General features: G+C 70.7%; 38 protein-coding genes and 3 pseudogenes (1 of these 41 running past the window's edge). 21 read left to right on the plus strand and 20 right to left on the minus strand.

Annotated features, from left to right (window positions below; genetic code table 11):
• Positions 1-73: 73 nt before the first annotated feature.
• The 4 genes from ABZ490_RS41350 to ABZ490_RS41365 form a co-directional block, all read right to left on the minus strand.
• Positions 74-253, minus strand: coding sequence for a hypothetical protein (locus ABZ490_RS41350; protein ID WP_359002617.1), 180 nt, complete (start codon positions 251-253; stop codon positions 74-76).
• Between the two features lie 274 nt (positions 254-527).
• Positions 528-959: a hypothetical protein gene (locus ABZ490_RS41355; protein ID WP_359002619.1), complete on the minus strand. Its 432-nt coding sequence runs from the start codon at positions 957-959 to the stop codon at positions 528-530.
• Between the two features lie 39 nt (positions 960-998).
• Entirely contained in the window at positions 999-7,484 is a 6,486-nt protein-coding gene (locus ABZ490_RS41360) for an RHS repeat-associated core domain-containing protein (RefSeq protein WP_359002621.1), read from the minus strand.
• Between the two features lie 209 nt (positions 7,485-7,693).
• A complete protein-coding gene (locus ABZ490_RS41365) occupies positions 7,694-11,230 on the minus strand; it encodes a LamG domain-containing protein (protein ID WP_359002719.1) in 3,537 nt (1,178 codons plus the stop codon).
• 608 nt (positions 11,231-11,838) lie between these two features.
• On the opposite strand from ABZ490_RS41365, the gene ABZ490_RS41370 reads away from it, so the two are divergent.
• Together ABZ490_RS41370 and ABZ490_RS41375 are read left to right on the plus strand one after the other, a co-directional pair.
• Complete coding sequence (locus tag ABZ490_RS41370) at positions 11,839-12,996, plus strand: acyl-CoA dehydrogenase family protein (protein WP_359002721.1); 1,158 nt, start codon at positions 11,839-11,841, stop codon at positions 12,994-12,996.
• 36 nt (positions 12,997-13,032) lie between these two features.
• Positions 13,033-13,914 (plus strand): acyl-CoA thioesterase II, encoded by an 882-nt coding sequence (locus tag ABZ490_RS41375; protein ID WP_359002623.1) that lies wholly within the window; start codon positions 13,033-13,035, stop codon positions 13,912-13,914.
• On the opposite strand, the gene ABZ490_RS41380 is transcribed toward ABZ490_RS41375, so the two are convergent.
• Positions 13,911-14,705: a phosphatase gene (locus tag ABZ490_RS41380; protein ID WP_359002625.1), complete on the minus strand. Its 795-nt coding sequence runs from the start codon at positions 14,703-14,705 to the stop codon at positions 13,911-13,913. The two genes, ABZ490_RS41375 and ABZ490_RS41380, sit on opposite strands and share 4 nt — an antisense overlap.
• 62 nt (positions 14,706-14,767) lie before the next feature.
• Positions 14,768-16,285, minus strand: coding sequence for a helix-turn-helix domain-containing protein (locus tag ABZ490_RS41385; RefSeq protein ID WP_359002627.1), 1,518 nt, complete (start codon positions 16,283-16,285; stop codon positions 14,768-14,770).
• 126 nt (positions 16,286-16,411) lie between these two features.
• On the opposite strand from ABZ490_RS41385, the gene speB reads away from it, so the two are divergent.
• From speB to ABZ490_RS41400, 3 genes are all read left to right on the plus strand, one after another.
• The gene (gene speB / locus ABZ490_RS41390; RefSeq protein ID WP_359002629.1) at positions 16,412-17,380 is read left to right on the plus strand and encodes an agmatinase; all 969 of its coding nucleotides are present in this window, start codon (positions 16,412-16,414) and stop codon (positions 17,378-17,380) included.
• A complete protein-coding gene (locus ABZ490_RS41395; protein ID WP_359002631.1) occupies positions 17,377-19,062 on the plus strand; it encodes a thiamine pyrophosphate-binding protein in 1,686 nt (561 codons plus the stop codon). The genes speB and ABZ490_RS41395 overlap by 4 nt, the downstream gene beginning before the upstream one ends.
• A gap of 111 nt (positions 19,063-19,173) precedes the next feature.
• Complete coding sequence (locus ABZ490_RS41400; RefSeq protein ID WP_359002633.1) at positions 19,174-22,269, plus strand: DUF4157 domain-containing protein; 3,096 nt, start codon at positions 19,174-19,176, stop codon at positions 22,267-22,269.
• A gap of 72 nt (positions 22,270-22,341) precedes the next feature.
• On the opposite strand, the gene ABZ490_RS41405 is transcribed toward ABZ490_RS41400, so the two are convergent.
• From ABZ490_RS41405 to ABZ490_RS41415, 3 genes are all read right to left on the minus strand, one after another.
• A complete protein-coding gene (locus tag ABZ490_RS41405) occupies positions 22,342-22,947 on the minus strand; it encodes a hypothetical protein (protein WP_359002635.1) in 606 nt (201 codons plus the stop codon).
• A 151-nt stretch (positions 22,948-23,098) separates the two neighbouring features.
• The gene (locus tag ABZ490_RS41410; RefSeq protein WP_359002637.1) at positions 23,099-23,905 is read right to left on the minus strand and encodes an endonuclease; all 807 of its coding nucleotides are present in this window, start codon (positions 23,903-23,905) and stop codon (positions 23,099-23,101) included.
• Between the two features lie 211 nt (positions 23,906-24,116).
• Positions 24,117-26,450 (minus strand): glycosyltransferase family 39 protein, encoded by a 2,334-nt coding sequence (locus ABZ490_RS41415; protein ID WP_359002639.1) that lies wholly within the window; start codon positions 26,448-26,450, stop codon positions 24,117-24,119.
• Positions 26,451-26,604: 154 nt separating this feature from the next.
• Between ABZ490_RS41415 and ABZ490_RS41420 the strand changes: the two genes are divergently transcribed.
• The 5 genes from ABZ490_RS41420 to ABZ490_RS41440 all read left to right on the plus strand — a co-directional run bounded on the left by ABZ490_RS41420 (position 26,605) and on the right by ABZ490_RS41440 (position 34,480).
• Positions 26,605-27,459, plus strand: a complete 855-nt coding sequence (locus ABZ490_RS41420; RefSeq protein ID WP_359002641.1) for a serine hydrolase — start codon at positions 26,605-26,607, stop codon at positions 27,457-27,459.
• Between the two features lie 69 nt (positions 27,460-27,528).
• Positions 27,529-28,593: an esterase-like activity of phytase family protein gene (locus ABZ490_RS41425; RefSeq protein ID WP_359002643.1), complete on the plus strand. Its 1,065-nt coding sequence runs from the start codon at positions 27,529-27,531 to the stop codon at positions 28,591-28,593.
• A gap of 93 nt (positions 28,594-28,686) precedes the next feature.
• A complete protein-coding gene (locus ABZ490_RS41430; RefSeq protein ID WP_359002645.1) occupies positions 28,687-32,406 on the plus strand; it encodes an ABC transporter ATP-binding protein in 3,720 nt (1,239 codons plus the stop codon).
• A 208-nt stretch (positions 32,407-32,614) separates the two neighbouring features.
• Positions 32,615-32,965 carry a hypothetical protein gene (locus tag ABZ490_RS41435; RefSeq protein ID WP_359002723.1) on the plus strand — a complete coding sequence of 117 codons (351 nt, stop codon included), beginning with the start codon at positions 32,615-32,617 and terminating at the stop codon, positions 32,963-32,965.
• Between the two features lie 102 nt (positions 32,966-33,067).
• Positions 33,068-34,480, plus strand: a complete 1,413-nt coding sequence (locus tag ABZ490_RS41440; protein ID WP_359002647.1) for a S28 family serine protease — start codon at positions 33,068-33,070, stop codon at positions 34,478-34,480.
• Positions 34,481-34,530: 50 nt separating this feature from the next.
• Here the strand turns inward: ABZ490_RS41440 and ABZ490_RS41445 are convergent, their stop codons facing one another.
• Together ABZ490_RS41445 and ABZ490_RS41450 are read right to left on the minus strand one after the other, a co-directional pair.
• The gene (locus ABZ490_RS41445) at positions 34,531-36,315 is read right to left on the minus strand and encodes a glycoside hydrolase family 3 N-terminal domain-containing protein (protein WP_359002649.1); all 1,785 of its coding nucleotides are present in this window, start codon (positions 36,313-36,315) and stop codon (positions 34,531-34,533) included.
• A gap of 155 nt (positions 36,316-36,470) precedes the next feature.
• A pseudogene (locus ABZ490_RS41450) lies at positions 36,471-36,680 on the minus strand (LysR family transcriptional regulator); the annotation flags it as partial.
• 1 nt (position 36,681) lies between these two features.
• On the opposite strand from ABZ490_RS41450, the pseudogene ABZ490_RS41455 reads away from it, so the two are divergent.
• From ABZ490_RS41455 to ABZ490_RS41465, 3 genes and pseudogenes are all read left to right on the plus strand, one after another.
• Positions 36,682-36,966: pseudogene (locus ABZ490_RS41455) on the plus strand (EamA family transporter); the annotation flags it as partial.
• A 4-nt stretch (positions 36,967-36,970) separates the two neighbouring features.
• Positions 36,971-38,206, plus strand: a complete 1,236-nt coding sequence (gene aroA, locus ABZ490_RS41460) for a 3-phosphoshikimate 1-carboxyvinyltransferase (protein ID WP_359002651.1) — start codon at positions 36,971-36,973, stop codon at positions 38,204-38,206.
• A complete protein-coding gene (locus tag ABZ490_RS41465; protein ID WP_359002653.1) occupies positions 38,203-38,841 on the plus strand; it encodes a GNAT family protein in 639 nt (212 codons plus the stop codon). Before aroA ends, ABZ490_RS41465 begins: the two co-directional genes overlap by 4 nt.
• Before the next feature lie 123 nt (positions 38,842-38,964).
• On the opposite strand, the gene ABZ490_RS41470 is transcribed toward ABZ490_RS41465, so the two are convergent.
• A complete protein-coding gene (locus tag ABZ490_RS41470) occupies positions 38,965-39,897 on the minus strand; it encodes a LysR family transcriptional regulator (protein WP_359002655.1) in 933 nt (310 codons plus the stop codon).
• A gap of 49 nt (positions 39,898-39,946) precedes the next feature.
• Here ABZ490_RS41470 and ABZ490_RS41475 point away from each other — a divergent pair, with 49 nt between their 5' ends.
• Positions 39,947-40,549 carry an alpha/beta hydrolase gene (locus ABZ490_RS41475; RefSeq protein ID WP_359002657.1) on the plus strand — a complete coding sequence of 201 codons (603 nt, stop codon included), beginning with the start codon at positions 39,947-39,949 and terminating at the stop codon, positions 40,547-40,549.
• 131 nt (positions 40,550-40,680) lie between these two features.
• Here ABZ490_RS41475 and ABZ490_RS41480 read toward each other — a convergent pair whose 3' ends face one another.
• On the minus strand, positions 40,681-41,727 hold the full coding sequence (locus tag ABZ490_RS41480; protein WP_359002659.1) for a LacI family DNA-binding transcriptional regulator: 1,047 nt from the start codon (positions 41,725-41,727) through the stop codon (positions 40,681-40,683).
• A gap of 293 nt (positions 41,728-42,020) precedes the next feature.
• On the opposite strand from ABZ490_RS41480, the gene ABZ490_RS41485 reads away from it, so the two are divergent.
• The 7 genes from ABZ490_RS41485 to ABZ490_RS41515 all read left to right on the plus strand — a co-directional run bounded on the left by ABZ490_RS41485 (position 42,021) and on the right by ABZ490_RS41515 (position 50,087).
• Positions 42,021-43,172, plus strand: coding sequence for a Gfo/Idh/MocA family oxidoreductase (locus tag ABZ490_RS41485; protein ID WP_359002661.1), 1,152 nt, complete (start codon positions 42,021-42,023; stop codon positions 43,170-43,172).
• Positions 43,169-44,323: a dihydrodipicolinate synthase family protein gene (locus ABZ490_RS41490; protein ID WP_359002663.1), complete on the plus strand. Its 1,155-nt coding sequence runs from the start codon at positions 43,169-43,171 to the stop codon at positions 44,321-44,323. The genes ABZ490_RS41485 and ABZ490_RS41490 overlap by 4 nt, the downstream gene beginning before the upstream one ends.
• Before the next feature lie 41 nt (positions 44,324-44,364).
• Positions 44,365-45,162: a sugar phosphate isomerase/epimerase family protein gene (locus ABZ490_RS41495; RefSeq protein WP_359002725.1), complete on the plus strand. Its 798-nt coding sequence runs from the start codon at positions 44,365-44,367 to the stop codon at positions 45,160-45,162.
• A gap of 145 nt (positions 45,163-45,307) precedes the next feature.
• Complete coding sequence (locus ABZ490_RS41500; protein ID WP_359002665.1) at positions 45,308-45,682, plus strand: DUF6507 family protein; 375 nt, start codon at positions 45,308-45,310, stop codon at positions 45,680-45,682.
• A complete protein-coding gene (locus tag ABZ490_RS41505; RefSeq protein ID WP_359002667.1) occupies positions 45,679-48,000 on the plus strand; it encodes a hypothetical protein in 2,322 nt (773 codons plus the stop codon). Before ABZ490_RS41500 ends, ABZ490_RS41505 begins: the two co-directional genes overlap by 4 nt.
• Before the next feature lie 9 nt (positions 48,001-48,009).
• A complete protein-coding gene (locus ABZ490_RS41510) occupies positions 48,010-48,657 on the plus strand; it encodes a hypothetical protein (protein ID WP_359002669.1) in 648 nt (215 codons plus the stop codon).
• Positions 48,658-48,671: 14 nt separating this feature from the next.
• Positions 48,672-50,087: a DUF6177 family protein gene (locus ABZ490_RS41515; protein WP_359002671.1), complete on the plus strand. Its 1,416-nt coding sequence runs from the start codon at positions 48,672-48,674 to the stop codon at positions 50,085-50,087.
• A 120-nt stretch (positions 50,088-50,207) separates the two neighbouring features.
• On the opposite strand, the gene ABZ490_RS41520 is transcribed toward ABZ490_RS41515, so the two are convergent.
• The 7 genes and pseudogenes from ABZ490_RS41520 to ABZ490_RS41550 all read right to left on the minus strand — a co-directional run.
• Entirely contained in the window at positions 50,208-50,744 is a 537-nt protein-coding gene (locus tag ABZ490_RS41520; protein WP_359002673.1) for a ricin-type beta-trefoil lectin domain protein, read from the minus strand.
• A 197-nt stretch (positions 50,745-50,941) separates the two neighbouring features.
• On the minus strand, positions 50,942-52,162 hold the full coding sequence (locus ABZ490_RS41525; protein ID WP_359002675.1) for a hypothetical protein: 1,221 nt from the start codon (positions 52,160-52,162) through the stop codon (positions 50,942-50,944).
• 288 nt (positions 52,163-52,450) lie between these two features.
• The gene (rbsD, locus tag ABZ490_RS41530; RefSeq protein ID WP_359002677.1) at positions 52,451-52,840 is read right to left on the minus strand and encodes a D-ribose pyranase; all 390 of its coding nucleotides are present in this window, start codon (positions 52,838-52,840) and stop codon (positions 52,451-52,453) included.
• Positions 52,837-53,736: a ribokinase gene (locus tag ABZ490_RS41535; protein WP_359002679.1), complete on the minus strand. Its 900-nt coding sequence runs from the start codon at positions 53,734-53,736 to the stop codon at positions 52,837-52,839. Before ABZ490_RS41535 ends, rbsD begins: the two co-directional genes overlap by 4 nt.
• 68 nt (positions 53,737-53,804) lie before the next feature.
• A pseudogene (locus tag ABZ490_RS41540) lies at positions 53,805-55,791 on the minus strand (substrate-binding domain-containing protein).
• Complete coding sequence (locus ABZ490_RS41545; protein ID WP_359002681.1) at positions 55,781-57,319, minus strand: sugar ABC transporter ATP-binding protein; 1,539 nt, start codon at positions 57,317-57,319, stop codon at positions 55,781-55,783. Before ABZ490_RS41545 ends, ABZ490_RS41540 begins: the two are co-directional and overlap by 11 nt.
• A protein-coding gene (locus ABZ490_RS41550; RefSeq protein WP_359002683.1) for a LacI family DNA-binding transcriptional regulator crosses the window boundary here: on the minus strand, positions 57,316-57,671 show its 3' end. 715 nt of this gene lie beyond the right edge of the window; only the last 356 of its 1,071 coding nucleotides appear in the window; its start codon lies beyond the right edge, outside the window; the stop codon is at positions 57,316-57,318. The genes ABZ490_RS41545 and ABZ490_RS41550 overlap by 4 nt, the downstream gene beginning before the upstream one ends.

A 57,671-nucleotide genomic window follows, 5' to 3' on the forward strand; every position in this document is an offset into this window, starting at 1 on the left:
CGCCGCCCTCGGCCTCGACATCACCGTCACCCCGCGAGAAGAGACCGCTTGACCTCTACCAACGCGCATCAACTCAGGCCATTTTCAAGAGAGCCTCTGGGTAGTCCTTGTCGAGCCACACGCGACGCTGGTACGCCTCGTCCGCAAGGGTATGGACTGCGGAAACCGCATTCCTGCGCATTTCCGGAAATGAAACATCGCTCGATTTGGTGAGTTCCATGGATTCCATTTCACCAAGCTGCTGAACCTGCATTGCGAGCATCATGGGAGTACCGAGGTGTCCGGGGTACCAGAACGAGAGCGGACAAACTACTCCATGAGCGAGGACATGTCATAACCGATGTCGCCCCCAAAGTCGTCCTGGCCGATCCCACCAATGCAGTACGCGCAGTCGCTTCATGCGAAACGGCACATTCGTACATTGCGGCGTAACCGGCGCTCTCCTCGTAGGCGTCCGCCGCCGGGAAGATCTCCCCGGCGGCGGACGGTCTCACCCACTCAGAGGCGACTGCTACGGTCGCACCCGCCTACGGCGTGTCCCGGGCCTCGATCTCCGCCAGCCCCAGCGGCTCAAGCGCGGGGACCAACCTCTCCAGATACCAGCCCAGGTCGCAGAAGCGGGAGGAGCCTGAAAGGAGCCTAGGATGGACGGCGACCACGAACGAGACCGATGTCCGCCCCGGATGGAACAGGAGATCACCGCCGTGGGGCCCGTCGGGAAGGAGCAGGGTCATGCCGACGACTCTGTCCTCCCACTGCTTGTCCGCCAGTCGGGAGATGACATCGTCCACGTCGGAAGCGGGCGCCTTCTGCCACTCGAACATGCCGTCCTCATCGAGGAGATAGAGCACCTCGGTGTCCGACGGCATACGCAGTCCCGAACCGAGCAGGGCATCCAACGCGTCCAAGACCGAAATCGCCTCTCCGAAGGTGAAATCGATGTCTACAGTCCTAGACACAAATCCGTCCTTTCTTTACGCTGTATCGACTAAAAGCCGTTACTGCGGCATCACGGTCCACGGAATCCCCTTCTTCTGCAACCAGTTGGTAATTTGACCCGGAATCGGATTTTCGGAGATGATCTGGTAGTCGATTCCGCGATCCCGAGCGATCCCGGCCTTCTGCCCTTCCGTGGAGTAGAACTTGCCCAGCCGCTTGGGGTCCTTGAGCGTGTCCTCGAAGAACTTTCCTGACTTTGCCTCGTACCAAGTGCCACGGCCGGTGGCCGAGTCGATGTACGCGCCGTCGAACTGGCGGCCGTTCTCCATGAACTCTCCGCCGCCGCCCAGCTTCTCCTCAAGGAACTGCTCGTAGGCCTTACCGTTCTTCTGTGCGATGGCTCCGCCGCTCTCGCTGCCGGAAGCAGCCCCGTCAGCTTCTCTGAAGGCTTGACCCAGCTTGTCCGACCCCGAGTCGATCAGTGGCTTGCCGGCCACGACAAGGGAGGCTCCCCCGGCCATGGACGGAGCACCGGCCGCGCACAGGATGCCCGTTCCGCACTCGACGACCCCGGAGGCGAAGAGGAACATCCCGCCGCCCTCGGCGAAGGCGCCGCCGACCGTCTCGATCAGCCCGGACCAGAAGTCCCCATTGGTGAGCAGACTACCGAGGTAGTTGCCGCCGTTGGAACTAGAGTCGCCGGGTCCGGTGATCAGCTTGCACGACTCGGCGGGGCCGACGCCCGAGCAGGAGTAGCGAGGGCCGCCGCTGCCGGTCTGGCCAGTGCTGCTCGTGGGGGCGGTGCCACTACCCCCGGCACCACCCCCGCCGCCACCGCCGGAACCGCAGGGATCGAGGAGGACGTAGTAGCAGCCGCTGCCGCCGCCCCCCGTGGTGGTCGTTCCCCCGCACGGATCCGTCAGCATGAAGTAGCAGCCGCTGCCCCCGCTACTGCCGCCCTGGTCCGCCGGGTACTGGCGGCCCGTCGGGTCAGCATTGTTGACGGGGCTGTTGCCGCCGTAGCTGTAGCCGTTCAGGGACTGGTGCTGGTCGAGGGAGAGGACCGGGTCGACGCTGATGAACTGGCCGGTTCCGGGGTCGTACTCACGGGCGCCGATGTGGGTCAGGCCCGTGCTGTCGTCGGCGGGCTTGCCCAGGAACGCCTTGTCGTCCGGCCATGTGGCCGCCTTCGTGCCGCGGGTCCCGCCGAACGGCGAGCTGTAGCGCTTGGTGACCGCGTAGGTGCCTGCGTCGAGGGCGACGCTCGACGTGCCGTGGTGGTCGCCGGCCAGGAAACAGAGTTTCGTGCCCGAGACCCCGGAGGTCGCCGTGCGGACGGCGATGGTCTGGCCGTCGGCTCCGTAGTAGCGGGTGCCGGTGACCGTCTTCGCCGTGCCCTTGGTCGTGAGCCTTACCTCGGTACCCCCCGCGCCGAGATACAGGACGGTGTCCCCGTCGCCCTTGGCCCGGCGGATCAGCAGCTCGCCAGCCGCGTCGTAGAGGTAGTTCGTCTCTTTGGTGGTCTCGGTGAGCTTGGTGAGCTGCCCCTCGGTGTTCCAGGCCAGGGTCTGCTGGGCGCCTGGGCCGGGGCGGGAGGTGGTGTTGCCACTGCTGTCGGAGGAATAGTTCGCCATCCTCGCACCGGTCGTCCGGTCCAGCGTGTGCGGCTTCTTGTCGACGGTCGTGTCGTCGTAGACGTACGAAGTGGTCTTGTCGGTCGACGAGGAGTGCTGCGTCTCCGTCTTGCGCTGACCACTCTCGTTATAGGTGTACGTCGTCCAGTACGGAGCAGCGCCGTCGATGTTGGACGCCGAGCGCCCGGAGGCCGCGCAGTCTGCGGTCTTCGGGGTCCAGGCCTCGGTCAGACGGCGATGGCCGTCGTAGGCGAAGCACTGGTAGTCGGCCTTCGTGGTGCCGCCCTGGGTGGTGGTGTCGAAGATCGACGTGACGTTGCCGGCGTCGTCCTGGTGGTATTTCAGCTCCTGGGGCATATAGCCATGCACGTCATCGGTGACGTAGGAGCGGGTGAGCCGACGTGTGCCTTCCTCGTGGTCCCAGTTGAGGTAGGCCTTCTTCGCCGAGGCCGAGCCGTCCACACCGAGAGTGAGCTGCCTCAGGTCACCCTGTGGGGAGAACGCTGCGCCCTGGAGGTAGCCGGTCGTGCCCTTCGAGGTCAACTGGTGACCGGTCGAGTCGTAGCCGTAGGACACGGTCTCGGCAGGGAGACCTGCCACGGCCGGCGCGCTGGTCTGGCTCACCGTGCCGTCCAGGTTGTAAGCGGTGCTGAACGACAGCGTCTTGCCCACATGACCGTCGGCGACCAGCGGTTCCGTGTCGGGCAGCAACAACTGACTGCCGGTCGCCCGGTACAGCGCGTCGTACGACGTGACCTTCTGGGTGTAGGCCTTGCCGGTCCCACCCACGCCGCCGTCATAGCGGGTGGCGGTGTCCTGCTGTCCCTTTGCAGCCGCGTCGAAGGTCCAGGCCGCGAGCTTGTTGGCGTCTGTCTTAGAGGTCTGCCACATGCCCGTCCTGCGGCCGAGGCTGTCATACTCGTAGACCAGCTTCTTGGTCTGGTCGTCGTTCGGCGTGGTGCCGATGACCTGGTCGAGCTCGTTGTACTCGGTGGAGCTCTTGCCCTTGTCGGGGTCTGTCGCCGTGACCTGGCGGCCGAACAGGTCGTACATGTACGACCACGTGGTCTTGTCGGGCCCGGTAATCGTCTCCTGCTGTCCGGCCGGCGTGTACGTGTATCCGGTCGTGGTGTAGTCGGTGCCGGTCGGAGCCGGCCCGCCGTACTCACGGCGTTCCGTCGTCCGGCCGAAGGCGTCGGTGACCACCGCGGTCGCCTGACCGCCGGCCGGCGCGCTGGCCGTGACCGTGTCACCGGTGTAGGTGGTGTCGACGCTCCACCGGGTGAGTCCGTGGACCTTGGTCACCGCTTTGCTCGGACGGCCTGCACCGTCGTACGTCGTGTCCGTCTGGATCGGCGCCTGGCCGCCGTCCGGCTGAGCCGGGGTGCTGGAGGGCACCGACTTGTCGTCCCAGATGTCCTGCTGGAGGCTCGCGACCAGCCCACGCTCGTCGTACTCGGTCAGCGAGACAATCCGGCCGCCGATCGGGCTCGGCGCCTGGACCTGACGAGAGCGCAACAGGGAGTCGTAGAACTCGTACGTGGTGTTGTAGCCGGAGCCGTCGCCCTTGAGAGTCCCGGTGGAAACCCAGGACAGGGCCGCGTTGGTGACCTTGTACGCGTAGACGTAGTTCGGCGTCTTGTTCAGGGACCGGGAGCGGTTGGCCAGCCACACCTTCGTCACCCGGCCGAGGCTGTCGTACTCCCGCTCCGTCACCTTGCTGTTGGGGTCGGTGACCGTCAGCGGCGTGGCGGTGGCGAAGTCGACGATGGTCTTCGTCTTGTACTGCTTGGCGTCCTCGACGACGGTCGAGGTCAGCGGACCTGCGGCGACGGGCGCATACGTCGTCTTGGACACGGTCAGATTGTTGGTGTCCTTGACCGCGTCGGGGCGGCCGAGCGTGTCGTACGTCGTTGTGGAGACCTTCTGCCACGACGGCGCGTCGTCACTCCCGTACCCCCTGACCCGTCCGGTCCAGTTCGCCTCGCCCTTGGTGGGCTTCTGGGAGGCCGCCCAAGCTGTTGCCGCGGTGTCGTCGTACACGGTGGCCGTGTCGGAGACGACATCGCCTGCGCGTTTGGAGTCGGCCGGGAGGTCGAGGGTCGAGTCCGCGGCCGAACAGAGCTTGGCGACTGTGCGGATTCGGGAGACCAGTGAGATGAGGCCGACCGCTTCGTTGCGGGCGTACCAGGTGCGGGTGCACGTCTCGTCGCCGTCGATGGCATCGTCGCCCTGGTCTTCGGATGTCTCGGCCATGCCGTAGCCGTCGTAGCCGGTCGTCACCGTGCGCACCCGGTCGTACGGAGTGAGCCTGCTGGTGACGGTGGTACGGGTGTGCGTGGCCCCGGTGCGCACGTAGTACGCCTCGGCATCCGCGTACGACTTGTGCTGCGTCGCTGTCCGCTTCGACCACGGATCGTTGACCACCCCGGCGACCTCGGTGTCGCCGTTGTAGGTGACCGTCTCGCGTGTGAAGCCCGCGTACTGGTCGGAGTCGGTGACGTCGCCCGCCTTGACGCCGGAGACCTTGACGGTCTTGCGCGCGTCCTTGTCCAGGGTCTTGCCGTCGGCACCCAGGACCCGGTCGCCGTTCATTCCGCGCAGATAGACGGTGACCGTCTTGCTCTGGGTGCGGCCTGGGACACCGGTGAGGTGGGTGACCTTGCCGTAGCCGCGCCAGATGGACCAGGTGCGCTGCTTGGCCGGGGTCAGTGGGTCCTCGTTGTAGTGCCAGGCACCACCGCCGGAGTACTGGTAGGTGTGCTGCACCGCCTCCGAGCCGCCGTAGGGGTCGGTGGTGGACACCGAGGTGACCGGGTATTTCTGGAACCAGTCGAGGAGCGGCTCCTTCTCGCCGTTGGGCGACCAGTACACCGGGTAGCAGCGCTTCGTGTTCTCGTCGAGCCTAGGCTTGCTGCCGCCGGCCGAGCATTCGGAGGGCGCGTAGGTGACGATCGTCTGTGCGCCGGTCTCGGAGGTGACCGTCTTCAGCCGGGGCTTGTTCAGCGGCAGGATGTTGTCGGCCGTGCCGTCGACACGGTTGGGCATCATGACGTGGCTGAACTTGACCGGGTCCAGAGACAGGTCGGTGCCGCGCTTGCCGGTGTGCTTGATCTCGTCCAGCCACAGGGACTGGTCGGTCGCGTCACCTGTGTCGCCCGGGTCAAGGTAGAGATGCTTGAACGCCCACTCGTCGACCGCCTCGAAGCCGGGCGTCGGGGCCGCGGCGTTCCACGCGTAGGTGGTGACGGTGGTCAGGCGTTTACGGGTGAAGAACGTGGGCCCCACATTGCCGGTGCACTTGTCGCCGGCCTTGCAGATCGCGTCGAACGGCACGTCCGGCCAGTTGTCGCGGGTGTCCTTGGTCAGAGCGTCGCAGCCGGTACCGGAGGCGAGGCAGCGTTCCGAGTAACCAAAGACGACCTTGTCAGAAGCAGCCGGGGAGTTGGAGAAGAGGGCGGCGGCGCGCTGTCCGTAGCGGATCTCCTTCAGATAGCCGCCGCGGACGTAGTCGGTGCCGGTGGTGTCGTCACCGAGTTTGTCGTAGTTGTTGTGCTCGGCGGTATACCAGTACGACATGGCGTTGCCGTGGGTGTCCTCGACATAGTCGAGGTTCCAGCGCCAGGCCTGGTTCTTGGAGCGGCCGGAGAAGCTTGCGCCCTCGTCATAGCCGGGCTCGTCCTTGTCGTCGCCGAAGACCGGCACGGTCCACACCGACTGGGTGCGGTCGTCGCTTCCCGCGCCATCGAGCTTGTTCTGGCCGAAGACGTACTTGGTGCCGTCGCCGGTCACGACCGTCCAGTACTCGCCGTCGTCGTCACCGTTGTCGGCCCCCTTGCCGCGAGTGACGACGGAGGCATCGTCGTTCTTGAGGCGCCACTTGCCGCTGGTGTCGTCCTTGACGAGCTCACTGGCCTTGCCATTGAGGACGATCGAGGCATTGTCGTACTTCCAGCACAGGTCGTACTTGCCGTCCTGGCCGTCGTCGTCGCATGAGCCGTAGGAGCGCTCGATGTAGGACGACGTCAGATCGAAGCCCTCGCCGACCTGACTGCCCTGGTTGTTGGTCGAGGCGGTACGCCCGTCCACAGCGCCGGAGTCGTAGGAGATCGCCAGCGAGGGCTGCGCGCCGGCCGCGGCCGGCGGGACCCGAAGCGGGTACGACCAGGTGAACGAGCCGGAGGAGCCGCCGGCCTCCCAGGTAGAGGAGGCGGACAGCGGGGTCGCCTTGTAATCGCCGGAGCCGGATTTGGCCCCTGCCGCGAGCGCCACCATGGTCGGGGCACCGTTTGCCGCCAGGCTCAGCGGGGCCGAGATCCGTTCCTTCGTACGGTCGTTGACCGCATCCAGATCGGTGCGGGTACGACACTTCGCCGCGGCCGGATCCTTCAGTACGCAGTCAGGCAGTCGGATCAGGCTCAGGCGTCCCGCCCAGTCACCGCCGTAGGCCGAGGCGAAGCCCGAGTAGTCGATGCCGAGTTCGGTCCGGCCGCCGCCCTGGCCGCTGACCTTGAAGACTACGCCCTTCACTCCCAGAGCCGCCGCAGCCTTCTGGTCCAGGACCTCGACGGTGATGGACCTGGCAGCCGTGCCTTCTCTCGGGGCAGTGGCCGTGACCGGCAGCGAGCCCGGGGCGGCATGAGCGGTACTGGATGCCCCAACGTGAGTGGGCACCGTCAAACGAGCCCTCCCTGCCTTCGGCCAGGTGACCTTCCGCTGCTGGTCGTGAAGCGCCCGGGCCGCGGCGGTACGGTCTGCTTCAGCAGCCTGCTTCATGACGGCCGCGGTCTTCTTGTTCACCTCGGCCGTGAACGGGCTGACCTCGGTCGCCTGCGGAGCTTTGAGATCCGGTCTGCCCAGCGGGTCGGTGTTCGCGGCGAAGGCTACGGGGGCGAGGAGCGTGGGCAGCATCGCGAATCCGATGACTGCCGCAGCACGTCCTGCCCAATTCCCTCTTCGGGGTATGTGTGATCGAAGCCGTTTCATGTCATCGCGCTCCCCTGTTTGGCCGCCCTGTGCAGGGCAGCGAGCAGCACGGCGCGCCGTGCTGTGGTGGTCTGAAGAAGAAAGAAGGGGGGTGGTTGGTCGGCACGCACAAGTGCATGCCGACCAGCCACAGATCACTCGTCGCCGGGCACTCCCAGCACCTTGGAACGCACCTGGTCTGCGCTCATCGCGCCGGCCCATACCCGCAGCTCGTCGAGCGAGCCGGGCAGGTAGTGCCCCGTCGTGCCGCCGGCCCGGCCGCGGCCGGCTGCGAGTTCGCCGCTGCCCTGCTGCAGTGCGGTGAAGCCAGAACCGCCCTCCTGGGCCTGCTCGGTCTCGCCGATGTACAGGTGGGTGTTGCCGTAGCCGCCCGCGGTTTCCTCAGCTGCGTCGTAAACACCGGTCACCTGGACCCAGGTGTCCAGCTCCGCCGAGGCCTCGGAGGGCACGGACGCCGAAGCGGTCACCTTGCCGGTGGAGTCGGTCGCCGTACGGCCGAAGCACCACAGATAACCTTCGGCGGAGACTTTCTCCACCCACAGAGCCCACGACGACTCCTTGCCGTCCGGGGTGGCCTGGCCGAAGACCTGGGCCCGCCGCCCGACGGGCAGTGCTGCGAACTTGGCCTTGTCCAGCTTGACGTGGGCGGTGACCGTGAAGGAGCCCAGCTCGTCGACTGCCGGTCCGGTGGTCGACAGATAGCCCGTCGTGCCATCGAGCCGAAGCTCGTTCTCGTCGGCGTCGGCCACGACACCCGTGGACGAGATGTTCATGGCTGCGGGAGCATAGGAGGTGTACTCGGTGACCTTGCCGTTCGCGGCGCCCGCGCCGTCCCAGTAGGCCACCAGCTCGGTCGCGGCGACGCCGTCCGTCTCCAGCCCGGCCTCCTGCCGGACCTGATCTGTGGTCAGGGCTCGCTGCCAGACGCTGACCTCGTCGATCCGGCCTAGGAAGGGCTCGCTGTAAACACCGGCGACCTTGGAGCGCCCGATCTGCAGACCTTCGGTGGAGACCCACGGCGTGTACGCGGTGGAGGCACCGTAGAGCTTGACAGGCTGACCCTGCGGGCGGCCGTCGACGAACAGCTGGATGGTGTCGTTCGTCCTGTCGGTGTCGTTCTTGGTGTCGAAGACGCCGGTGAGGTGTGTCCACACCTCCTTGGGCGGATTGGCGGTGTCCGCGACGGAGCGGATGTAGACGGGGTTGGTCGTCACGTCCGCCGCCGTACGGTTGAACACCCATTTCTTGTACGACAACGAGTAGTACAGGGTGAAGGCGGAGCCGCCTGTGCCCGGGGCCGAGGCGATCACCCGGCTCGCCGAGTCGTCGGTGAGCAGTACCCAGGCGGACAGGGTGAAGGAGTCACCCGTGTTCACTGCGGGGCTCGCGGTGTCGGCGTAACCGGTCTGCTTGGTGCTGTCGGTGACATCGTCGTTGAGCCGCAGCGAGTAGTCCGCAGTGCCCCGGCGGCCCAGGACCGACCAGGTGGCCGCCGTTCCACCGGTCTGCGGATGCAGGGTGAGGTCGTGGCGGCTCCCTTCGGTTGCGGTGTCCTTGGCCGTGACGACATTCGAGCCGGGGACGCCATCGGAGAGGTGCCAGACGCCCACGGGGCCCTGGGCATTGGCAACCTTGAAGGAGAACTCCTTCGGGTCACCCCAGCGTTCGCGTACGTCCTTGGCCTGGACAGTCAGCACCTGAGTGCCGGACAGAGTCGGTGTGGGAGTGATGGTGACCGTGGATCCGGTCGTGGTGGTGGCCGACTTCTGGGTGAGCAGACGCCAGCGGTATGCGGTGACGTCCTTGTCGGCGGCATTCGGCTTCAGTTGGAAGGAGCCCGCGATGCCCGGTCCGCCATTCGCGTTGCATAGGTTGGCCGTGCACTCGGCGTACAAGCCAGTATTGGTGATTTGCGGGGCCTTGGGCGCAGAGGAGTCGATCTTGAAGTAACACCAGGAGGAGTAGGCGGACCACAGGTCGCCCGATTTCTTACCGTACGTCCAGTGGGACTGGGTACGCGACCGCATCCGGTACAGCCCGCCGTCGGCCCGGTCGGTCATCCGGACCGTCTCCAGCGTCTCGTCCGGGTGCCAGCCCGGCTTGGGCCGGTAGTCGGACCATACGGAGTGCCAGGCGGCATCGTCTCCGCGCTCGACGACGAACTCCCCCTGCAATTCGCCTTTCTCGTCCGTGTTCGTTGGCTTGACCTGCGTCTGCACCCGGGCCTGGACCATCGGGTCGAGGCGGGTGACGATCAGCGGGTCCGACTGCGACTTGTTGCAGTACGCGGTCGTCCCGCTGCCCGGAATGAGTCCGACGGCCGAGGGTACGCCCGGCTTCGGGACGTAGATCACCTGGAGTTCGGCGTTGTCGTCGAAGCGCTTCCAGGCGGCTGGGTCGCCCTCGTCCTTGGCCTGGAGCATCAGCGTCAGCCGGGAGTACTTGCCCGCAGCCAGGTTGCGGACGGTGGCGGTGAGGTTCTCATCCGACTCGTCCGGGTTGTCGTTGAACTCGATCCACTTGTCCGGCTGATCCGGGCTGCACAGATTGCCGCGCCCGGCGGAGACGAGTTTGTCCCCGATGTGGTCCAGGATCGACGGTCCCGGCCAGCGGGTGCCCTCGGAGATGTTGTTCGTGCGCTCCAGGTCGACCCATTTCGCGTCACACGTGAAGGACCAGGTCTCCTTGGCCCGGAAGGTGGCGTCGATGACCTGCTTGCCGGCCAGCTTCGAGGCGCCGAACTCGAAATACATGCGGTTGGTGTAGTTACTGCCACAGTAATAAGGCCCGGAGACGCTGCAGTTGCCTACACCGTAGTCGCCTTTGAACTGCCAGAATCGGTCACCGTCACTGGACAGCACGGAGCGCTCGGATGCACCGAGGCCGACGGAGGGGTCGATGCGCACCGGGTAGACGGTGTCCTTGCCTCGCAACAGCTTCAGACTCGGCCGGACACTGATGGCTCCATGCTCCACAGTCACGGGCATCTCGGCACTGGCGTCACCGACACCCGGCACGGTCGCATCGGCTTCGGCAGCCGGACGCTCGGCGCTCTGCCGCTGGAGGGGCTTCGCCGCGTTTTCCTTCTCGGTGCCGGAGGAGTCCCACATCAGTCCAGCGGGTCCGTTGAAGACGGTGTTGCCGTCCTCGTCCACGGCACGCAGTCCACCGTCGTGACCCGGGACAACGTGGAGTCCCTGGCCGGTAACGGTCAACTCGACATGCTCCAGCTCGGCGGTGGCCGCGGCCTGTGCGGACTTGACGACGAGGACTTCGCGATAGCCCTCAGCCGTCGCCGTCAGCTCCAAGTCGACGCCCTTGAGGACCTCTCGGTACGTCGCGGTCGTTCCGTCCAGCATCGGCTCGGGCAGATTTCCCGGCCAGCCGAGCCGCAGCGCGCCTCGCTCGTTGCCGATCCGTATGAGGTTCTCTCCGCTGCCGCCGCCGGAGAACGCCAAGTCGACCACGGCGGCCTTCGGCCCTACCGTGCCATCGGAGCGGCGTTCCAGCGTCGGGTCCGTGTCCTGCCACGAACCGTCGACCGCCTGTACCCGTTGCGGGGTCGTGGACTGTACGAGCTTGTAGGTACCGTCCGGGTTCGCCGTGGTGGTCGAGTACGGAGTGCGCTCGGACTCCACCTCAACGGGCTCGCCGGTCTGTCGTGCTTGCATCAGAGCCGACTGGTCGGAGTCGGCCTGCTGGGTCTGCTCGGTCTTGGCAGACGCGGATTCGGCGGCGATTCCCACCACCGTGACAAGCGAGAGCAGGACGGCGCCAGCCATACCCGCACTTGTCGCTCTGAGGGCCCACCCCTCAGAGCGGGCACCATGAAGGCGCCTTCCCCGTTTCTCGGTCAATTCCCCACCCGTTGGTCACAGATTTCACACAGCAATGCAAGAGCAAAGCAGTGCTTTCGAAAAGGGGCAACCAATAATTGGCAAAGCGAGGGGAGGGGCTCTTGCTCAACTGGGCTCCGAATCAATGGAGTTGCGTGGCGCAGCGAGGAGCCTCGGCGGCGGCGGGATCCCCGTCCGGCCCTTTGTTGCGGCTGTTCGCGTGCCTGGTTTCACCCGGCTCTCGAAGGGCGAGGGGATTGTCGGGGTGCTCGACGTGTGGCCAAGTCTCCCGGGTTCGACCGGGGCGCCCCTCGCCCCACGTGACGAGCGTTACGGGCGCCGTGTCCCGAAGGCTCTGGACTCCTCTCCCTACCCACCGGTACGGTAATCATCTGAGCAAGCGCTTAGATATGGACCCTTTGAGCCAGGTGGAGGTGGCGGCGGTGCGCCGTACGGTGTTCAACGAGGATCACGAGGCGTTCCGGGAGACCCTCCGGGCCTTCATCGAGGCCGAGGTCGTCCCCGTCTACGACGCGTGGCTCGAGGCCGGCCAGGCGCCGCGCGACTTCTACTACAAGCTCGCCGAGCTGGGCGTCTTCGGCATCCGCGTCGACGAGGAGTACGGCGGCGCCGGCATCGACTCGTACAAGTTCGAGGCCATCCTCTACGAGGAGACCGCCCGCGCCGGCATCACCTTCGGCGGCTCCGGCGTGCACGTCCTGCTCGGCCTGCCGTACATCAAGCTCCTCGCCACCGACGAGCAGAAGAAGCGCTTCCTGCCGAAGTTCGTCTCCGGCGAGGAGATGTGGGCCATCGCGATGACCGAGCCGGGCACCGGTTCCGACCTCGCCGGTATGCGCACCACCGCCAAGCTCTCCGAGGACGGCACGCACTACGTCCTCAACGGCGCCAAGACCTTCATCACCGGCGGCGTGCACGCCGACCGCATGATCGTCTGCGCCCGCACCTCCGCGCCGACCGCCGAGGACCGCCGCCACGGCATCTCCCTCTTCGTCGTCGACACCAAGGCCGAGGGCTACTCCGTCGGCCGCAAGCTCGACAAGCTCGGCCTGAAGACCTCCGACACCGCCGAGCTGGCGTTCGTCGACGTCAAGGTCCCCGTCGAGGACCTCCTCGGCGAGGAGAACAAGGGCTTCTACTACCTCGGCCACAACCTGGCCTCCGAGCGCTGGGGCATCGCCTACGGCGCCTACGCCCAGGCCAGGGCCGCCGTCCGGTTCGCGAAGGACTACGTCAAGGAGCGCACCGTCTTCGGCCAGACCGTCGCGTCCTTCCAGAACACCAAGTTCGAGCTGGCCGCCTGCCAGGCCGAGGTGGACGCCGCCGAGGCCGTCGTGGACCGCGCCACCGAGGCCCTGGACGCCGGCGAGCTGACCGCCGCCGAGGCCGCCTCCGCCAAGCTGTTCACCACCGAGGTCGCCCACCGCGTCATCGACCGCTGCCTCCAGCTGCACGGTGGCTACGGGTTCATGAACGAGTACCCGATCGCCCGTCTGTACGCCGACAACCGCGTCAACCGGATCTACGGCGGCACCAGCGAGATCATGAAGTCGATCATCGCCAAGGACATGGGCCTGTAAGGCCCCCGCAATCGCCGGCCGGTACAACTGGAAGCCATGAGCCAGGCACTTCAGGATCTCCTCGATCTGCTCGACCTCGAGCAGATCGAGGAGAACATCTTCCGCGGCCAGTCCCGCTCCGCCGTCGTCCCCCGGGTCTTCGGGGGCCAGGTGGCGGCGCAGGCACTGGTCGCCGCCGGACGTACGGTCCCCGCCGACCGGCACGCCCACTCCCTGCACGCGTACTTCCTGCGCATGGGCGACCCGGGCGCGCCCATCGTCTACAACGTCGAGCGGATCCGCGACGGCCGCTCCTTCACCACCCGCCGGGCGGTCGCCGTCCAGCACGGCCGGCCGATCTTCGCGCTGTCGGCGTCCTTCCAGTCGTACGAGGAGGGCCTCGACCACCAGGCGCCCATGCCGCCCGCCCCCGACCCCGAGACGGTCCCCACCGGCCAGGAACGGCTGCGCGGCTACGACCATCTCGACCCCGCGGTCGTCGAGCGGTTCCTGGAGGCCCGCGAGGCGATCGACCTGCGGTACGTCGACGACCCGCCCTACGGCAGGTTCGGCGAGCCCCGCGAACCGCACAGCCAGGTCTGGTTCCGCACCAACGGCAAGCTCGCGGACGACCCGCTGCTGCACGTGGTCCTCGCCACCTATGTCTCCGACATGACCCTCCTCGACTCCATCCTGCTCGCGCACGGGCGCGGCGGCTGGGCCGTCGGGGACGTCGTCGGGGCCTCCCTGGACCACGCGATGTGGTTCCACCGCCCGTTCCGCGCCGACGAGTGGCTGCTCTACGACCAGGAGTCGCCGTCCGCGTCCGGCGGGCGCGGCCTCGGCCAGGCCCGCATCTACACGCAGGACGGACGCCTCGCGGTCTCGGTGATCCAGGAGGGCGTGGTCCGCGTCCCGAGGGCCGACGGCCGGCCCTAGCGCTCCTCGAGGCCGGCCTCCGCCAGCAGGTACGCGACCATCGGGTCGTAGTGGCGCGGGCTGGGCACATGGTCGTCGAGGGGGACCGCCACCTGTACGGTCCCCTCCGCCTCCGCGAGGAACAGCGCCGGGTCGTTGCAGTCGGCGTACCCGACGGAGTCCACGCCGTGCTGGCCCGCGTACCCCGCCCAGCCGTGGTCGGCGACCACCAGGTCGGGCAGCGGGCGGCCCGTCAGCTCCAGCGCGGTCAGGATCGCCTTCATCGGCGCGCCCGAGTGGGTGTGCCACAGGGTCGCCCCGTGCTCCAGCACCGCCACCCCGGCGACCTGCCAGACGTACCCCTCGTCCGTCTGGAGCCCCTCCGGGATCACCACGATCTCGCAGCCGGCCGCCCGCAGCGCGGCGGACGTCTCGTGGTGCACGTCCAGCAGACCGCCCGGGTGACCGGTCGCGAACAGCACCCGCTGCCGCCCCTCGGCGGCCTTGCGCAGCCGCGCCGCCATCCGGTCCAGGCCGTCGACCGTCAGCTCCGGGTCGATGGTGTCCTGGCCGTAACGGTGCGCGGCGTCGTCGTTGACCCCCACCCGCTCCGCCATCACCGCGAGCACGTCCTGCTCGTCCGTCCAGCGGTCGCCGAATTCCAGGCCGAACCAGTAGTTCCGGTTGCCGTTCGCGAGCTGGCGGTAGTGGGAGAGGTTGTTCTCGCGCGGCGTGGCGACCTCACCCGCGATACGGGTTCTGACGAGGTGGTCGACGAGTTCGGCGCGGCTGGGGGTCCCGGGTATCGGCATGGTCCCCATTGTGGGGCAGCGGACTGTGGCCGTCGTCACCGTTCCGGGCGCTGGGACGTGCGTCACTGGTCGATCACGCGCAGGGCGAACCACAGCTCCGTCCGGACGTCCGGGTCGTCCAGATCCGTCCCCAGCAGGGTCGCGCAGCGCGCCATCCGCTGACGGACCGTGTTGCGGTGCACGGCGAGGGCGACGGCCGTTCTGTCCCAGCTGCCGTGCAGGGAGAGCCAGGTGCGGAGGGTCTCCTTCAGGGCGGGGGCCGCGGCGAGGGGGGCCAGGAGGGTGCGGGCGTGTTCCTCGGCCTCCCCCGGGGGGAGCAGGGAGGCGAAGGCCTTGGGGGGTGTGTGGCGGGCGAGGGGGGTGCGGGTCGCTCGGGCGCGGGCGAGGGCGCGGGCCGCTTGCGCGTCGGCCGTGGGGAGGTGGTGTGCGGGTACCTCGCTGCTCACGCCGAGGGTCCAGTCGGGCTGGGGTTCTGGGGTGCGGTCGGCTGGTACGAGGATGCGGACGACGTCGGGTGCGATGTCCATGAGGGGAGAGCCGAGGGATGCGCTCAGCGCGGCGGCGGACAGCTGGTCCGGCGGGTGCGGGTGCGTGGGGGCTGGCCGCGCAGTTCCCCGCGCCCCTGGGTGGGGATGCTCCCCTTGGCTGGAAGGTGAGGCGTGTACTACCAGCCATCGGTCGCCTGTGTCCAGCAGTGGGGTCACCTCCTGCGGTGTCGATCCCAGGAGCAGGCGTACCAGGGCCGAGGTGCGGGCCGTCGCCGAGCCCGTCTCCTGGGTGCTCGTGAGGAGGGTCAGGAGGACCGCCGCGACGGAGGCGATGGTGTGGTCGCCCGGTTCGCGGGTCGGGGTGGCGACGGTCAGGACGAAGTCGTTGCCCAGGGCGTAGGCCGTGAGGTGGGCGCCCGTGGGGGTGGTGTCGCTGGCGGTGGCGGAGCCACGGGCGGTGAGCCGGCGGGCGAGGGCGGAGAGGGAGTCGTCGGGGTCCGCGGCCGGGCCCGCCGTCGCGATCTCCGTGCCCTCCGGTCCGTACAGGACCGCCCTGCCGCCGATGCGCACCGCCAGGCGGCGCAGGACGGACGGGACCGGGTCGGGGCGGGCGGCGGCGGAGGCGAGGCTCTGCTGGGCCTCCGTCACGCGGCGCAGCTCGGCCGTGCGGGCCCGCTCCATCAGCTGCCAGACCGCGCGGGCCACGCTCGCGAAGGTGGTGCGGGGCGGGACCTCGACCAGGGGGAGGCCGTGCGTCTCGCAGGCCGCGACCAGGGCACGCGGCACCGTGTCGTGCACCGGGGCCACACCGAAGCCGAGGGCCGCGCCGCCCCCCGCCACGATCCGGGCCACGTAGTCGTCGAAGTAGGTGCCCGATCCAGCCGCCTCCGGGATGTGGACGCCTGCCGTCAGCAGCAGCTCACCGCCCAGCAGATACGGGTACGGGTCGGCCATCTCCGAGGTGTGCGCCCCGTGCAGGACCGTGCCGGGGTCGGCGGGCCCGGCGATCTGCCGCAGGGCCAGGTCCTCACGGGCCAGCAGCGCGGCGAGCGGGACCGGCGGGGTGAGGGGAAACGCGGGCTTCCCGGGCATGGCGGGCGTTACCTCCATTGTGCGTTCCCTCCATTTCCTGGACGCCGTATGGAGGAAACGTACGCTTCGCAGCCGTCGGTCGGCCACCTACCGTGGAGACACCCCCCAGAGAGAAGGCCTGTGACCATGAGCGGCAACGACACGCCTCGCGGACCCGTCGACTCCTCCCGCATCCCGCGGTACGCCGGACCCGCGACCTTCGCCCGGCTGCCCCGCCTCGACGAGGTCGGCCGCGCCGACGTGGCCGTCGTCGGTGTGCCGTTCGACTCGGGTGTCTCCTACCGGCCGGGCGCCCGCTTCGGCGGCAACGCGATCCGTGAGGCGTCCCGGCTGCTGCGCCCCTACAACCCGGCGCAGGACGCCTCCCCCTTCGCCCTCGCGCAGGTCGCGGACGGCGGCGACATCGCGGTGAACCCGTTCAACATCAACGAGGCCGTCGAGACGGTCGAGGCGGCGGCGGACGAACTGCTCGGCACCGGCGCCCGGCTGATGACCCTGGGCGGCGACCACACCATCGCGCTGCCCCTGCTGCGGTCCGTGGCGAAGAAGCACGGCCCCGTCGCGCTGCTGCACTTCGACGCCCACCTCGACACCTGGGACACCTACTTCGGGGCCGAGTACACGCACGGCACGCCGTTCCGCCGGGCGGTGGAGGAGGGCATCCTCGACACCGAGGCCCTCTCGCACGTCGGCACCCGAGGGCCCCTCTACGGCAAGCAGGACCTCACCGACGACGAGAAGATGGGCTTCGGCATCGTCACCTCGGCGGACATCTACCGGCGCGGCGCCGACGAGGTCGCCGACCAGCTCCGGCAGCGCATCGGCGACCGGCCGCTGTACATCTCCATCGACATCGACTGCCTGGACCCGGCGCACGCCCCCGGCACCGGCACCCCCGAGGCCGGCGGCATGACCTCCCGCGAGCTGCTGGAGATCCTGCGCGGACTCGCCTCCTGCCACCTGGTCTCCGCCGATGTCGTCGAGGTGGCCCCCGCGTACGATCACGCGGAGATCACGTCGGTGGCGGCGTCGCACACGGCGTACGAACTGACGACCATCATGTCCCGGCAGATCGCGGAGGCTCGCGCGCAGTGACCCACGACCACGACCTGGTGCTCCGCCCCACCGCCGCGCAGACGAAGGCCGCGCTCGACCCGCCGCCCGGCCGGATCGGCGGAGACCTCGTCGTGGAGACCCTGGCCGCGCTCGGCGCGACCACGGTCTTCGGGCTGCCCGGCCAGCACGCGCTGGGCGTGTTCGACGCCCTGCGCCGCTCCTCCCTGCGGTACGTCGGCCTGCGGGTGGAGAACAACGCGGGCTTCGCGGCGGACGGCTACGGCCGGATCACCGGGGAGGCCGCCCCGCTGCTGCTGTCGACCGGCCCCGGCGCGCTGACCTCGCTCGCCGCGCTGCACGAGGCGGCCTCCGCCTCCGCGCCCGTGCTGGCGATCAGCAGTCAGATCCCGACGGCGGGACTGGGCGGCGGCCGCCACGGCTATCTGCACGAACTCCCGGACCAGGCGGCGTCCTTCCGCGGCGTGGTGAAGTCGGTGCACACCGTCCGCAGCGCGTCCCAGATCCCCTCGGCCGTCGCGGCGGCCTGGACGTCGGCGCTGACGGCCCCGCACGGCCCGGTGTGGGTGGAGATCCCCCAGGACGTGCTGCTCGCACCGACGTCGATCCCCGTCGTCACCGGGGTCGACGCCTTCCCCGAGGACCTGGCGCCCCGGCCCGAGCTGACGGCGGTGGCGGCCGACCTGCTCACGCGCGCGGCCCGGCCGGCGATCATCGCGGGCGGGGGAGTGGTGCGCGCGGACGCGTCCGGCAAGCTGCGACAGCTCGCGGAGCGACTGGCCGCCCCCGTCGTCACGACCTTCGGCGGCAAGGGCGCCTTCCCCTGGACGCACCCGCTGTCCCTGCGGTCCTGGCTGGAGGACCGGCACACCACGGACTTCCTGGAGGACGCGGACGTCCTGCTGGTGGTCGGCTCGGGCCTCGGCGAACTCTCCTCGAACTACCACACGTTCGCCCCGCGCGGCCGGGTGATCCAGATCGAGGCCGACCTCGGCAAACTGGAGTCCAACCACCCGGCCCTCGGCATCCACGCCGACGCCCGGCTGGCCCTCCAGGCCCTGCTGGAGACGGTGGACCGACGCGAGGACCCGGAGGCACCGGCCCGCGTACGGACCGTCCTGTCCCGTGTCGCGGAGCGCATCGCCGCCCAGGACCTCACCCTGGAGCAGGACCTGCTGGCGTCGGTCCGGAGGGCCCTGCCCGCCGACTCCCCGTCCTTCTGGGACATGACGATCCTGTCCTACTGGGCCTGGTCCGCCTTCGACGCCAAGGGCCCCAACACCATGCACTCCGCCCAGGGCGCGGGCGGCCTCGGCTACGCCTTCCCGGCGGCCCTCGGCGCGGCCGCCGCCGACCCCGGCCGCCCGGTCCTGGCGGTCTCCGGCGACGGCGGCGCCCTCTACTCGATCGCCGAGCTGGCGACGGCGAAGCAGTACGACCTCCCCGTCACCTGGCTCGTCGTCGACGACGGCGGCTACGGCATCCTCCGCGAGTACATGACGGACGCGTTCGGCGCCACCACGGCGACGGAGCTGGCCCGCCCGGACTACGCGGCCCTCGCGGAGTCGTTCGGTGTGCCCGGCGTGCTGACGTCCCCGGAGACGCTGGAGCAGGATCTGGCCAAGGCCCTGGCCGCCCCCGGCCCGTCCGTGGTCGTCCTCCCGGCCCTGCTGCGGATGTTCGCCCCGACGCACCTGGGCTGAGGCACCTTCGGGCGGCCGACGGGGCACACCCCGCGGCCCGCCGGGCAGCGACGGTGGCCCCTTCGGGCGAACTCCCGTTGCAGACAAGGGGGACGGCCGAGAATCGGAGGTATGCGCCCACGCGATCAGCAGGACGACGCCACCCGGTCGGCCGCCCGTCAGGCAGCCCCGGCCCGGGAGAGCGGCACCACCGCCGAGGGGCCGGCCGCCCGGCAGCTGCTCGAGCTGCAGCGGTCCGCCGGGAACGCCGCCGTCGTCCAGGCGGTGGAACGGCAACGCCAGATCCAACGCCACGTCCACGACTTGGCGGCGCCGGGTTCGTCCGCCTTGGAGGTGCCGCGCGGCGGGAGCCGGCTGCCGCAGGTCCAGCGCCACGTCCACGACCCGTCCTGCGGTCACGATCTGGCGGCGCCGGTTCAACGTTCGTCCGTTCCGGAGGCGCTGCGCGGTGGGGGGCGGTCGCCGGAGGTGCAGCGTCACGTCCACGACCCGTCCTGCGGCCATGACCCCGAGTCCCCGGTCCAGCGCTCGTCCGTTCCGGAGGCGCTGCGCGGTGGGGGGCGGTCGCCGGAGGTGCAGCGCCATGTGCACGATTCGTCCTGCGGTCATGACTCCGAGGTGCCGGTGCAGCGTTCGTCCGTCCCGGACGTGTTGCGCGGGGCCGGGCAGCCGCTGGGTGGGGCGGTCCGTGCCGAGATGGAGGCGCGGCTCGGGGCCGACTTCTCCGACGTACGGCTGCACACCGGCCCCGCCGCCCAGCGCTCGGCCGCCGAGATCGGCGCCCGCGCCTACACCTCGGGCAGCCATGTCGTCATCGGCGCGGGCGGCGGCGACCGGCACACCCTCGCCCATGAGCTGACCCATGTCGTCCAGCAGCGCCAGGGCCCGGTCGCGGGGACCGACAACGGGTCCGGGCTCAGCGTCTCCGACCCCTCCGACCGCTTCGAACGCGCGGCGGAGGAGAACGCCCGCCGGGTCCTCGCCGGTCCGGTCCCGGTCACCGAGGAGCCGGTGCAGCGGGCGGCGGCCTCCGCTCCCGCACGCAGCGGCGGCCCCGTCGCCGTACAGCGCTACGGCGAGGGCGAGGTGCCCTTCGACCACGCCCAGTACTACGCGAAGACGGGCTGGCAGGCCGCGGCCGAGGAGTTCGAGACACGGCTGGGCGCGTACGCGTTCCGGCACCCGAAGGCCCTGGAGGCGGCCCGCAAGACGGTGGCGCGGCTCAAGCGGCTGCTCATCGCCTACGCCGCCGAGTCACGCAAGGACCCGGCCCTCGCCAACAAGTCCTTCTTCAAGGACGACAGGACGAGCGGCGGCCAGGTCGGCGAGGGTATGACCACGGCTCAGATCAACGACTTCTTCGCCCGCGACGGCAACCTCCGCGAGCTGATGACGGCCGTCTACAACGCCGCCTACTACAACACGACCGGCCCGGACGGCGGCGCGGGCAAGCTCTCGCTCAAGGAGATCCTGAACGGCATCATCGGCCCCCGGCCGAAGATGGCGGCGACCCTCGGCATGAACCAGGAGGAGCTGAAGAAACACTCGGCGTTCCTCAACAGCTGGACCCGGTCGGCGATGGAGACGGCCGCCGGCTTCAAGGGCAAGGGCTACAACTACGCCAAGGACCCCTACGCGCTGGGCAACATCCTGTGGCAGTCGACCCCGGAGACCCTCGTAGGCGACACCCGGGAAATGATCAGCAGTCAGGGGCCCCGCCAGGAGCGCAGCGACGCGGACAAGCAGGCCAACCGCAAGACCCCGCGCGACTACGAGACCCGGGGCGCCCCGCTCAGCGACCGCGAACTGGCCTTCGCGGGCAGACCGGGCCCGGACGAGAAGCTGCCCTGGACCGAGGGGTTCGCCTGGTACGAGATCAACCAGGAGGCGGAGTGGGCCAAGAGCACCGCCGCACGCGGCATCCCGGTCGTCGCCGGCATGTCGGGCACCACGACCCGCATGCTCAAGACCTTCCAGTGGATCAACGTGTCCGGGGTGGACGTCTTCGACTACCGGACGGCCGTCATGGGCTGGATGCTGCCGTCCTGGGACCACTCGCTCTACGAGATCCTGCGCGGCTCCTGGGCCGCCGGGGTCAAGGGCCCGAAGGAGTCCGCCCTGAACGCCGGCAAGGGCGCCGCCCTGATGTACCAGAACATCGCGCCCTTCACGGAGGAGGAGCTGCGCCAGAACGTCTGCGTCGGCGGCCAGTTCCCGCACGAGCTGATGTATCTCGCCGAGGCGAGGCGGCCGAGGGACACGGACCCCCGGGCGAGCGGTTTCATGGAGCCCGGCGTACGCGGGGCGCGTGCGCAGACCAAGTACAACGCCTTCGTGCAGGGCGACGCCCATCCGACCCCGGCACTCACCAAGTGGAAGGCGGACAACGGCGGTGCCTCCACCGTCGCCGTCGCCGAGAAGCTCAAGCCCGCCCACGCGACCGCCCTGATGGCGTACACCGGAGGGGCGCACCAGATGATCAACTCGGTGGTGCGCAGCCGGCTCCTGCCCGAGGGGTACGCGCCCTACGGCACCGGCGGCCTGGCCGTGGCGGGAGCCGAGGCCCTCTCGCTGAAGCAGATCAAGAGCCAGCTGCGGTGGGCCGCCCAGAACCCCGACCACGAGTACATACCCACGATCGAGGAGGACCCGGTGATCAGCCGTCATCTCGCTGCGGCCCGGCACCCGGACGAGGCGGTCAAGAGGGCGGCGATGCACGTCATCGAGCCGCGGATCGACGTCCTCGCGCCGGTGCTCCTCGAGGAACTGAAGGCTCACGCCGACATGACGATGGACGCCATGCACCGGCTGCCTCCGGTCACCGGCAAGGTGTACCGCGGCGACTGGAACATCGGCGGGGAGGGCGCGGTCAGCCAGTTCGGCAAGATCGCGGCGCTGAACTACGGGATGGGCTCCGTCTTCACCAGTTCCTTCGACAGCACCAGCCGGAAGCAGAAGGTCGCCAAGGACTTCATGTGGGGGCAGAGCAGCGGCACGGTACGTCACCGCATCCTCCTGGAGCTGACCCTGACCGGCAAGTACGGCCGTGACATCGACCCGTTCCACCAGTACCAGGGCACGGAGGACGAGGTGCTGCTCATGCCGGGCGCGCGCTTCAAGGTCACCAGCAGCAAGTGGGTGAAGGAGAGCCCCAAGCCCGGCGATCCCGCGGCCTGGTACGAGCACGTCGAGGCGACGGAGGTCTGAGGCAAGGTCTGAGGCAAGGTCCGAGGCCCCGCCGGGCCCGGTGCGCGGCGGGGGCCTCCGGGTCCCCGCCGGTCAGCGGAACCAGAAGAAGATCGTGTCGTCCCTGCGGCCCAGCCGGCGCGCCGTCTCCCACTCCTCCGCCTCGAACCGCATCAGCTCGGCGAACCGTCGCGCCGTCGTGGCGAACTCGTCGTCCAGCAGGCTCAGCACCCGCTCGTACGTCTCGGCCAGCAGCACCGCCCGCTGGGCCGGCAGCACACCGATCTGCGGGACCGCGTCACCTGGGTGCGGCAGCCGCAGCGGCGGTCCGCTGAAGAGGAAGGTCGAGGGCAGGACCTCCCTCGGGACGCCGTGCCGGGCGAGTTCGCTGTCCAGCGCGAAGAACCAGGACGGCCGGTGCCAGGTCCCGAGGTCGGTGGGGTCGGAGAAGTAGGGGGCCACGGCCTCGCGGAAGGCGTACGTGTACGCCGGACACAGCTCCGCGCTCGGCGGCCCGCCCTCGATGAGTTCCTCCAGCGCCCGGACGACCGGCACCCGCAGGTCGTCGCCCGCCTCCCGCAGCCGGGCGTCGGCCTTCTGGCACCGCTCGCGCACGATGGCGAGCATCCGCTCCTGTTCCTGAGTCCGTTCCACCGCCGTGAGCAGCCGTATCACCCCTCGCATGTCACCGGTGCTCATCTCCAGGCAGTAGCCCACTGGTTCGTCCTCCCCGCTCCCACGCCCGCCCTGGCGATCATCATGACCATGATCCACCAAGACGCCCATGACACAGGGCCCTCCCGGGAACACTCCGGGAGGGCCCTGTGGTGGGGCTGTGGGACGCGGGGTCCTACCAGATCGCCTCGACCCACTCCGGGTGGTCGATGAACGGGTTGCGGTTGTGCTGGTAGGTGTCGTAGATGGCCTGGTTCCGCTTCTCCTCGAAGGCGCTCGGCGGGTCCGCCTCGTTCCAGGCCTTGAGGACGGAGAGCTTGCCCATGTACGGGTTGCTGCCGTTGTTGACCTTCTCGTTGGGCTCCAGGTCGGCGAAGCCGTCGCCGCCGTCGTAGCGGACGGCCATGTAGAGGATCATGCGGGCCACGTCGCCCTTGTCGGCGTCGCGCGGCTCGAAGGAGTCGGAGTCGACCTTGCTGCCGCCGCCGCTGGTGACCGCGCTGCCGCCGTTGTCGAAGTCCAGGTTGCCGCGGGTGCTGTTGACCTGGACGTCGCAGGCGCGCAGGTGGTGCAGGTCGGTGCCGGGGCCGACCGACTCGCCGAAGTCGCCGTGGGACTTGGCCCAGGTGTGCTCACGGTTCCAGTCGCCGACGTCGCCGCCGTTGAGGGACTTGCTGCGCGAGACACCGCTGTAGAGCAGGAGCACGTTGCTGCTGTTGTTCGGGTCCTGGTCGACGACCTTCAGCGCGTCCCAGACCGCGGAGTACGAGATCTTCGAGACGCCGGTGCTGATGATCGTGTGGAGGGACGACTTCAGGCTCGTACCCGTCTTGCCCACCGCGTTCTTGTAGTACGTCGAGTCGTACGCCGTCGTCGTCGCCGCGGCGGGGGTCGCGGTGAGCGCGGGCACGGTGAGGCCGACCAGGACGGCAGCGGTGCCAAGCGCCACCGACTTCCATCGGCGGATGCGTGTCGCCAGCATGTGGGGTGTCCGATCTACGCGGGTTGATTGGGGGCGGCAATCGGGAGCGTGACATGGACATGCGGCCGTGTAAATGGACTGTGCGTGTCCATTCGGTGACCGGGAACGGCAAATCGCCCCTTGTCTACGCGAGTTGACTGTGTGCGAACCTACGAAAACGGCCCCTGACGGGATGTCAGGGGCCGTTCTGTGGCGTACCGCTCAGGTCAGGTCAGCTCACGTCGGACGGGTCCAGCCGGTAGATCGAGGAGGTGGACGAGCTGGACGAGCTGGAGGAGGTGGACGAGCCGGAGGAGCTCGCAGAGCCGGAAGTGCTGGACGAGCCGGAGCTGTACTCGCTCTCCTTCACCGCCGTCCCGTGCTTCTGCACCCACGTCGTCAGCTCCTGGTTCTGGCTGTTGTTGCCGCCCATCCCCATGCCGCCGCCGAGCTGGATGTAGTGCAGCTCGCCCTTCTTCACCAGCTCCTTGAGCCTGGCCAGGGTCATCGCGTTGTCCGAGCCGGTGAAGCCGAACATCGAGATGACGGGCTTGCCGGTGCTCAGGATCATCTGGCCCGCGCTCTGTGAGTTGGACACCGCGATCAGCCAGGTGGCGCCGTCCTGGTGCTTCTCCAGGTACGAGATGAGCGCGCTGTCGGCGCCACCCATGCCGCCACCACCCATGCCCCCGCCACCGGGACCACCGCTGCCGCCGCCGGGCGCGCCGCCCGAGGCCGAGCCGTTCTCGCCGCCGGCCTGGCCGCCGCCGGGGAACTCCCCGTTCATGCCACCCTGCTGGCCGCCCTGCTGACCGCCCTGGCCGCCCCCGCTCGGCGCGCCGCTGGGAGCACCACCGCCCTGGGGAAGCTCGCCGTTGCCGCCGCCGGGGAACTCGCCGCTCGCCTGGCCGCCGCCCTGCTGGGTGCCGCCCTGCTGGGTGCCGCCCGGCATCTGCCCGCCGGGGCCGCCGCTGCCGCCGCCGAAGCCGCCCCGGCCGCCACCGCCGCCGGGACCTCCCATGCCGCCCCCGGTGGAGGGGCCGGCGGTCGGGTTGGTGCCGCCCATCATGCCGCTGGAGCTGCCGAAGGCCGGCGAGGCCGCGTACGCCGTGGGACCGGCGAGGGCCGCCACGACCGCCGCGGCGACGGACGCGCCGAGCAGCCGCAGCCGGGTGCCGGAGCTCGCGGAGCGCAGGACGAACAGACCCACGAGCGCGAGCACCATGAGCACCCCGACGACCGGCCACAGCCAGGTGTTCCAGCCGGTGGCGCGGCGCAGCAGCACGATCGCCCAGACGCCGGTCACGGCCAGCCCCGCGGGCAGCACCCACGACCAGCGGACGTCACCGCCGCGGAAGGCGCGCCACAGCATGACCCCGCCGGCGCCGGTGAGTGCCGCGATGCCGGGGGCGAGCGCGGTCGTGTAGTAGGGGTGCATGGTGCCCTCGGCGAGGGCGAACGTGAAGTAGTGCAGGACGGTCCAGCCGCCCCACAGGACCAGCGCGGCGCGGGTGAGGTCGGTGCGCGGGGCGCGCCCGCACAGCACGAGCCCGGCCACGAGCGCGATGCCCGAGAAGGGGATCAGCCAGGAGATCTGGCCGCCGAGGACGTCGTTGAACATCCGCCCGACGCCGGCCGTCCCGGCGAAGGTGCCGCCTCCACCGCCACCTCCGCCGCCGTTGCCCTCACCGCCGAGGACGCGGCCCAGGCCGTTGTAGCCCATGATCAGGTCCCAGGCGCTGCCGTCGGTCGAACCGCCGATGTACGGCCGGTCGTCGGCGGGGACGAGGGACACGGCGGTCGCCCACCAGAAGCTGGAGACGGCGAGCGCCACGGCCGCGAGGGCCAGATGGACGGCCTTCTTCTTCCAGCCGAGCTTCGAGGCGTACACGTACACCGCGAAGACGGCCGGCAGGGCGATGTAGCCCTGGAGCATCTTGGTGTTGAACGCGAGGCCGAAGCAGACCGCCGAGCCGATGAGCGGCAGCAGCTTCTCGTCGCGCGTGGCGCGCAGCGCGAGGGCCGCGCCGGCCACCATCAGCAGCACGAGGACGGTGTCGGGGTTGTTGTCGCGGTTGATGGCGACGGTGATGGGCGTCAGCGCGAGCACGAGGGCGGCGATCGTGGCCGCGACATGCCCGAACACCCGCTTCACGGAGGAGTGCAGGATCCAGATCGTGCCGAGCGCCGCACCGATCTCCGGCGCCATCATCTGCCAGGTGCCGAAACCGAGGATCCGACAGGACAGGCCCATGATCATGAGCGCGAACGGCGGCTTGTCGACGGTGATGAAGTTCCCGGCGTCGAGCGAGCCGAAGAACCACGCCTCCCAGCTCTTCGTACCGCTGTAGACGGCGGCGCTGTAGAAGCTGTTGAGGCTGTTGCCCGACAGGTTCCAGCCGTAGAGCACCGCCGCCAGGACCAGGATCGCGAGCAGCGCGGGCAGGGACCAGCGCGGCGCCTTGTCCGGTGGGGGCGCCGCGGGAGCCGTCTCGGACGGCGTCGGCGGCGGCCGGTCGGGGGACACGGTCTCGTGCGGGGGGAGTGGATCGGTGGCAGATGTCACTCTTCGCATGCTGTACGTCCGTTGTGGGCGGCCGCTGTGCCGGACCTGGCCGCAGCCTGTGAAGACGCACAGGGGCCGGTAACGGCTTGCCCACGCTTTGCCCAATCCCCGCGACTCGTACAACCATTCGCCCGAACTGGTGAGTCAACAGGGCATGACTCACCGGACTCCCAGACGCAGCAGGGTGCTGGCCGCCACCGCCCTCGGCACCGGCGTCCTCCTCACCGGCGTGGCCACCGCCGCGCCCGCCGCGGCTGCCACACCCACCGTCAGCTGCACGTCCAGCAAGGCGACACTGGCCACCAAGTTGAAGAGGGACATCACGGCGGCCCTCGCCAACCGCAAGGGCACCATCGCGGTCGGGCTCTACGACCGCTCCACCAAGACGACCTGCACCCTGCGGGCCTCCACCGCCTACGACTCCGCCAGCGTCGTCAAGGTGACCGTGCTGGCCACCCTGCTGTGGGACGCGCAGAAGACGAACCGGGCGCTCACCAGCACGGAGAAGTCGCTCGCCACCAAGATGATCACGCAGTCGGACAACACCTCCACCTCCACCCTGTGGCGGCAGCTCGGCCTGACGAAGATCAAGGGCTTCCTGGCCGCCGCCGGGATGACCCAGACCAAGCCCGGCGCGGACGGCTACTGGGGCCTGACCCAGATCACCGTGACCGACGAGCAGAAGCTGCTCAAGCTGATCACGGCCTCGAACTCGGTCCTCACCACCGCCTCGCGCACCTACATCAGCACGCTGATGGGCAAGGTCATCTCCTCGCAGCGCTGGGGCACCCCCTACGGCCGGCCCTCGAACGTCACCTGGCACGTCAAGAACGGCTGGCTGTCCCGGGCCACGCACGGCTGGCGCGTCCACAGCGTCGGCACCTTCAAGGGCGGCGGCCACGACTACATGATCACCGTCCTCACCCAGGACAACAGCACCATGAACTACGGCATCACGACCATCCAGGGCGTCGCCAAGGTCATCCACAAGGACCTGGCCGCTTCCTAGGGTCGACCGGGGGCGGCTCTTCAACGGCTCGCCCCCCGCACGTCACCGGCCCGTCCTACGGTGACGCCCATGCGCCTGCGAACCTTACTCGCCACCTTCACCGCCGGCCTGGCGGCGGCCGCCACCCTGACCGCCGCCGGGCCCGCGCACGCCGACGACCCGGCCGCCCACGCCTGTTCGCCCGCGGTCTCCCTGGACCGCTTCTCCGACGCCCTCGACAAGACGACGTACGACGGCACCTTCGTCGGGAACTTCTCCGCCCTCGCGCTCGACCTCCCCCACTCTCGGCTTCGCTCGAGCGGGGGGACCCCCATCGGCTCCCTCGCCGCCCTCTCCGACCGCTCCTCCCTCTTCGACCTGGACGCCCGCACCCTCGCGCCGCGCAAGGCCGTCGCGCTCGCCGACGAGAACGGCGCCGCGCTCGACTCCGAGGGCCTGGTGATCGACCGGGACGGCACCCGCCTCATCACCTCCGAGACCGAGCCGTCCGTCCGCCGCTACAGCACCGACGGCACGATCCTCGACCGCCTCCCGGTCCCCTCGACCCTCCTCGTCGCCCCGGCCGGCCGCGCCACCAGCAACCAGACCTTCGAGGGCCTGACCCTCATGAACGGCGGCCGCACCCTCCTCGCCTCGATGGAGTACGCGATCTCCGGCGACACCGCCGGGATCGTCCGCTTCCAGACCTGGCGGCGCACGAAGGGCGACCACTTCACACCGTCGGCCCAGTACGCCTACCGCACCGACGCCCCCTTCCTCGGCGTCCCCGAGGTCCAGGCCCTCCCCGACGGCCGCCTCCTCGTCCTGGAGCGCGGCTTCACCTCCGGCGTCGGCAACACGGTCCGCCTCTACCTGGCCGACCCGCGCCACGCCACGGACACGAGCGGTGTCGACACGCTCACCGGCCAGGACGGCGTCCGCCTGATCGGGAAGACCCTCCTCACCGACCTCGTGACCTGCCCGACCCTCGGCGCGACCGCCAAGCAGCCCCAGCCGAACCCCCTCCTGGACAACATCGAGGGCATGGTGGTCACAGGCCGCACGAAGGGCACGTACAAGGTCCTCCTGGTGAGCGACGACAACCAGAACGCCACACAGACCACCCGCTTCTCCTACCTGCGGGTACGGGTCTGACCACTCGCTCGGTTTGTTGCGGTGGGATGAAATCCCCCGCCGTCGACGTTGGTGCCTTCCGGTAGAGCAGGTCTGTGATCGGAGGGCTCCGGCGTGAGCGGAAAACAGGGTTGGGCACGGCGGCTGGCCGGATACGCCTGGCGGTATCCGAAGGACGTCGTGCTGGCCCTCGGTTCCAGCCTCGCGGGCATGGCCGTGATGGCCCTCGTCCCCCTGGTCACCAAGGTGATCATCGACGACGTCATCGGCGCCCACACCCGCGACATGGCCCCCTGGGCGGGCCTGCTGATCGTCGCCGCGCTGCTCGTCTACGTCTCCACCTACGTCCGCCGCTACTACGGCGGACGGCTCGCCCTCGACGTCCAGCACGACCTCCGCACGGAGATGTTCGGGACGATCACCCGCCTCGACGGCCGCCGCCAGGACGAGCTGTCCACGGGCCAGGTCGTCGGCCGGGCCACCAGCGACCTCCAGCTGATCCAGGGCCTGCTGTTCATGCTCCCGATGACCATCGGGAACCTCGCCCTCTTCGTGATCTCCCTCGTCGTGATGGCCTGGCTGTCCCTGCCGCTGACCCTGGTCGCCCTCGCGGTCGCCCCGGCCCTGTGGTGGATCGCCAAGCGCAGCCGCAGCCGGCTGCACCCCGCCACCTGGTACGCCCAGGCCCAGGCCGCGGCCGTCGCGGGCGTGGTCGACGGGGCCGTCAGCGGCGTCCGCGTGGTGAAGGGCTTCGGGCAGGAGGAGCAGGAGACCGGCAAGCTCCGCGAGGTCGGCCGCCGGCTCTTCGCGGGACGCCTGCGCACCATCCGGCTGAACTCGCGCTACACCCCCGCCCTCCAGGCCGTCCCCGCCCTCGGCCAGGTCGCGATGCTGGCGCTCGGCGGCTGGCTCGCCGTCCGCGGTCACATCACGCTCGGCACGTTCGTCGCGTTCTCCACCTACCTCGCCCAGCTCGTCGGCCCGGTCCGCATGCTGGCGATGGTCCTCACCGTCGGCCAGCAGGCCCGCGCCGGCACCGAGCGCGTCCTGGAGCTGATCGACACCGAGCCGTCGATGACGGACGGCACCAAGGAACTGCCCGCCGACGCGCCCGCGACCGTCGAGTTCGACGACGTGTCCTTCGGCTACGACACCGACCGCCCCGTCCTCGACGGCCTCAGCTTCGAGATCCGCCCGGGGGAGACCCTCGCCGTCGTCGGCTCCTCCGGCTCCGGCAAGTCGACGGTCTCCCTGCTGCTGCCGCGCTTCTACGACGTGACGCGCGGCGCCGTCCTGATCGGCGGCCACGACGTCCGCGAGCTGACCCAGGACTCGCTGCGGGCCGCGATCGGCCTGGTCCCGGAGGATTCCTTCCTCTTCTCCGACACGGTCCGCGCCAACATCGCGTACGGCCGCCCCGACGCCACCGACGAGCAGATCGAGACCGCCGCCCGCGCCGCCCAGGCCGACCGGTTCATCGCCGAGCTGCCGGACGGCTACGCCACCAAGGTCGGCGAGCACGGACTGACCCTCTCCGGCGGGCAGCGCCAGCGCGTCGCCCTCGCCCGCGCGATCCTCACCGACCCCCGTCTGCTGGTCCTCGACGACGCGACGTCGGCGGTGGACGCGGCCGTCGAGCACGAGATCCACGAGGCGCTCAAGCAGGTCATGGAGGGCCGCACGACCCTTCTCATAGCCCACCGCCGCTCCACCCTCAACCTCGCCGACCGCATCGCCGTCCTCGACGCCGGCCGGCTCGCCGACCTCGGCACCCACGAGGAGCTCCAGGAGCGCTCGGCGCTGTACCGGCGCCTGCTCACCGACCCGGACGAGCTGGGCGGCGTCTCGCCCGGCCACACCCCGCGGGTCGAGAGCGCCGAGGACACCTCCGTACGGGACGAGCTGGACGCCGAGTTCGACGCCGAGCGCGGGGTGACGCCCCGACTGTGGACCGGTGACCGCGAGCCGAAGGACACCGCGCTGGCGGGCATGCCGGCCACGCCCGAGCTGCTCTCCCAGGTGGAGGCGCTGCCGCCCGCCGTCGACACCCCGGACGTGGACGAGGCCCGCGCGGTCACCCCCGAGGAGTCGTACGGCCTGCGCCGGCTGCTGCGCGGCTTCGGCGCCCCGCTGCTGATCAGCCTCGGTCTGGTGGCCGTGGACGCCGGGATGAGCCTGCTGCTGCCGATCATGATCCGGCACGGCATCGACGACGGCGTCAGCCGGCTCGCGCTCGGCGCGGTCTGGACGGCGTCGCTGTTCGCCCTGCTCGCGGTGGCCGTGCAGTGGGCGGCCCAGACCGGCGAGACCCGGATGACCGGCCGCACCGGCGAGCGCGTCCTCTACAGCCTCCGGCTGAAGATCTTCGCCCAGCTCCAGCGCCTCGGGCTCGACTACTACGAGCGCGAGCTGACCGGCCGGATCATGACGCGGATGACCACGGACGTCGACGCCCTGTCGACCTTCCTCCAGACCGGTCTGGTCACGGCCTTCGTCTCGGTCGTCACCTTCTTCGGGATCATGGTCGCCCTGCTGGTGATCGACATCCAGCTGGCCCTGGTCGTCTTCGCGACGCTGCCGCCGCTGATCGTCGCCACGTACTTCTTCCGCAAGGCGAGCGTGAAGGCGTACGAGCTGGCCCGTGAGCGGGTGTCGGTGGTCAACGCCGACCTCCAGGAGTCGGTGTCCGGGCTGCGGATCGTGCAGGCCTTCCGGCGCGAGCGGGACGGCGGGGCGCGGTTCGCCGAGCGCAGCGACAGCTACCGCCAGGCCCGGATCCGGGGCCAGTGGCTGATCTCGATCTACTTCCCGTTCGTCCAGCTGCTGTCGTCCGTGGCCGCCGCGGCCGTGCTGATCGCGGGCGCGGGCCGGGTGGACGCGGCGACGCTGACGACCGGCGCGCTGGTCGCGTACCTGCTCTACATCGACCTGTTCTTCGCCCCGGTGCAGCAGCTCTCCCAGGTCTTCGACGGCTACCAGCAGGCGACCGTCTCCCTGGGCCGGATCCAGGAGCTGCTGCGGGAGCCGACCTCCACCCGGTCGGCCGACACGCCGCTGGAGGTCCCCTCGCTGCGCGGCGAGATCGCCTTCGAGGACGTGCGCTTCGCTTACGGCGCGGACGAGGAGGCGCTCGGCGGCATCGACCTGCGCGTCCCCGCCGGGCAGACCGTCGCCTTCGTCGGCGAGACGGGCGCCGGCAAGTCGACCCTGGTCAAGCTGGTGGCCCGGTTCTACGACCCGACGTCCGGCCGGGTGACGGTCGACGGCACGGATCTGCGCACGCTCGACATCACCGCGTACCGCCACCGGCTCGGGGTCGTCCCCCAGGAGGCGTACCTCTTCCCGGGCACCGTCCGGGACGCGATCGCCTACGGCCGCCCGGACGCCACGGACGCCGAGGTCGAAGGGGCCGCGCGGGCGGTCGGCGCCCACGAGATGATCGCCACCCTCGACGGCGGCTACCTCCACGAGGTCGCCGAACGCGGCCGCAACCTCTCCGCGGGCCAGCGCCAGCTCATCGCCCTGGCCCGCGCGGAGCTCGTCGACCCGGACATCCTGCTCCTCGACGAGGCCACCGCCGCCCTGGACCTGGCGACGGAAGCCCAGGTCAACCAGGCCACCGACCGCCTGGCGGGCCGCCGTACCACGCTGGTCGTCGCCCACCGGCTGACCACCGCCGCCCGCGCGGACCGGGTGGTCGTCATGGACCACGGCCGGGTCGTGGAGGACGGCACCCACGACGAGCTGCTCGCCCTCGACGGACGGTACGCCCGGCTGTGGCGGACCTTCGTCGGCGCGGCCGAACCGGAGGAGCCCGTCGGCGCGTCCCGCTGACGGCCGTGCAACCTCCGGCGCGTCTCGGGCGTCCGTACATCAGTACGGCAAGCACGTGTACGGCAGTCGTGTGCACCGCACGTGGATGTACGGCACGTGGGTGCGGCATCGCGTACGGCGAACGTGGGAGGGGTCGGGGACCGTGGGCAAGGACGCGCGGGGTGGGCCGGGCACACCGGGAGCGCTGAGGCGACGGCTGGCGGTCGGGATGGCCCTGCTGACCGCCTCCGGGGTGCTGGCGCTCGCGGCGCCGGGCGAGGCCGGGGCCGCGTCCGCGCGCTGCGAGGGGCGCAGGGTGAAGACCCTGACCTTCACCACCGGCTATGTGAACATCTACAAGCGCGACGGCACCGTCTGCGCCATGACCTTCCAGAACAACCCCGGCCGGGACCGGCGCATGACGGTCAGCGTGCAGGCGCGCGGTCTCGTCCCGGTGCCCGCCGCCGGGGTGCGCCCCCGCAGCATCGGCCCGGTGCAGACCCACGCCGGACACCGCTGCGTACGGGTGAAGGGCTCCGTCGGCACCGGCTCGGTCAGCACCGGCTGGATCCTGTGCTGACCCCCGCGCTCGCCCCCTGAATCCCAACGCCCCCTGGTGCGACGGGTGTTGACCCGGATAGCTTCCGGTTCACATCTGTCTCACAGGGAAGGGTGCACGCGCATGCGCAAGGCGCTCAGATGGCTGCTGGCCCTCACCGTGCTCATAGGCACGCTGAGCACGGCGGGGGCGGCCACCGCCGCCGAGCCGGAGCCCACGGACATCAAGGACCGACTCCTCTCCGTTCCGGGCATGAGCCTGATCCAGGAGAAGCCGTATCCGGGCTACCGCTACTTCGTCCTGAACTACACCCAGCCGGTCGACCACCGGCACCCGTCCGCCGGCACCTTCCAGCAGCGGATCACCGTGCTGCACAAGGACGTCAGCCGCCCCACGGTCTTCTACACCGGCGGCTACAACGTCTCCACCACCCCCAGCCGCCGTGAGCCGACCCAGATTGTCGACGGCAACCAGGTCTCCATGGAGTACCGCTTCTTCACCCCGTCCCGCCCCGACCCGGCCGACTGGTCCAAGCTGGACATCTGGCAGGCGGCGAGCGACCAGCACCGCATCTTCACGGCGCTGAAGAAGATCTACCCCGAGAACTGGATCTCCACGGGCGGCTCCAAGGGCGGTATGACCGCCACGTACTACGAGCGTTTCTACCCCAAGGACATGGACGGCGTGGTGGCCTACGTCGCCCCCAACGACGTCGTGAACGACGAGGACTCGGCCTACGACCGCTTCTTCGCCGCGGTCGGCACCAAGGAGTGCCGCGACCGGCTGAACGCGGTGCAGCGCGAGGCGCTGGTGCGCCGCGCGCCGCTGGAGAAGAAGTACGAGGCCTACGCGGCCGAGAACGGCTACACGTTCACCACCATCGGCAGCCTCGACCGCGCCTACGAGGCCGTCGTCCTGGACTACGTCTGGGGCTTCTGGCAGTACAGCCTGCTCGCGGACTGCGCCACGATCCCCGCGGACGCGGCCACCGCCACCGACGACGAGATCTGGACGTCCATCGACACGATCTCGGGTTTCTCGTTCTACACGGACCAGGGCCTGGAGCCGTACACCCCGTACTACTACCAGGCGGGCACCCAGCTCGGCGCGCCCACCATCCGGTTCCCGCACATCGAGAAGAAGTACATCCGCTACGGCTACCAGCCGCCGCGCAACTTCGTCCCGCGCGACATCCCGATGCGCTTCCAGCCCCGGGCCATGCACGACGTCGACAGCTGGGTGCGGCAGCACGCCCGGCACATGCTCTTCGTCTACGGCCAGAACGACCCCTGGGGCGCGGAACGCTTCCGCCTCGGCAAGGGCGCGAAGGACTCCTACGTGTTCACGGCGCCCGGCCTGAACCACGGCGCGAACGTGGCGGGTCTGACGGCCGACCGGAAGAGCCTCGCCACCGCCCGCATCCTGTCCTGGGCGGGCGTCCCGACCTCCGCGGTCACCGCGGCCAGGCCGCTGGCGAAGTTCGACTCGAAGCTGGACGTCCGGGACGTGGAACGGGAGCCGACCCTGCGTCCCTGACCCGATCTGACCCGACCTGCCCCGACCTGATCCGACCTGATCTGGCGTGCTCAGTACGTCAGGCCGTGGCCCAGGGGATACAGCACCCGTGCCGGATCGTCCGCCCGTGGCACCGGCACGGGGAGCCTCCCCTGCGGCCCGGCCGCCCCCGCGATCACCCGGGCGGCGGCGCGCAGTTCGACGTCGGTCCAGGAGTAGGCGGCCAGGAAGGCCCGTACGGACGGCAGTTGAGCCACGTCGTACGGGTTGCGCACGGCGACCGCCACCACCGGGCGGCCGGTCGCCGTCAGCCGTTCGACCAGGGTGCGCTGGGGGCTCGCGGCGGTGACGTTGTACGTCGCGACGACCACCGCGTCCGTCCCGCCCGCCGCCCCCACCGCCCGCTCGATCGTCCCGGCGGACGGGTCCGTCCCGGTGGACAGCGCCGTCGCCGTGAAACCCAGGGCCGTGAGGGCGTCGGCCAGGACCGTGGTGGGCGGGCCCGTGGTGCCGGTCGGGGAGGCCGGATCGGCGCCCAGGACGAGGAGCCGGGGGTGCGCGCGGGGTGAGAGGGGCAGCAGCGGGCCCTCGTTGACCAGCAGGGTCGTCGTCCCTGCGGCGATCCGGTCGGCCTCGGCCAGGTGCTCCGGGCGCCCCACCAGCCGGCCGACGGCTTCGGGATCGGCGTACGGCTCGGCGAACAGCCCCAGCTTCTCCTTCAGCCGCAGGATCCGCAGCACCGACGCGTCGAGCCGCTCCTCGGTGAGCTCCCCGTCCTGTACGGCCTTCAGGACCGCGCCGTGCGCGAGGGCGAGGTCGGGCGGGTCGAGGAGCTGGTCCACGCCCGCCGCGAGGGCGAGCACCGGCACCCGGTCGTCGCCGTACCGGGTGCGGACGCCCGCCATCCCGAGGGCGTCGGTGACCACGACCCCGTCGTAGCCGAGCCGTTCGCGCAGGATGCCGGTGATGACGGGGCGGGAGAGGGTCGCCGGGTCGCCGGAGGCGTCGAGGGCGGGCACCAGGAGATGGCCCGTCATGATCGCGTCGACGCCGGCCGCGATCGCCGCGCGGAAGGGGGCCGCGTCCAGCCTCTCCCAGACCTCCCGGGTGTGCGTGATGACCGGGAAGCCGGTGTGGCTGTCGACAGCGGTGTCCCCGTGCCCCGGGAAGTGCTTGGCGGTGGCCGCGACCCCGGCCTCCTGGTAACCCCGCACCTCCTCGGCGACCAGGGCGGCCACCGCCTCCGGACCGGCGCCGAACGAGCGGACGCCGATCACCGGGTTGGCCGGGTTCACGTTCACGTCGGCCACGGGGGAGTAGTTCTGCCGGATGCCCATCGCCCGCAGTTCGCGCCCGGCGATCCGGCCGAGGGCGCGGGCGTCGGCCCCGGACCCGCTCGCCCCGAGGGCCATCGCGCCGGGGAAGAGCGTGGCGGGCCTGCCGATGCGGCAGACGATGCCGTGCTCCTGGTCGGTGGAGATCAGCACGGGCACACCGCGAGGCCGCGCGAGCGCGGCACGCTGGATGCCGTCGGACAGCTCGGCGATCTGACGCGGGTCGCGGGTGTTGTGCGCCCAGCCGAAGTAGATGATCCCGCCCACGTGGTACTTCGCGACCAGCTCGGCGGCGGTGCGGACGCCGAGTTCCGCCAGGTTGGCGTCGGCGTCGGCCGGGTCGGGCTCGGTGGCCGAGTGGCCGTACACCCGGGCCACGAAGAGCTGGCCGACCTTCTCCGCCAGGCTCATCCGGGACAGCAGGGCGGCCGGGCGGCCGTCGTCCGCCCGGGCCGCGCCGCCGACGGCGAGCGCGGCGGTGACGCCCGCTCCGGCGGCGAGGACGGAACGTCGGGAGGGCATGGGCGCGCTCCTTCAGGGGTGGGGGGGGAGACGAGGGCGGGTGAGGGGGAGGGCTGGGGCGCACGCTACCCGTGCCGGTGCCGCCATCGGCGCATTGACGGCCCACGGATGACGCTCACGGCTGTTCCCGCGGAGGCTGTTCCCGCGGACGGCGCTCACGGCTGCCCATGGGCCGACATCCTCGGCCACCACTCCCGCAGCACCCGTACCGTCTCCGCGATCGCCGGCCGCCGAGCCGCCCCCGCGCGCCACACCGCGTACAGCCGCCGTACCGGCATCGGGCCGGCCGCGACCAGGGCGACGAGCGTCGGATTCTCCTCGGCGGTGTGCACCAGGTCCGGCTCGTGCCCCGCCGCGCGCATCGTGGGCCGGCTGCTGCGCCGCCACCCCGCGTCCACCGTCGCCCCCTTCGCCCCCTTCGCCCTGCTGGTCCCCGTCTTCGGCATGTCGTCGGCGGCCCTGTTCCTCGGCGAGCCGATCAGCGGCCTGCGCCGGTGCGCGGCGGCCCTCCTGGTGGGCGGGGTGGCCCTGACCTCACTGGCACCGGCACGGACGGCGACCGCGCCCCCGTCGCCCGCGCCCGCGCCGGCTCCTTTCCCGGTCCATCCCGTGGACTTGCCCCCGGCGGAGGGGGTGCGCACGGGATCATGAGGGCATGGCCCTCGTCGACATCCCCGGTTCCAAGTCCATCACCGCCCGTGCCCTGTTCCTCGCGGCCGCCGCCGACGGTGTCACCACCCTCCAGCGGCCCCTGCGTTCGGACGACACGGAGGGCTTCGCCGAAGGGCTGGCCCGGCTCGGCTACCGCGTCGGCCGTACCCCGGACAGCTGGCAGGTCGACGGCCGCCCGCAGGGCCCCGCCGTCGCCGAGGCCGACGTCTACTGCCGGGACGGCGCGACGACCGCCCGCTTCCTGCCCACCCTCGCCGCGGCCGGCCACGGCACCTACCGCTTCGACGCCTCGCCCCAGATGCGCCGCCGCCCCCTCCTCCCGCTCACCCGCGCCCTGCGCGACCTCGGCGTGGACCTGCGGCACGAGGAGGCCGAGGGCCACCACCCGCTCACCGTCGCCGCGCACGGCGTCGAGGGCGGCGAGGTGGTGCTGGACGCCGGCCAGTCCTCCCAGTACCTGACCGCCCTCCTCCTGCTCGGCCCGCTCACCCGCACCGGCCTGCGCATCACCGTCACCGACCTGGTCTCCGTGCCGTACGTGGAGATCACGCTCGCGATGATGCGGTCCTTCGGCGTGGAGGTCGGCCGCGAGGGCGGCACGTACGTCGTCCCGCCGGGCGGCTACCGCGCCACCACCTACCCGATCGAACCCGACGCCTCCACCTCCAGCTACTTCTTCGCGGCGGCCGCGCTCACCGGCGGCGAGGTCACGGTGGCCGGCCTCGGCGAGGGCGCGCTCCAGGGCGACCTGGGCTTCGTGGAGGTGCTGCGCCGGATGGGCGCCCGGGTGGAGATCGCCACGGACCGCACCACGGTGCGGGGCACCGGCGAACTCCACGGCGTCACCGTGAACATGCGGGACATCTCCGACACCATGCCGACCCTCGCCGCGATCGCCCCCTTCGCCTCGGGCCCGGTGCGTATCGAGGACGTCGCCAACACCCGCGTGAAGGAGTGCGACCGCCTCGACGCCTGCGCGGAGAACCTGCGCCGGCTCGGCGTGGACGTGACGACCGGCGAGGACTGGATCGAGATCCGGCCGGGCGTGCCGAGCGGCGCGGAGATCAAGACGTACGGCGACCACCGCATCGTCATGTCCTTCGCGGTGACCGGCCTGCGCACCCCCGGAATCTCGTTCGACGACCCGGGCTGCGTCCGCAAGACTTTCCCGGGTTTCCACGAGGCGTTCGCGCGGTTGAAGGGGGAGATCGTCGGGTGAGTTCCATTCTGCGGGGGCCGGTGCTCCAGGGCACGCTGGTGCGCCTGGAGCCGCTGGAGAAGCGGCATGCGGCGGGGCTGGCGCTGGCGGCTGAGGAGAACCGGGGGACGTACGCGTTCACCTGGGTGCCCAGAGCGGACGAGGTCGAGGCCTATCTCGACGCCCAGTTCGCCCGTGCCGCCACGGGCCGTCTCGCGCCCTACGCGCAGGTGTCCCTCGCCGACGGGCGGGTGGTCGGCGCCACCTCGTACTGGGAGCCGCGCCGCTGGCGCTCGGACGACCGGCTGGACGCCGTCGAGATCGGCTTCACCTGGCTGGCGGCCTCCGCCCAGGGCACGGGCGTCAACGCGGAGGCCAAACTGCTCCTGTTCCGCCACGCCTTCGAGGAGTGGGGCGTCTCGCGCGTCGACCTCAAGACCGACGCCCGCAACGCACGCTCCCGCGCGGCCATCGAGAGCGTGGGCGCCCGCTTCGAGGGCGTCCTGCGCAACTGGTCCCGCTCCTGGGCCCCCGGGGAGGAGGACCTCCTCCGCGACTCCGCGATCTTCGCGATCACGGCCGAGGAGTGGCCCGAGCGGCGCGCGGCGCTGGAGCGCCGGGTGGCGCGTTTCCGAGGGACCGCCCCCGCGCGGTGACCGTGCCCCCGATCAGCTGAGGGCGGCCGCCGCTGCCCCGCAGTTCCTCCCGTACGGCGCCGGCTGCGGATCAGCCGGGGGTGGCCGCCGCCTGCAACTCCCCCCGTACGGCGCCGGCCCCGATCAGCTGAGGGCGGCCGCCGCCGCCCGCAGCTCCTCCCGTACGGCGCCCAGCACGGGATCCCCCTCCGCCCCCGCCCGTACGGCGAGGAAGACGTTCCGCGAGGGCGGCTCACCCTCGGCGGGGCGCAGGACCGGCGCACGCCGGACATGGACGGAGCGCACCAGCCGGGGCACGAGCGCGACCCCCGCCCCCGCCTCCACCAGCGCGGCCACGGCGGCCCAGTCGTCGACGGCGTGCCGGATGTCGGGCGTGAAACCGGCCGCCGCGCACACCGAACGGGTCACCGCACCGCAGCAGCTCGCCGCGTCGCCGACGATCCACACCTCCCTGGCCAGCTCCCGCAGCGGCACCTCGGCGCGGTCCGTGAGCCGGTGGCCGGGCGGGAGGGCCACGTCGAGGATGTCGGTGAGGAGGTCCTCGCGGCTGTAGCGGGGGTCGGTGTGCGGGGGCACGGCGGCGAAGTCGACCGCCACGGCGACATCGAGCTGCCCGGCGTCCAGCGCGGTGAACAGATCCGGCGGCTGGGCCTCGACGACGTCGACCCGCAGCTGCGGCAGCCGCTCGCGCAGGCCGCGCAGCGCCGTGGGCAGCAGCCCCAGGATGCCGCTGGAGAAACAGCCGACGGTCACCGTGCCCCGGCCGCCGTCGGAGTACGCCGCGAGATCGGCGCGGGCCCGTTCCAGCTGGGCGGCGATGACATCGGCGTGGGCGAGGAGCACCCGGGCCTGGCCGGTGAGCCGTACACCTCTGCCGTCGCGTTCGGTGAGGGGGACGCCCAGGTCACGGGCGAGGGCGGCGAGCTGCTGGGAGATCGCCGAGGGGGTGAGGTGCAGGGCCTCGGCGGTCCGCGCGAGGCTGCCGCGGCGCTGCAGTTCGCGCAGGACGGTGAGGCGCCGCAGATCGAGAGTGAAGGCGCTGCTTAACGGTTCCACCGTAGAAGATTAACTGGACCTGACCGATCCGGAGGGCAATGATCAAACCATGCCCACCACACCCTCACCCGCCTTCCTCATCCTCCACGGCTGGCAGAACCACCGCCCCGAGGCCCACTGGCAGCACTGGCTGGCCGACCGCCTCACCGCCCTCGGCCACGCCGTGACGTACCCCCAGCTCCCCGACCCGGACACCCCGTCCCTGGAGGCCTGGCTCACCGCACTGGAGGGCCATCTGACCGACTTCGCCCCCGTCACGGCCTCCGGACGGGTCGTGATCGCCCACAGCCTCTCCGCGGTCCTCTGGCTGCACGCCGCCGCCCGCGCCCTCCCCGGTGTCACCGCCCCCGACCGCGTCCTCCTGGTGGCCCCGCCGTCGGCCTCGGTCGTCCTGGGCCACCCGGAGATCGCCGAGTTCGCACCCCCGCCGCTGCCCGGCCTCCGCCTCCCCACCCCCACCCGTCTGGTGGCGGGCGACGACGACCCGTACCTTCCCGAGGGCGCCCAGGCCGCCTACGGCACCCCGCTGGGCCTCACGGCCGCGGTACTCCCCGGAGCGGGCCATCTGGACCTGGACGCGGGCTACGGCCCCTGGCCGTCGGTGCTGGAGTGGTGCCTGGACCCGGCGGCGGGACCGATAGGCATGGGCTGACTCAATCAGCCCGTCTGGGGGTGCCCCCTCTGGGGGAGTTCGAGGACGAGGCCCGTTCAGGGCTGAAGCGGGGGCCCGGGGGGCCCGGAGACGGTCACTCCAGCACCGGCCACCCGGACGGCGAACGGCGCCTAAACCCGCGGCACCCCGGAGGACCCCCGCACCATCAACTCCCCCCGCACCGTCGCGATCCCCCCGGGCGGCGGCTCCTCCCGCCCCATCGCGATCCGCCCCGCCCGAGCCCCCGCCTCCGCCAACGGCAACCGCACCGTCGTCAGCGAAGGCACCGCGTCGATGCTGAACGGCAGATCGTCGAACCCGGCCACCGACACGTCCTCAGGGATCCGCAGCCCGGAGTCCCGCAGCGCCGCGCACGCGCCCAGCGCGACGGAGTCGTTCGCCGCGACCACCGCCGTCAGGCTCGGATCCCGCCGCAGCAGCTCCAGCGTGGCCTCGTACCCCGCCCGCCGGTCGTACCGCCCGTGCACGGTCCACCGGGGATCCTCCTCGATCCCCGCGGCCTCCAGCGCCGCCCGGTGCCCCTCCAGCCGGTGCCGGGTCGTCGTCCGCTCCTCGGGGCCCGCGATGTACCCGAGCCGCCGGTGCCCGAGCCCGATCAGGTGCTCGGTCAGCTCCCGCCCGCCGCCCCGGTTGTCGAAGGTGAGCGCGATCGCCGAGGTGTCCGGCGCCGGCGGCCGCCCGCACAGCACGATCCGCGTCCCCGCCTCCCCGAGCTTGCGCAGCTTCGACGCCATCGCCGCCGCGTGCGGCTCGTTCTCCATGGCCCCGCCGGTCAGCACCACGGCCGCGGCCCGCTGCCGCTGCAACAGGGTCAGATAGGTCAGCTCGCGCTCCGGCGAGCCTCCGGTGTTGCAGACCACCGCCAGTCGCTCGCCCCCGGCGCGCCCGCCGGGTCCCCCGATCTCCCCCTGGATCGCACTGGCCATGATCCCGAAGAAGGGGTCGGCGATGTCGTTGACCAGGATCCCCACCAGGTCGGAGGTCGCCGCCGCGAGCGCGCTCGCGGGTCCGTTCAGCACATAGTCCAGCTCGTCCACAGCCCGCAGCACCCGTTCACGGGTGGATGCGGCGACGGGATAGTTCCCGTTCAGCACGCGCGACACCGTCGCGGGCGAGACCTGCGCGCGGGCCGCCACGTCCGCCAGGGTCACCGTCATCTGTTCGTCCTCCGGTCACGCATCTCGTCGTACGTCCCCATACGTCCACGTACTCATACGTCCACGTAAGACAGGCCGGCCGCGGTCGCGGTTCCGGGCGTGTCCGAGCAGACCCTACGGCCACAACCCCCTCTTGTTCGCCCCCTCGAACAACTCGGGATGGACACGGTCTTGTCCGGACCACGGGTCAGAGGCTAGCTTGACCTCGTATAGAAAGCGCTTGCTGTAACGCTGATCAGGAAGAGGCGTACGCGGCGCACACCACCGCGTACTACGCCTACGAAGGGACCGACGTGACACGCAAGACGGTGCGTATCGCCATGAACGGCGTGACGGGGCGCATGGGCTACCGCCAGCACCTCGTCCGCTCCATCCTCGCCCTGCGCGAACAGGGCGGACTCGACCTCGGGGACGGCACCGTGCTGTGGCCGGAACCGATCCTCGTCGGCCGCCGCGAGCACGCCCTGAAGGCGCTCGCCGAGCAGCACGGCCTGGAGCACTGGGCCACCGACGTGGACGAGGTCCTCGCCGACCCGACCGTGGACATCTACTTCGACGCCCAGGTCACCTCCGCCCGCGAGGAGGCGCTCAAGAAGGCGATCGCCGCGGGCAAGCACATCTACACCGAGAAGCCGACCGCGACCGGCCTGGAGGGCGCCCTGGAACTCGCCAGGCTCGCTCAGGAAAAGGGCGTCAAGCACGGCGTCGTCCAGGACAAGCTGTTCCTGCCCGGCCTGCTCAAGCTGAAGCGCCTGATCGACGGCGGCTTCTTCGGCCGGATCCTCTCCATCCGCGGCGAGTTCGGCTACTGGGTCTTCGAGGGCGACTGGCAGACCGCCCAGCGCCCCTCCTGGAACTACCGCTCCGAGGACGGCGGCGGCATCGTCGTGGACATGTTCCCGCACTGGGAGTACGTCCTGCACGAGCTGTTCGGCCGGGTGAAGTCCGTCCAGGCCCTCACCGCCACCCACATCCCGCAGCGCTGGGACGAGAGCGACAAGCCCTACGACGCCACGGCCGACGACGCGGCGTACGGCGTCTTCGAGCTCGAGGGCGGCGCCATCGCGCAGATCAACTCCTCCTGGGCGGTCCGCGTCAACCGCGACGAACTCGTCGAGTTCCAGGTCGACGGCACCGAGGGCTCCGCCGTCGCGGGCCTGCGCAACTGCCGCGTCCAGCACCGCTCGCTCACCCCGAAGCCGGTCTGGAACCCCGACATCCCGGCCACCTACTCCTTCCGCGACCAGTGGCAGGAGGTCCCGGACAACGGCGACTTCGACAACGGCTTCAAGGCACAGTGGGAGCTGTTCCTCAAGCACGTCTACGCCGATGCCGCCTACCACTGGGACCTGCTCGCCGGTGCCCGCGGCGTCCAGCTCGCCGAGCTGGGCCTGAAGTCCTCGGCCGAGGGCCGACGCCTCGACGTCCCGGAGATCGCGCTGTGACCATCCAGCTCCCCGACTTCAAGAGCGGTTTCCGGGCGTACGAGCCCCGTCAGGAGCCCCTGGCGCTCACCCCGGGCACCCCCTTCACCTCCCGTACGGTCTACTCGGCGGCGCACGTCGTCGCCGACCCCTTCGCGGACGCGACCCCCGATTCCCCCGCCGCCGTCGACTGGGACGCCACCCTCGCCTTCCGCCGCCACCTGTGGTCGCACGGGCTCGGTGTCGCCGAGGCGATGGACACCGCCCAGCGCGGCATGGGCCTGGACTGGGCGGGCGCGGCCGAGCTGATCCGCCGCAGCGCCGCCGAGGCGAAGGCGGTCGGCGGCCGTATCGCCTGCGGCGTCGGCACCGACCAGCTCACCGGCCCCGCGTCCCTCGCCGAGGTCCGCACGGCGTACGAGGAGCAGCTCGCCCTCGTCGAGGCCGCCGGCGCCCGGACGATCCTGATGGCGTCCCGCGCCCTCGCCGCGGCGGCCTCCGGCCCCGAGGACTACCTCGAGGTCTACGGCCACCTCCTGCGCCAGGCGTCCGAGCCGGTGATCCTGCACTGGCTGGGCCCGATGTTCGACCCGGCGCTGGAGGGCTACTGGGGCTCGTCCGACCTCGACGCGGCGACGGACACCTTCCTGGAGGTCATCGCCGCGCACCCCGACAAGGTCGACGGCATCAAGGTCTCGCTGCTGGACGCCGGGCGGGAGATCGACATCCGCCGCCGGCTCCCGCAGGGCGTCCGCTGCTACACGGGCGACGACTTCAACTACCCCGAGCTGATCGCGGGCGACGAGCAGGGCTTCAGCCACGCCCTGCTCGGCATCTTCGACCCGCTGGGCCCGCTGGCGGCGGAGGCGGTCCGCGTCCTGGACACGGGCGACACGGCGGGCTTCCGCGCCCTGCTCGACCCCACGGTCGAACTCTCCCGCCACCTCTTCCAGACGCCGACCCGCTTCTACAAGACGGGCGTGGTGTTCCTGGCCTGGCTGGCGGGCCACCAGTCGCACTTCACGATGGTCGGCGGCCTGCAGTCGGCCCGCTCCCTCCCGCACTTCGCGCGTGCCTACGAACTCGCCGACGGCCTGGGCCTGTTCCCCGACCCGAAGCTGGCCGAGGACCGTATGAAGAGCCTCCTCGCCCTGTACGGAGTGACGCAGTGACCGCCTCCCCGTCCTCCCTCTCCCGCTTCTCCGTCAACCAGATGACGGTGAAGCAGCTGTCGATGCCCGAACTGGTGGACACCTGCCTGGAGCTGGGTGTCCCCGGGGTGGGCCTGTGGCGCGAGCCGGTCCGGTCCCACGGCCTGGAGGCGACGGCCAAACTGATCCGCGACGCGGGTCTGACGGTCACCACCCTCTGCCGCGGCGGCTTCTTCACGGCGATCGACCCGGCCGAACGCGCCGAGGCCCTGGACGACAACCGCCGCGCGATCGAGGAGGCGGCCACCCTCGGCACCGAGGTCCTGGTCCTGGTCTCCGGCGGCCTCCCGGCCGGCTCCAAGGACCTGCACGGGGCCCGCGAACGCATCGCGGACGCCCTCTCGACCCTCGGCCCCTACGCCGAACAGCACGGCGTCCGCCTGGCCATCGAGCCCCTCCACCCCATGTACGCCGCCGACCGCTGCGTGGTCTCCACCCTCACCCAGGCCCTGGACCTCGCGGAACGCTTCCCGGCCCACCAGGTCGGCGTCACGGTCGACACGTACCACATCTGGTGGGACGACCAGGCCCCCGCGCAGATCGCCCGCGCGGGCGCTTCGGGCCGTATCCACACCTTCCAGCTGGCCGACTGGACGACCCCCCTCCCCGAGGGCGTCCTCAACGGCCGCGGCCAGATCGGCGACGGTGCGATCGACATGCGCGAGTGGCAGGGATACGTCGAGGCGGCCGGCTACACGGGCCCGATCGAGGTCGAGCTGTTCAACGACGGCCTGTGGGCACGCGACGGCCGCGAGGTCCTGGCCGAGACGGCGGAGAGGTTCGTCCAGCACACGCTCTGACCTCGCGCCGCAGGAACACGGGGCGGCCGCCGGATGTCCGGAAACGTCCGGCGGCCGTCTGACGTCCCGTCGCTTTTGCAATCGCCCATGCGAGAATGTGTTCGACGCGCTGTGGTGCGAGGGTCACGAGCGACGGGGGAGCAGGGTGACGGGCTGGGACATAGACGTCGCCGGAGTGCGCGGAGTTCTGCGGAACACCGGCACGGCGGCGAAGTCACTGTCGGACACGGGCCGGGCGATGCAGGGCAACCTGGAGGAGGCGGCCTCGGCGGCGGGGACGATCACCAGCCAGTACGGCCCGTACAGCAGCACGGCCGGGCTGGTGGGCGCGGCGCTGGCGGAGTTCCTGGACCAGTGGAGCCGTGATCTGGTGTACATCGCCGAGCGGACGTCGAAGTCGCTGAACGGCGCGGCCGAGGCCACGGGCCACTACGCCCAGGGCGACCTGACGATGGCGGCCACGGCACAGCGGGAGGCGGCCAAGGAGCCGAAGGTCGATCTGCCGGGGGCGGCCAGGTGAGCGACGGGGCAACCCTGATCGACCCGTCCGGCATACCGCACTTCATCGGGGACCTGTCCACCCTGGACACGGACGTGATGTTGCTGACCGCGAACGCGGCCCAGTTCCGGGCGTCGGGCGCGAACGTCCACACCACGTTCCAGAACCTCTCCGCCGTCTACCGCACCCCTGACGCGGCCGACCTGCTCTCCTCCACCCTGCCGGTGCAGACGAAGGCCGACGGTTTCGCCGACGACCTGGAGAAGGTCGCGTCCGCGCTGTCGGCCTACGGCGCGGAAGTCCAGCCGCTGATCGACAGACTGGCCACCCTGAAGACGGACGCCACAGCCTTCGTCGAGTCACTGTCCGGCGACGACGACTGGCGCAAGGATCAGGACAAGGTCGACCGCAACAACGCGCTCTGGCGGGATGTCAACCACACGGTCGCGGCCTTCCAGGCGGCCGAGCGGACCTGCCACAACAAGATCACCGCACTGGTCGGCGGCTCGAAGACCACCGTCGACGACGGCTCGCACGGCGAGCACATGTACGGCTACCGCGCCGAGGACCTCGACCATGCGCCGGAGACCCCGTGGGGCGCCCCGGCGGAGCGGGAGTACGAGGGCCGGGACTGGCTGACCCACCAGGCCGGCCAGGTCTGGGACGGCATCTGGACCGACGGCGTGATGGCCACGATCCACGGCGTGGGCACCCTGTTCGGCGCCGACGGCGCGGACGCGGCGGGCAAGGCCTGGAAGGGTCTGGCCCAACTCGCCACGGCCTCGGCCCTGACCAGCGCGACCCTCGGCACGTGGTGGCTCGTCCCGGACGACCGACTCCCGTCCTGGCTCCGCGACTCCCGTACGGCCTACAAGGAGACGGTCAAGGGATTCGTCGCCTGGGACACCTGGAAGACCAACCCGTCCCGCGCGGCGGGCGCGGTGGGCTTCAACGTGCTGACCTTGCTGGGCACGGAGGGCACGGGCGCCGCGGCCAAGACGGGCGCCGCGGCCCGCGCCCTGTCGACGGCGGGCAAGATCGGCCGAGCCATCGACCCGATGACATACGCCGGCAAGGCGGGCACGCTCGCCTTCACCAAGGTCGGCGACACCTTCCGCACCCTGAAGAACCTCCACTCGGGCACGACCCTGGACCTGCTGGAACGAGCGGACACGCTCCGGTCCCCGGAGATCCCGGAGAGCGCGGTGCCGTACCTCGACGACGCCACCGGCAACATCGTCTACCTCACCGACGAGGGCCACCTCCTCAACGCGGACGGCTCCCTGCACCAGCACGCCGACGAAGCCGCACACGAACTCTCGGCCGACGACCGCTCCGAGCTGAACCCGGCCGTCCAGCCGAGTCGTTCCCGTGAACTGGTTGGGGCTGACGCCCAGGCCTCACACGGTGCCGGCGCCGCTCGTTCCGGGGGGTACGAACCGGGACGCGCGGGCGAAAGTCCTGGGAGCAGCCGCGGCTCTGGCGGTCACGACGTCCCGAACGGGCATGAAGTGCCCAGGCCGCACACCGATTCGCCTTCGGGCACGTCACCGCACGGGCTCGCAGACGGACACCAGACGGATTCGGCTCAGGGGCATGGGCCGAGTCATGATGACCCGGTCACCCCGGCTGAGGCCGGGAGCCATGGCAACGCCCCGGGTGCGCCTCAGGACATCGATCCCGCTGCGTATACGAGGAACATCGACGACGCCGCGAACGCCCCGACAGGCCGGATGGATCCGGAACAGGAAACCGGCGTCCTCCAGGAGCTGTCCCGCGCCAAAATGCCGGAGCCGGACCAGCAGAAGGTGCTGCACGCCCTGCGCAAGGATCCGTACGGCGCAGGTGTCGCCGAGTTGCTCTCCCGAGGGCACCTGCGTGACATGGAGGGCTACCGGAAGCTGTTGGACATGTGCAAACAAGGCCCCACCAAGACCGACAGGGGCATGGTTCCCGCCGCACACATGGCCATGAGGCTCGCCACTGACCTTCAGGAGCGCGGCGTGGGCCGAGTCGGGGTGGAACTGGACACGGACACATTCGATCTCGACGTCTACACGCGCCACGCCGACGGTTCAGTCGAATACGGCTACCAGCTCAAGGACGTCACGAATATCCAGGGCATCAAGAACGCTGTCGGGAAGGCGGCGAAGCAGTTGAACTATCCTGGGATCGGTCACCGAGTCGCACTCCTGGATGTTCATCAGCCCATGGGGGACCTGACAGCCAGGATGTTCAATGAGGCAGAATTCCGGGCGAGGAATGCCGGGATGACAGTCCTCCTTCGTTTCACCGACGGTTCCATAACCGTCCCCCCAAACGGCCCGACGCTCCCTTAAGGAAGCACCATGTCGACATTGTTGCGTGCGCCTCGGGAGCGCGCTTCGTGGTTCTGGGATCTGTACGAATTCGGCGCACCAGGGTTGGAGTCGGCTCTCGCGCTCGCGGCTCGGACGAGTGAAGTGCTGGCCCTGCATGCGCTTCTGGTGCCAGTTCGTCTTGAGTACGTCTGGAACGTCGCAGGTGCCGGGACCACAGGCATCACGACCACGCTTGAGCTCGCCGCGTGGCCCCTCGGCGATCCGGGCCTGCCGGAACAGGTGAGAGGCAGCAGACCCGCGGCCCACCCCACCGCAGACATCGCGGACTTCAGCGTGCTCGGTACGGGAACCTGGATCGACGGGGAGGACCGCCCCCGGAACGAATACCGACTGGTCGAGCTCTCGTTCTCCACCGCCCCCACAGGTCTGTCGGTCGAACTCGCCGTGCACCATGACATCTGGGGCCGCTACGAATTCTCGGGGCGTCCTCATCCGGAGATCCACCGAAGGAACGCACCTCGGCTGGCCGTCGCCTTGCGAGACCTCACCGCTTTGTTCGGCATGCCTCCCGAGCCGGGTGAGCGAACGTATTTCGGAATGGCCACCGTCGAAGGGCTCGCTGAGCCGGAAGCGGACGCGAACGGCAGGGGTCCTGACCTGACCGGCCGACTCTGACGACGGGAACCCGCATGACCACGGACGTCATCGCCCTCACCCCGAAGATGCCCGACCAGGCCTCACTCCTGGCCGCCCTCCACGCCGGCGGCCCCGGCCTGGAGCTGACGGCCACCGATGACGGTGCGGTCATCCGGTTGTGCACGGAGGCGGGCCGCCCGCTGGTGTCCGTAGAGGCCCCGTTGCTCGTCCACGTTCCGGGCGAGGCAGAGCGTCTCCTGGGGGCCGGGACCGCCGCCCCGCGGCCGCCGTACTGGTGGACCGAGGTACGCGCCTCCACCACACCCCCCGAGGCGGAGCCACTCGCGCAATCCGTGTGCGGACGCCTGACCATGCTCCTGGGCGGAACCACCTGGCCACCCGGAGCAGCCCACACGGCCCGGGTCACCGTCCCCGACGAGCAGCCTTCCGGCACCCAGGACGTCCCGACCGTCGACGCGCTGACCGACTCGACCGCAGTCGTCCTCTCCGACCGCCCGCTCCTCCCGCTCACCGCCTGGCTCTCCGACACCCTCCGCACCGCGGCACAGTCGAACCGCGCCCTCCACCTCGTCACACCGCCCCACGTCCGCCTCACCCTCCCCCTGCGCACCGCACTCGGCGGAGCACCCAACCGCTGGGTCGTACAGGATCCGCAGGGCGGCGGCTACTACGACGGTCTGTCCGGGGTACGACTGACCTGGCAGAGCGGCACCTTCACACCGATCGACGGCACGCTCGCCGACGCCTTCACCGCGGGTGCCGCGCTCACCGAGCACCGGCAGCTCACCCTCGCCTTCCGCACGGTGCACACGCCCGACGAGCGGCTCGTCCTCGGCCGCGCGCTGGAGGCGGCCTGGCGGCACCTCACCGGTTCCGCGCCCGTCGGCTGGGGCACGGCCGAGCCGATCAACCTCCCCTGGTCGCCTCACCAGTTGACCGACCTCGCCCGGGACCGGGCCCCCGCCCCCACCCACCTCGTCGCCGTCGGCGCGCCCGACCGTCCGGCGGCCATCGCCACCCAGCGCATCGCCCGTACGACGGCTGGCGTCGCCGAGGAGATCACACTCACCCTCGGCTACGAGCACCCGCACCACATGCCGCTCGACACCTTGGAATCCCTCGCCGCGACCCTCGTCACGGAACACGGCCTGACGACGATGCTCACCACGGTCCGCGCCGCCCGCGCCGACCTCACCCTGCCGCCCCGGGTGGAGGGCCCGCCCCTCCCGGTCTCGTTCACCCTGGGGTCGCGCGACGTGAAGAAGGTCGGCCTTCCGCACGCGAGCCGCCCCCCGATCGCCGTACAGCCGCGCCCACTCGGCTCATCGGCGTCCCCGGCCCTCCACTATCCCCTCGGGGACGGAACAGACCCGAGGGCCTGGACAGCACTCCAGGCCCTCGGCGCCCATCTCAAGACCGCTGCGGGAAGCGCAGGGGCCCGTCCTTGACAGCGGTGTGCATCTGGGGGCCGCGGACACCGACATGACGGCCGGACGCGACGCCCCGAAGATCGACCCCGCCGACGCGCCCCGCCGGCGGAACGCTTGCCGATCTACGTCGACAGGCCTCTAGCCCAGCTTCCAGTGCTGGTACGGGCCGCCGTTGCAGCCGAGCATGTACGCGTCGCCGCTGCCGTCGGCGTCCACGCAGTTGGCGAGCGGCATGTCCCTGAGCTGGACGTCGTTCCAGCCCGAGCCCTGCGCCTGGAACAGCTGGGAGGCGTCGCCGCCGTTGCAGGGGACCGTGGCAAGCCCCAGCTGCTGGGTCAGGCACGTGTTGGTCGCCGTGTGACGGACCATGACGACGTCGTAGCTGGCGTGGTAGACGATCTCCACCTGCCACTGCTGCCACTGGTTCCCCGACTGGCAGCCGTTCGTGTAGACATCCCCCTTGCCGCTCTCGTTCGCGGGGCCGCCGTCGAGGCAGCGCCCGGTCGCCAGGCTGCTCAGGTGGGCCGGCCCGAGGACGGTCACCGCGGACGCGGTGCTCGTGCCGAAGAACGAGAACATCAGGCTCAGGCCGACGGCGAAGGCCGCCGCCCAACCCCGGAACGCGAACCGCCCCAGACCGCGGGGCCGGGCCTCTAACGCCACTGTATTCAGCATGTTTTGATCTCTCCGCTTTGCCGTGCTCTGCAGTGTCCATGGCGGGCCTGTGTCACAGGCCGCACGGCCGGAGTCAACCACTGGCGGATTGCCGTGCTGTTGTCCCCGATCCTTCTCGGGCTCGGGGTGCGCGGCCGGGGCAGGGGCGCCGTCCGCGCCTGCTGCCCCGGCCGCTCCGTCAGACCGACGCTAGAACGCTAGAACCGGTCCAGCAGCCACGTGCACAGCTCCTCCGTCGGCAGCGTGTGCGGGGTCGTCGCGGTCGAGCAGTGGAACTCGTCCACGCCGCTCCGGGACGGGTCCAGGCCGTCGACCCGCGCGTACAGGTCGCCCTGCCGCTCGAAGTCCGAGATGTCGACCGCGCTGACCGACGGGACGAAGCACACGTGCGGTTGCCGCAGGTCCGCCTCGCCGCCGGCCTCGATCATCGAGTTCGCGAGGATCTCGTACGTCGCGAGCGTCCCGCCCGGTGCGCCGTCCAGCTCGGGGAAGCCGCTGGTCGTGACGGTCTGCTCGGTCTTCGGGAACTTCCGGTGCAGGTAGGCGACCGTCACGTCGTCGCCCTGCGCCTGGGCGTAGAACGTGGTGCCGGGGTAGCGGACGTCGAGCCGCAGTGTGACCTCGCCGGGCTCGACGTCGGGCAGCCCGATGCCGTCGCCGCGGCCGTTGGCGACGGCCAGCTTGCGCGGGATCCGCGGCCACTGGCCGACCCGGTCCAACTCGTTGAGCAGCGCGGTGCGTTCGGGCGCCACCCCGGTCTTCTGGGTCTTCTTGTCGTAGTGCTGCCACAGCATCTGCCGCGCGGCCGCGCTGTCCATCTGCTGCGCGAAGGGGTGGGGCTTGAGGTCCAGGCCGTACGGGAGCAGGTACGCGAACGCCTGGACGCCGATGGGGATGGAGGCGCCGCGGTGCGGGGTGTCGAACGAGAAGTACACACCCGTCTGGTGCTCGTCCTCGTGGAAGTCGGTCTCCATCCGGGCGAGCGTGTAGCGCGTGATGAGGCCGCCCATGCTGAAGCCGCCGACGATCAGCCGTTCGTTGCCCGAGCGGCGCTCGATGGCCTTGCGGATGGTTCCCTCGACCGCCTGGGAGTTGGTCAGGATGGAGTCCGTGCGGTTGTCGAAGCCGAGCAGGACGACATCCTTGTGGCGTCGGCGGAGTTCGCTGATGAGGGGGTAGTCCTCGCCCTCCAGGAACTCGTAGAGCTCCTTCAGCTTGCTCTTGCCGTGGTTGAAGCCGTCGGCGATGATCACCGGCCGGGTGAGGGTGGTGTTGCCCTCGCCGTAGAACACCCAGGCGAACCCCTTCTCGACGGTCCACTCCTCGTCGAAGTCCGGTACCTCTACCGGGTGGGAGGGGGAGTCGAGCGGGTCGCCGATGGTGAACGGCGTGACGGGGGCCTCGGTCGCTTCGGACATGGTCGTGCTCCTCGGGGGAGGGGAGAGGGGGACGACCACATCATGTGGCACATTTGGGGCAAATCGCCTGTCGGAAACTTTCTGGAAAGCCGTGCAACAAGCCGTGCAACCCTTCCGGGCCCTTGCGTGTCGTACAGGGCGTCGGGACCTCTGGAGGGGGGATCTGGGGGGATCGCGGGGGGTTTCGACAGCTGGAGGGGGAAAGCCGAGGGGCCCGGTCGACGGACCGGGCCCCTCGAAGCATTCCGCGGCGTCACCGCCGACCCTCCAGCGGGTCTCGTCAGCGGTTCAGAAGAACACCCCGCAGCGCAGCAGCACGTTCGCGTACGGCCGTGCCTCGCCCGTGCGGACCACCAGCCGGGCCCCCGCCGACAGCTCTTTCAGTTCTTCGTGCGAGACGTAGGCCAGTCGGGTGAAGTGGCCCGTCAGGAGGCGCGCGGCCGCCGGATTCGCCTCCCGTACCTCCGAGGCCGCCGTCGCACCCTCCACGACCAGCTCCTCCAGCAGGCCCTCCACGACCTCCGCGAAGGACGGCACCCCCGCCCGGAAGGCGAGGTCGACCACCCGGGGGCCGTCCGGGATCGGCATACCGGCGTCGCATACCAGCACCCCGTCCCCGTGGCCCAACGCGGCCAGCGCGCCGGAGAGATGACGGTTGAGGATGCCCGCCTTCTTCACAGGGCCCCGACCTCCTCGGCGGTGGGGAAGGACACCTGGGCGCCCTCCTTGGTGACCGCGGCCGCCCCGACCCGGGCGGCGTACGCGGCGGCGACGGGCAGGGGTTCGCCGAGCCCCAGCCGCCAGGCGAGTGCCGCGGTGAACGCGTCGCCCGCCCCGGTCGTGTCCACGGCCGTGACCTGCACGGCCGCGATCCGGGCGGTCCCGTCCGCGTCCGCCACCAGCGCGCCGTGCGCGCCCAGGGTGACGACCACCGAGCGGGGTCCGAGGGCGAGCAGCCCCCGCGCCCAGTCCTCGGGCCCGGCGCCCGCGAGGTCCCCGAGCACCACGCGTGCCTCGTGCTCGTTCACGATCAGCGGGTCGCAGGCGGCCAGCACCTCGGCGGGCAGCGGCAGCGGCGGTGAGGGGTTCAGGACGAAACGGCTGCCCGGAGCCAGATTCCGTACGGTCTCCACGACCGTCTCCAAGGGGATCTCCAGCTGTGCCGAGACCACCCGTGCGGCCCGGAACAGGCTCCCGGCCGCACGGACGTCCGCGGGGGCCAGCCGGCTGTTGGCGCCCGGGGAGACCACGATGCTGTTGTCCCCGGACGGGTCCACCGTGATCAGCGCGACCCCGGTGGGAGCCCCGCCCGTGAGGATGCCGGCGGTGTCCACGCCGGCCGCTCGCAGGGAGTCGTCGAGCAGCCGGCCGTGCGCGTCGTCGCCGACCCGGGCCAGCAGCGCCGTACGGGCCCCCAGGCGGGCGGCCGCGACGGCCTGGTTGGCGCCCTTGCCACCCGGGTGGACGGCCAGGTCGGAGCCGAGGACCGTCTCGCCGGCCGCCGGGCGGCGGTCGACGCCGATCACCAGGTCGGCGTTGGCCGACCCTACGACCAGCAGGTCGTAGCCGTGCATCGTTGTGTTTCCTTACGTCGGTTCGGGCGTCCCCGTGCGGGACGACGTCAACTTGTCCGCGGACGACGTCAGGAGGAGAACTCCGCGACGTTCGCCGTGGTGACGACCTTGACCGGCACCTTGACCGTGGTGTCGACCTTCTTGCCCTTGGCGGCCTTCACGGCGTTCTCGACGGCCAACTGGCCCAGCAGCTGGGGCTGCTGCGCCACCGAGGCGAACAGCGTGCCCGCCTTGACCGCGGTCAGTCCGTCCGGCGTGCCGTCGAAGCCCACGACCTTGACCGTCTTGCCGGCCTTGCTGCCCAGGGCCTTGATCGCGCCGAGCGCCATCTCGTCGTTCTGCGCGAAGACACCGGTGATGTCCGGGTGGGCCTGGAGCAGGTTGGTGGTGACGTCGAGGCCCTTGGTGCGGTCGAAGTCGGCCGGCTGCGAGGCGACGACCTTGATGTCCGGGTAGGCCTTCAGTCCCTCGGTGAAGCCCTGGCCGCGCTCGTTGGCGGCCGAGGTGCCGGCGGTGCCCTGCAGGACCAGGATGGTGCCCTTGCCGCCGAGGGCCTCGGCGATGGTCTGGGCGGCGAGCTTGCCGCCGGCGACGTTGTCCGAGGCGACGGTGGTGGCGACCGTGGCCTTGTTGACCGTGCGGTCCGCGGCGACGACGGGGATGTTCGCGTTGTTGGCGGCCTTGACGGAGGGGCCGGCGGCGTCGGAGTCCACCGGGTTGATGATGATCGACTTCACGTTCTGGCTGGTGAAGTTGTCGATCTGGTTGGCCTGCTGGGAGGCGTCGTTCTGCGCGTCGGTGACGGTGAGGGAGACGCCCTCCTTCTTCGCCTCGGCCTGGGCGCCCTCCTTCAGCTGCACGAAGAAGGGGTTGTTGAGGGTGGAGAGCGACAGACCCACCTTCAGATCGGAGGAGCCGGACGACCCGGAGTCGCACGCGGTGGCGGTGAGGGCGAGCGAGGCTATGACGGCCGTGGCGACGGAGATCTGCTTGATGCGCATGACGGTTCCTTGCGGGTGAGGTGAGGGTGCGGGTGCGGGGGGACCGTGGGGACGGGGGCCGGAGACGTGCGGCGTGCGGCTACGAACGCCGGCGGAGCGTGTCCAGCAGGACGGCGAGCGCGATCACGACGCCGATGACGACCTGCTGCCAGAAGGCGGAGACCGACAGCAGGTTGAGGCCGTTGCGGAGCACCGCGAGGATCAGCGCGCCGATGAGGGTGCCCGACGCCTTGCCGACCCCGCCGGAGAGGCTGGCGCCGCCGATCACGACCGCGGCGATCGCGTCGAGCTCGTATCCGTACGCCGCCTGCGGCTGGGCGGAGGCCAGCCGGGAGGCGAGGACGATGCCCGCGACGGCCGCGAAGGCGCCGGCCAGGGCGTAGATGACCAGCTTCTGGCGCTTGACGCGGATGCCGGAGAGCCGGGCGGCCTCCTCGTTGCCGCCGATCGCGTACATGGTGCGGCCGATGTACGTGCGGTTCAGGACCACGGCGGTGATCAGGCCCATCACGATCATCACCAGGACCGGTACGGGCAGCCAGCCGCCGATGGTGGTGCCCAGCTTCGACACCGAGTCGGGGAAGGCGATCGGGCTGCCCTGCGAGATGACCAGGGCGAGGCCGCGGCCCACCGACAGCATGGCCAGGGTCGCGATGAAGGGCGGCAGCTTGCCGAAGGAGATGAGCGCGCCGCTGATCAGACCGCTGCCGACGCCGGTGGCGATGGCGAGCAGGACCGCGATCCACACCGGGACGCCCTGGTCGGTGGCGGCCCAGGCCAGCACGGTGGCGGAGAGCGCGGCGACCGAGCCGACCGACAGGTCGATGCCGGCCGAGACGATCACGAAGGTGACACCGAAGGCCAGGATCGCGGTGACGGCCGCCTGGACGCCGACGTTGAGGAGGTTCTGGGTGGCCAGGAAGTCGCCGGACAGGAACGACATGGCCACGGCCAGGACGACCAGGGCGGTGAGGGCACCGTTGTCGAGGAGCATCCGGCGCAGTGCGAGGGCACCACCCGTGTGCGTACTGCTCTTGAGCGTGTCAGTGGCCACGGGAGACCTCCACATCCTTTACTGCTGTGTTCGTTGCCGCGGTCGCGCTGACGGCCAGCGCCATGACGGCGTCCTGTGTTGCTTCCTGGGCGGAGAGTTCGCCCGCGATCCGGCCCTGGGACATCACCAGGACGCGGTCGCTCATGCCCAGCACCTCGGGGAGGTCGCTGGAGATCATCAGAACCGCGTGCCCGGAGGCGGTCAGTTCGTTGATCAGCTGGTAGATCTCGACCTTGGCGCCCACATCGATGCCGCGGGTCGGCTCGTCGAGGATGAGCACCTGGGTGTCGGCCAGCAGCCACTTGCCGATGACGACCTTCTGCTGGTTGCCCCCGGACAGCGTCCGCACATGCTGGTGCAGTCCGGCCATCCGGACCTTGAGCTGTCCGGAGATCCGGTCGGCGGCCCGCCGCTGCCCGGACCGGTCGACGAAGCCCGCGCGGGTGGAACGGCCCAGGGTGACCAGGCCGAGGTTCTCCTGCACGGTGGCGTCCAGCACCAGACCCTGGCCCTTGCGGTCCTCGGGGACGAGGCCGATCCCGGCGTCCATGGCGGCGTTGACGTCGTGCCGGCGGAGCGGCCGGCCCTGCACCTCGACGGTGCCGGAGTCGTAGGGATCGGCGCCGAAGACGGCCCGTACGACCTCGGTACGGCCCGCGCCGACCAGACCCGCCAGGCCGACCACCTCGCCCGCCCGGACCTCGAAGCCGATGTCGTGGAAGACGCCGGCCCGGGTGAGGCCGCTGACCTTGAGCAGGGGTGCCCCGGCCGCGGCGCGTTCACGCGGGTACTGCTGGTCGATGCTCCGGCCGACCATGAGCCGGACGAGTTCGTCCTCGGGGGTGTCCGCCGGGACCTGGTCGACGCTGCGGCCGTCGCGCAGGACGGTGACGCGGTCGCCGAGGGCGGCGATCTCCTCCAGGTGGTGGGTGATGAAGACGATGCCGACGCCGTCGTCCCGCAGCTTCCGCACGATCCGGAAGAGCTTCTCGACCTCTTCGGTGGTCAGGACCGCGGTGGGCTCGTCCATGATCAGGACCCGCGCGTCGAGGCTCAGGGCCTTGGCGATCTCGACCATCTGGAGCCGGGCGATGCCCAGTTCGCGTACCTGTGTGCTCGGGTCGACGTCGACACCCACGCGGGCGAGGAGTTCGGCGGCGTCCGCGTTCATCCGCCTGCGGTCGAGCAGACCGAAGCGGCGCGGCTGGCGGCCCAGGAAGATGTTCTCGGCCACGCTGAGGTCGGGAACGAGGTTGAACTCCTGGTAGATGGTGGCGATGCCGAGCCGTTCGGCGTCCTGCGCGCCCTGGATGCGGGTCTCGGCGCCGTCCACCAGGATGCGGCCGGCGTCGGGGCGGTAGGCGCCGGAGAGCATCTTGATGAGGGTGCTCTTGCCGGCTCCGTTCTCGCCGAGCAGCACGTGCACCTCGCCGCGGCGCAGGTCGAAGTCCACGCTGTCGAGCGCGACGACGCCGGGGAAGGTCTTGCGTATCCCTTCGATACGCAGCAGTTCGTCCGGGTGGCTCACGTGGTGCTCCTCAGGTCCTTCGGCGAAGAGGCGGCAGGGGAAGAGGCGGCAGGGGAAGAGGCGGCAGGGGAGGAGGCGGCCTCGCCGCACGAGCGGCGCACGACGAGCCGGGCGGGGAGGGTGACGGACCGCGAGGGCCGCCCCTCGATGCGGTCCACCAGGGCGCGCACGGCGGCCCGGCCCAGCTCCCCCGTCGGCTGGGCGATCGCCGTGATCGGCGGATCCGTGTGCACGAACCACCGGATGTCGTCGAACGCGGCCAGCGCGAGGTCGTCCGGGACGCGCAGCCCGCGCGCGCGGACGGCGTCCAGCGCGCCGAGGGCCATCAGGTTGTCCGTGGCGAACACGACCT

Source organism: Streptomyces sp. NPDC005811 (genome assembly GCF_040630405.1).
Taxonomy (GTDB): domain Bacteria; phylum Actinomycetota; class Actinomycetes; order Streptomycetales; family Streptomycetaceae; genus Streptomyces.

Coding starts and splice junctions, on each gene's coding strand:
- ABZ490_RS41350 (WP_359002617.1), bottom strand. CDS start 253: ATGCAGGTTCAGCAGCTTGGTGAAATGGAATCCATGGAACTCACCAAA.
- ABZ490_RS41360 (WP_359002621.1), bottom strand. CDS start 7,484: ATGCTGCCCACGCTCCTCGCCCCCGTAGCCTTCGCCGCGAACACCGAC.
- ABZ490_RS41365 (WP_359002719.1), bottom strand. CDS start 11,230: ATGCAAGCACGACAGACCGGCGAGCCCGTTGAGGTGGAGTCCGAGCGC.
- ABZ490_RS41375 (WP_359002623.1), top strand. CDS start 13,033: ATGAGCCAGGCACTTCAGGATCTCCTCGATCTGCTCGACCTCGAGCAG.
- ABZ490_RS41380 (WP_359002625.1), bottom strand. CDS start 14,705: ATGCCGATACCCGGGACCCCCAGCCGCGCCGAACTCGTCGACCACCTC.
- ABZ490_RS41385 (WP_359002627.1), bottom strand. CDS start 16,285: ATGCCCGGGAAGCCCGCGTTTCCCCTCACCCCGCCGGTCCCGCTCGCC.
- speB (WP_359002629.1), top strand. CDS start 16,412: ATGAGCGGCAACGACACGCCTCGCGGACCCGTCGACTCCTCCCGCATC.
- ABZ490_RS41400 (WP_359002633.1), top strand. CDS start 19,174: ATGCGCCCACGCGATCAGCAGGACGACGCCACCCGGTCGGCCGCCCGT.
- ABZ490_RS41405 (WP_359002635.1), bottom strand. CDS start 22,947: ATGAGCACCGGTGACATGCGAGGGGTGATACGGCTGCTCACGGCGGTG.
- ABZ490_RS41410 (WP_359002637.1), bottom strand. CDS start 23,905: ATGCTGGCGACACGCATCCGCCGATGGAAGTCGGTGGCGCTTGGCACC.
- ABZ490_RS41420 (WP_359002641.1), top strand. CDS start 26,605: ATGACTCACCGGACTCCCAGACGCAGCAGGGTGCTGGCCGCCACCGCC.
- ABZ490_RS41425 (WP_359002643.1), top strand. CDS start 27,529: ATGCGCCTGCGAACCTTACTCGCCACCTTCACCGCCGGCCTGGCGGCG.
- ABZ490_RS41435 (WP_359002723.1), top strand. CDS start 32,615: ATGGCCCTGCTGACCGCCTCCGGGGTGCTGGCGCTCGCGGCGCCGGGC.
- ABZ490_RS41440 (WP_359002647.1), top strand. CDS start 33,068: ATGCGCAAGGCGCTCAGATGGCTGCTGGCCCTCACCGTGCTCATAGGC.
- ABZ490_RS41445 (WP_359002649.1), bottom strand. CDS start 36,315: ATGCCCTCCCGACGTTCCGTCCTCGCCGCCGGAGCGGGCGTCACCGCC.
- aroA (WP_359002651.1), top strand. CDS start 36,971: ATGGCCCTCGTCGACATCCCCGGTTCCAAGTCCATCACCGCCCGTGCC.
- ABZ490_RS41475 (WP_359002657.1), top strand. CDS start 39,947: ATGCCCACCACACCCTCACCCGCCTTCCTCATCCTCCACGGCTGGCAG.
- ABZ490_RS41480 (WP_359002659.1), bottom strand. CDS start 41,727: ATGACGGTGACCCTGGCGGACGTGGCGGCCCGCGCGCAGGTCTCGCCC.
- ABZ490_RS41495 (WP_359002725.1), top strand. CDS start 44,365: ATGACGGTGAAGCAGCTGTCGATGCCCGAACTGGTGGACACCTGCCTG.
- ABZ490_RS41510 (WP_359002669.1), top strand. CDS start 48,010: ATGTCGACATTGTTGCGTGCGCCTCGGGAGCGCGCTTCGTGGTTCTGG.
- ABZ490_RS41515 (WP_359002671.1), top strand. CDS start 48,672: ATGACCACGGACGTCATCGCCCTCACCCCGAAGATGCCCGACCAGGCC.
- ABZ490_RS41520 (WP_359002673.1), bottom strand. CDS start 50,744: ATGCTGAATACAGTGGCGTTAGAGGCCCGGCCCCGCGGTCTGGGGCGG.
- ABZ490_RS41525 (WP_359002675.1), bottom strand. CDS start 52,162: ATGTCCGAAGCGACCGAGGCCCCCGTCACGCCGTTCACCATCGGCGAC.
- ABZ490_RS41535 (WP_359002679.1), bottom strand. CDS start 53,736: ATGCACGGCTACGACCTGCTGGTCGTAGGGTCGGCCAACGCCGACCTG.